We start from the raw sequence: 55,895 nt of genomic DNA, 5'->3' as shown, positions 1-55,895 counted from the left end.
TTTTTTTGTCAATACTTTGTGGTTGTTTCGCCGCGGGGGGCGCCCCGGGGCCCCCCCCGCCCCCCCCCGCGCCGCATGGTCATCGCACGTGCCCCGCGATCGGCAGCGGGAGCGCCTTCGTGCCCTCGGCGACCAGGCGCGCCATCTGGTTCGCGCCGTTGTCCTGGAAGTGGGTCGAGTCGGTGAGGCCGTTCGGGTAGTTCGGGTACTGCCCGGCCCGCAGGTGCATGAAGACCTCCCAGCGGGCCCGGTCGTAGCCGATCGAGTTGAGGTAGGTCCGCGAGCGGGCCCCGAGGTCGATCAGGGCCACGCCGGTCTCGCTGACCAGCTCGTGCACCTTGGCCGCGTAGGTCGCGAACGACTCGTTGAACCTGCCGGTGGAAGAGTTGTAGTCCAAGCGGTTGACGGGCGTGAGCAGCACCGGGATGGCGCCCTTGGCCCGGGCCCCCGCCATGTAGTGGTCTCGCAGGTACATCTTGTAGTCCGCGGGCGAGGTGTAGCGCTCCGGGTTGTCGACGGAGGCGTCGTTGTGCCCGAATTGGACGTAGAGGTAGTCGTCCGGCTTGATGACGTCGAGGATCGCCTGGAGGCGGCCCTGTTCGATGAACGAGCGCGAGGAGCGCCCGCCGATCGCGTGGTTCGCGATCGTGGTGTTCGCGTCGAAGTAGCCGCCGAGCTTCTGACCCCAGCCGGCCATCGGGTAGCGATCGGAGTTGTAGTTCTGGGCGGTGGAGTCCGAGGCGATGTAGATCGTCGGGTTCCCTTGGGCCGGGGTGCCCGCCGGGAGCGCCCTGAACTGCTGGTTCGTCCCGCCGTTCGAGTCGTACTGCGAGATGCGCGAGCCCGGCGCGGTCGAACGCTCCCAGACGTCGAGGGCCTTGCCGGAGTTGCGGTTCACGAACCGCAGGTACGTGCCGTCGTCGAGGATCTGCCAGTGCTGGTTGACGCCGCCGTTGTCGGCCCACTGGACGATGTCGGCGCCGTTGTCCTTGGACTTGGCGTAGACGTCGAGCACCAGGTTCGAATGCCGGGCCTGGATCTTGTAGTAGCCGCCGCCGACGTCGACGAAGCGGAACTGCTGGTGGTTCGTGTCGGTGCGGGCCTGCTGCACGAGCTTGGCCCCGTTGGCGGTCGACGCGGAGAGGTCCCAGACCAGCCCGGAGAGGCGGGACTGCAGGACGTACCAGGTGCCGGGCGTGAACGCGGCGTGCGCGGCGCCCGCGCCGAGGAATCCGCCCGCGGCGGCCCCGGCGCCGAGCCCGGCGAGGAGGCCGAGGTTGCGGCGGGAGAGCTTGGCGCTGAACGGGTTGCCGTGTGGGTTGGTCATGTGCGCTCCAGTGCTGGAAGGTCGAGGCCGCAGCGGCGAGGCGGCGCTGGGGCCCAGGTGAGGAGGAAGCGGTCGGGAGTGTGCAGGATTCTTTCCTGAAACGATTCAAAGCTGCGGCGGATCGGTCGAATGCGTTTCCTCGGGCGGTGCCGGACGCTCGAGGGAATCCATATACTCACAATCCTCGATTTGCTTGGCGGGAATTGTAACTCGCGGAAGGTTTTCGCCACAAGTAGCCCGAGGCAGGCGGTCGGGTGAGCGGTCGGACCGGCGCGATGAGCGGTCGGATCTGGCGGACGAGCGGTCAGTCGGGCAGGAGCGGCGCGAGTCTCGCCGCGGCCGCGTCGAGGTCCAGGCCCTGCGCCGCGACCCAGTCGTCGTCGAAGTAGGTGCTGCCGTAACGCAGCCCCGAGTCGCACAGCAGCGTCACGATGCTGCCGCCCCGCCTGGCCTCGCGCATCTCCGCGATGATCGAGAGCGCCGCGACGAGATTGGTGCCCGTCGAACCGCCCAGCCGCCGCCCCAGCCGCTCCGACGCCCAGCGCACGCAGGCGATCGACTCGGCGTCGTCCACCTTCACCATGCGGTCCACCAGGTCGGGGATGAACGACGGCTCGACTTTCGGCCGCCCGATCCCCTCGATGCGCGAGCCGCGCTCGGCGGCCGCGTCCGGGTCGCCTTCGAGCCATCCGTCGAAGAACGCCGAATGCTCGGGGTCGACCACGCACAGGTTCGTCGCGTGCTTGCGGAAGCGCACGTAGCGCCCGATGGTCGCCGAGGTCCCGCCCGTGCCCGCGCCGACCACGATCCAGCTCGGCACCGGGTGGCGCTCCAGCCGCATCTGCTCGAACACGCTCTCGGCGATGTTGTTGTTCCCGCGCCAGTCCGTGGCGCGCTCGGCGTACGTGAACTGGTCCATGAAGTGCCCGCCGGTCTCGGCGGCGAGCCGCTCGGCCTCGGCGCACACCTCGCCGGCCTCGGCCACCAGGTGCGCCTGGCCGCCGTAGGACTCGATGAGCGCGATCTTCGAGCCGCTCGTCGACTTCGGCATCACCGCCGTGAACGGCAGCCCGAGCATCCGCGCGAAGTAGGCCTCGCTCACCGCGGTCGAACCGCTCGAGGCCTCGATCACCGGCGTGCCCTCGTCGATCCAGCCGTTGCAGATCGCGTACAGGAAGAGCGAGCGCGCCAGCCGGTGCTTGAGCGATCCGGTCGGGTGCGTCGACTCGTCCTTGAGGTAGAGGTCCACGCCCCAGTCGCCCGGGAGCGGGAACGGGAGCAGGTGCGTATCGGCCGAGCGGTTGGCGTCGGCCTCCACTGTGGTGATCGCCCAGTTGGTCCAGAGGCGGTTCTTCGCCCGGTCGACGGAGCGCATTTCAGTCGGCCAGCTCGAACGGGACGGGCTGGGGCCGGTCCTCCCACTTGGTCGAGAGGGTGATGGTGGTGCGCGTCTGCGCCACACCGGGAATCGCGCCCACGCGATGGATGAGCCGTTCGAGATCGCCCATCTTGGGCACTCGCACCTTGAGTTGATAGCACTCGACGCCGGCGAGGAAATAACACGATTCGATCTGCGGAATGGCGCGGAGCCGTTCGCAGATGTCGTGATGGTCGGCGGCGTTGTCGGGGATGATGCCTATGAGCGCGGTGATGCCGAGCCCGATGGCCTCGGCATCGATCAGGGCCGTGTAGCCGGTGATGATGCCGCTCTTCTCCAGTTTGGTGACGCGGTCCTGCACGGAGGGTGCGGTGAGACCGACCCGCCGCGCCAGTTCGGCGTAGGAGGTACGCCCGTCGGTACGCAAGAGGTTCACTATCGTCTGGTCGATCTCGTCCACTTGTCGAGGATAACCAGAGTTGCCACTTGCGCCCTGTGCCTACCTCATACCCGCGTAGTCCTAGAGCGTCAGATTCAGCTCAGAGCGTCGTTGACGTACGCGTGGTACTTTCAGGCAAAACCTACCAGCCGAAAGTATGTCCAAGAACTCATGGCAGGTTTGACTGAATAGTGGTGTAATGGGTTTAACGCACGAAGTGAGTCTTCATCACGGGGAGGAAGAAATCATGGAGACCGAGGACCGCCTACTCACACCTGGCGAAGTGGCGACGCTGTTCCGAGTCGATCCCAAGACCGTGACGCGCTGGGCCGCCGCCGGCCGGATCGGGAGCATACGCACACCGGGTGGTCACCGTCGGTTCCGCGAGTCGGAAGTGCGGGCACTGCTCGAAGGCGATGCTGGAGCACAGACCACCTTTGAGACCGGGAACGCCCAGTAGCCAGCCCAGACGTACCGCGCGGGCGCCACAGCGGCCGCGAATCCGCGAACTGAACGACCGTCCGGCACAAGCCGGTCCCGCGCAGCGCCCCCGGTCCGCACACGGCCGAGGAAGGACGCGCCCGGTACCGGCTTTTCGCATGTTCGGGACCGAATGCCACGGATCGACGCAGCCCGCGCCGCCGCCTGATCGCACAGGCGGCGGCGCGGGCTTTTCGGTGTCCCGGAAACGTCAAATCTAAAGTGGAGTCTTTTTGCTCCATTAAGGGCATTTGTTCACTTTTTGAAATCGGATGAATACCCTGAGTTGCCATACTTGCCGCCAATGGGAAAATTCTGGATTCTCCGGGATCAAGGCTCTTGACATCACAGTTAGACATAGGCAAACTTCGATGTGAAAGTTTTGGGAGCGCTTCCGTGTCCACCCGGTACCCGCGGAGCCGTTCCCTGAAGAGCGGCTGCTTTGTGCGGCGAAGCCGTGCCTACCAGCTGCTGTCAAGCCCGACTATCAATCGAGGGAAGGCACATGACACTCAGTCGAAGGAAGCAGCGCCTGGGGGCGCTCGCCGCGGCGGCGCTGGCCGCCGCCACGGTCAGCACTGTCGCGCTGACCAGCGCCGGAGCCCAGGAGCAGACGGACTCGGACGCCGGCGTCAGCCAGGCGAAGGTCGACAACCCCTACGAAGGCGCGCAGGTCTACGTCAACCCGCAGTGGGCCGCGAACGCCGCGGCCGAGCCCGGCGGCGAGGCCATCGCCGACCAGGCCACCGGCGTGTGGCTCGACCGGATCAGCGCGATCGAGGGCAACGACTCCCCCACCACCGGAACCATGGGCCTCAAGGACCACCTGGACGAGGCCCTCGCCCAGGGTGCGGACGTCATCCAGTTCGTCATCTACAACCTGCCGGGCCGCGACTGCGCCGCGCTCGCCTCGAACGGGGAGCTCAAGGCCGACGAGATCGACCGCTACAAGAACGAGTACATCGACCCGATCGTCGCGATCCAGAGCGACCCGGCCTACGCCGACCTGCGGATCGTCAACGTCATCGAGATCGACTCGCTGCCGAACCTCGTCACGAACGTCTCGCCGCGCGCGACCGCGACGCCGAACTGCGACACGATGAAGGCCAACGGCAACTACCAGGACGGCGTCTCGTACGCGGCGGCCGAGCTCGGCGCGCTGCCGAACACGTACAACTACCTCGACGCCGGCCACCACGGCTGGATCGGGTGGACGAACGACGACCCGCAGTACGACAACTTCCACGCTTCCGCCGCGATGTTCGGCTCGCTCATCGGCATGAACGGCATGACCGCCGACCACGTGCACGGGTTCATCACGAACACCGCGAACTACTCCGCGCTGGAGGAGCCGCACTGGGAGGTCGACCAGAACGTGGGCGGCAAGCCGCTCAACCAGAACGGCGACGTCAAATGGGTCGACTGGAACGCCTACAACGGTGAGCTCGACTTCGCCACGGCCTTCCGCGACGAGCTGGTCGCGAACGGCTTCAACGAGAGCGTCGGCATGCTGATCGACACCAGCCGCAACGGCTGGGGCGGTGCGGACCGGCCGGCCGGTCCGTCGACCTCGACGGATCCGGTGACCTTCGTGGACGAGTCGCGCATCGATCAGCGGTTCAACAAGGGCAACTGGTGCAACCAGGCCGGTGCGGGTCTCGGCGAGCGGCCGCAGGCCGCCCCGGCGGCGGGCATCGACGCCTACGTGTGGATCAAGCCCCCGGGGGAGTCCGACGGCGCTTCCGAGCCGATCGACAACGACGAGGGCAAGGGCTTCGACGAGATGTGCGACCCGGCTTACGAGGGCAACATCCGCAATGGCAACAACATGAGCGGGGCGCGGGGCGAGATGCCGCTCTCCGGTCACTGGTCGAGCGAGCAGTTCGCCGAGCTGCTGGCGAACGCCTACCCGCCGGTCAGCTAATGGCCTTGGCAGCTCGGCGAACCAAGAAGCACGGCGCCGAGCTGCTGGCGAACGCCTACCCGCCGGTCAGCTAATGGCCTTGGCAGCTCGGCGAACCAAGAGGCCCAGCGCCGAGCTGCCGGCCGCCGCAGGCGGCCCGCCGGTCAGCTAGTGGCTTGGGCAGGCAGGCAAGGGCGAACCGGCACTTCGCCCGCAGGAAGACGGCGGGGCCGCGCATCGCGCGGCCCCGCCGGCGTACGCGGCCAGAAGGTTTTCGCTGAGCTTTCTTAAGCGAACCGTTCGGTTGTCCTGCGGGAGCGTTTTCACTGATTCAAGCGCTTGCCATCCGCTCGACACCCTTCGAAAGCGTTGGCCAAACGAGGCTCGGAAGCGAATTTTCCTGGTGGACCTCTTGACAGTCCATCAATATATCGGAGATTATCAATGCACATCTTGGGAGCGCTTCCCTCGATGGGCACCCGTTCCGGGCCGTTTCGCTCGGCCAATCAACCCCGAAGGACATCGACAAATGCAAGTATCTCGAAGGAGAAGGAGACTCGCGCTCACGGGCGTCGCCGTGGGCGCGCTCGCTGCGACCGGTCTGACCTTCGCTTCGGCGAACCAGGCACTCGCCGAAGAAGGCTGCGAAGTCGACTACAACGTCGTCAGCTCGTGGGGCGGCGGCTTCCAGGCCAACGTCGTCATCACCGCTGACGAGCCGATCAACGGCTGGGAGGTGAAGTGGAACTTCCCGGCCGGGACCACCGTCTCCAACGCGTGGAACGTCGACTGGAGCCAGAGCGGCACCGGCTTCACCGGCGGTGACGTCGGCTGGAACGCCAGCATCGCCTCCGGTCAGTCCAAAGAGGTCTTCGGCTTCATCGGGAGCGGGTCCTCTGCGGCTCCGGGCCAGTTCACGGTGAACGGCGACGTCTGCAACGGGCCGACCTCGCCCACCACGCCCCCGACCGAGACCCCCACCGACGGCCCGACGACGGGCAACCCGGGCGGCGGCGACAAGGTCGACAACCCGTACGCGGGCGCGCAGGCCTACGTCAACCCGATCTGGTCGGCGAACGCCGCAGCCGAACCGGGCGGCGACGCGATCGCCGATCAGCCGACCGGCGTCTGGATCGACCGCCGCTCCGCGATCTACGGCAACAATTCACCCACGACCGGCAGCATGGGCATCGAGGACCACTTGGATGAGGCGCTCGCGCAAGGCGCGGACGTCATCCAGTTCGTCATCTACAACCTGCCGGGCCGCGACTGCGCCGCGCTGGCCTCGAACGGCGAGCTCAAGGCCGACGAGATCGGCAAGTACAAGACCGAGTACATCGACCCGATCGTCGACATCATGGGCCAGGAGAAGTACGCGGACCTCAGGATCGTCAACGTCATCGAGGTCGACTCGCTGCCCAACCTCGTCACCAACGTCTCGCCGCGGGCCACCGCGACGCCGAACTGCGACACGATGAAGGCCAACGGCAACTACGAGGACGGCATCTCCTACGCCGTCTCGGAGCTCGGCGCGCTGTCCAACACGTACAACTACCTCGACGTCGGCCACCACGGCTGGATCGGGTGGACCAACGACGACCCGCAGTACGACAACTTCCACGCCTCGGCGGCCCAGTACGGCGACCTCATCGGCATGAACGGCATGACCGCCGACGACGTGCACGGCTTCATCACCAACACGGCGAACTTCTCGGTCCTGGAAGAGCCCTACTGGGAGGTCAACCAGAACGTGGGCGGCAAGCCGCTCAACCAGAACGGCGACGTCAAGTGGGTCGACTGGAACGCTTACAACGGCGAGATCGACTTCGCCACGGCCTTCCGCGACGAGCTGATCGACAACGGCTTCAACTCCGACATCGGCATGCTGATCGACACCAGCCGCAACGGCTGGGGCGGCGACTACCGTCCCACCGGCCCGTCGACCTCGACCAACCCGATCACCTTCGTGGACGAGTCCCGGATCGACCAGCGCTACAACAAGGGCAACTGGTGCAACCAGGCCGGCGCCGGCCTCGGCGAGCGCCCGACCGTCGCGCCCGAGCCGGGCATCGACGCCTACGTCTGGATCAAGCCCCCGGGCGAGTCCGACGGCTCCTCTTCGGCCATCCCGAACGACGAGGGCAAGGGCTTCGACGAGATGTGCGACCCGGACTACCAGGGCAACATCCGCAACGGCAACAACCCCTCCGGTGCCCGCGACAACATGCCGCTCTCGGGCCACTGGTCCTCTGAGCAGTTCGCGGAGCTGCTGGAGAACGCCTACCCGCCGGTCAACTAGTCGGCTTCGGAGCTCCGCGGGTCAAGAGGCACAGTGCGGAGCTCCTGCCGCCGATCAGCCAGCACCGACGAGTAACGGGCCCGGTTCGCCGGGAGGCGGTGAGCCGGGCCCCCTAGACCAGATCCTCGGTTCCTTCCGGTGACCGGGCCCCGCGGGACGGCGGGGCCCGGTCGCATCTGGTCGGGGGAACGGACGCGGCCTTCACGATCGGCGGATCGTGAAGGCCGCGAGGCGTTTCAGTGCTATTCGGCGGCTTCGAGCGGGCCACCGGTCCCGATGCCGAGCAGGAGGGCGTCGACGATGCGCTCGACGGCGTCGGGCGCCTGGAGCTCCGCGTACTGGCCGTACACGTAGATCGTCAGCATCGGACTGACGACCATCGCCACCGCCAGGCGAAGGTCCAGATCGGGCCGGACCTGGCCGCGTTCGGCCCAGTACGCGAACGTGTCGCGCACGAACTTGCGTCGCCGCTCGACGAGCCGGTCGTGGTGCCGCCTGTACTCGGGGTCCTTCATGGCGAGCATCATGCACCTGAGGACCTTCGTGTCCCGCTCCCCGTAGGTGCGGGTCATGCTGTGCCCCAGGTGGATCAGGTCGTCGCGCAGTGAGGTGCGCGGCATGTCGGCCGGGAGCGGGGCCTTGATGCACTCCATGGCCGCGGCGATGAGCTCCTCCTTCGACGTCCAGCGCCGGTAGATCGAGGCCTTGGAGACGCCGGAGCGCTCCGCGACGGCCTCGACGCTCACGTCGGCGGTGTTCTCGTGCTCGGCGATGAGATCCAGGGTGGCTTCCAGGATCGCCTGGCTGACGGCCTCGCTTCGGGGACGGCCCTTGGCGGGGGTCGGCACGGCTCCGCCGCCCGGACCGCTCCGCTCGGCGTCGCCAGGGGCGGCTCCGGCTGGGGCGGCTTGGTCCGGGACGGTCGGCGTCTCGCTGAGCTCGGCAGGCATGACCCGATTCTCCCCTAGGCCTCGACCAGGGCGGGCTCGGTGGCCCGCTCCGGGTTCTCGGTCTCGCGGCGCTGCTTGCCGGGGAAGAACAGGATGATGACGATGAGGCCTGCGAGGGCCACGCCGATCGCGCTGATCGCGGTGATGTGCAGTGCGTCGAGGAACGAGGCGTTGGCCGCGTCCAGGATCGGGCCCGCGCCTTCGGCGGGGACCGCTCCGGATTCGACCGCGCCGTACGTGGTGGCGATGGACTCGCGGGCCGCGTCGGGCAGCTGCGGGGCCGCGTCGCCGACCTCGGAGCGGTAGGCCTGGGCCATGACGGTGCCGAGGACCGCGACGCCGAGGGCGCCGCCGACCTGCCGGAGCGTGTTGGCGAGGGCCGAGCCGACGCCCGCTTTCTCCTTCGGGACGGAGGACATGAGCGTGTTCATGGCCGGGGGCATGAGGTTCGACATGCCGATGCCGGTGATCGCGAACTGCGTGATGAGCAGCCACACCGAGCTGTTGAGGTCCAGGACGAAGGCGGAGATCGCGAAGTTGCTGATGACCAGGAGCATCGCGACGGAGCCGACGATCTTGGCGCCGAAGCGCTGCACCAGCGCGTTCGACATGGGCGCGAAGATGAGCATCGCGGCGCCCATGGGCAGGAACAGCAGACCGGTCTCGAGCGGCGAGTAGCCGCGGACGATCTGGATGTAGAACGTCATGAAGAAGAACAGGCCCATCATGCCGAAGAACGTGAGCACGATGATGGCCGAGGAGGCTGAGAAGCGGGTGTTCTTGAACAGCTTCATGTCGAGCGAGGCGTGCGGGATGCTCCGCTCCCACAGGACGAAGCCGATCAGGACGAGCACGCCGAAGGCGAAGGTGCCCCAGACTTCGACGCTGGCCCAGGAGCCCCGCTCGCCGGCTTCGATGATGCCGTAGGTGAGGCTGACGAGGCCGACGACGGAGAGCGCCATGCCGACGAGGTCGGGCTTGGCTTGGAAGCCCTTCGACTCGGGGGCCATGATCAGCAGCGCGACGATGCCGAAGGCGACGATCGGCACGTTGATGAGGAAGACCGAGCCCCACCAGAAGCGCTCGAGGAGGGCGCCGCCGACGATCGGGCCGATGGCGCCGCCGATGCCGACCGCGCCGGTCCAGATGCCGAGGGCCTTCGGGAACTCTTTGGCCGGGAAGAGGTTCCGGAGCATGGAGAGCGTGGAGGGCATCATCATGGCGGCGCCGAAGCCCATGAGGGCGCGGTACCAGATGAGCTGGTCGGGCGTCTCGGCGTAGGCCGAGAGCAGGGAGGCGGCGCCGAACACGACGAGGCCGCCGATGAGCATCTTCTTGCGGCCGATGCGGTCGCCGATGACGCCGAACGCGAAGAGCATGCCGGCGAAGACCAGGGTGTAGGAGTTGATCATCCAGGCGAGGTCGCTCTGGCTGGCGCCGACGCCTTCGGGCGCGGGTTCGGCCAGGGTCTTCATGGCGACGTTCAGGACGGTGTTGTCGAGGACGACGACGATGAGGCTGATGACCAGGACGCCGAGGATGGCCCACCGGCGCGGGTGGCCTTGCTCCTCGACCTCCGCAGGGGTCGGTTCGGAACGGGTGTCGCTCACAGGGTTTCCGTTTCTGTGCAGTGCTTCGGGAGTGCATCTGAATTGATGTGGGCCGCGGCGCCGACCGCGGCTGCAGCGCACGGCGGGCGGTGTTCCGGCCCGGGCGCGGGAGTTCGATCCGCCGGGTTGTCGTACTCCGGTCGTATCGTGGTGTTGAGTCGAGCCTACGCCTATACGAAACGATACGGTACCGTATCGTAATCTAGTTCACAGACTCAGGTCCCGTGCCCGCAGTCCACGGTCGACGCCGCGCCGCTACGCGGCTAGGACGAAGTAGAGCCCGGAAATGTGACCGCGGCAGGGTGGTTGAATGAACGCCGTGGCACCCAAGTTCCCGTATCAAGACCTGCAGGCGTTCCTGGCCGCTCTCGAAGCCGACGGCGACCTCAAGCGCATCGAGGCCGAGGTCGACCCGCACCTCGAGATCTCCGAGATCACCCAGCGGGTGATCCGCGCGGGCGGCCCCGCCCTGCTCTTCGAGAACCCCGCGGGCAGCGACATCCCCGTCGCGATCAACCTCTTCGGCACCGAGGAGCGCATGGCCAAGGCCCTCGGCGTGGCGTCCCTCAACGAGATCGGCGACCGCATCGGCGCCCTCGCCAAGCCGGAGCTGCCCGTCGGCTGGGCCGGGATCCGCGACGGCCTCGGCAAGCTCATGCAGCTGAAGTCCGTGCCGCCCAAGAAGATCCGCAAAGCCCCCTGCCAAGAGGTGGTCTTCACCGGGGACGACGTCGACCTCAACATGCTCCCCGGGCTTCAGGTCTGGCCCGGCGACGGCGGCGTCTTCCACAACTTCGGGCTGACCCACACCAAGCACCCCGAGACCGGCAAGCGCAACGTCGGCCTCTACCGCCTCCAGCAGCACGACGAGCGCTCGATCGGCCTCCACTGGCAGATCCACAAGAACTCGACCTCCCACTACGCCGAGGCCGAGAGGCGCGGCGAGCGCCTGCCCGTGGCGATCGCCATCGGCCCGGACCCGGTGATGGCGTACGCCGCGACCGCCCCGCTGCCGCCGGACATCGACGAATACCTGTTCGCGGGGTTCCTGCGCGGCGAGCGCGTCGAGATGGTCGACTGCCTGACCGTGCCGCTTCAGGTCCCGGCGAACTCGCAGATCGTCCTCGAAGGCTGGGCCGAGCCCGGCGAGCGCCTCCCCGAGGGGCCGTTCGGCGACCACACCGGGTTCTACACGCCCGTCGAGCCGTTCCCGGTGATGCGCATCCACGCGATGACCATGCGCCAGAAGCCGATCTACCACACGATCGTCACCTCGGCCCCGCCCCAGGAGGACCACGGCCTCGGCAAGGCGACCGAGCGGATCTTCCTGCCGCTCATCAAGATCATGGTCCCGGAGATCATCGACTACGACATGCCCGCCGCCGGGGTCTTCCACAACTGCGTCATCGTCTCGATCGACAAGAAGTACCCGAAGCAGGCGCAGAAGGTCATGAGCGCGATCTGGGGGCTCCAGCAGATGAGCCACACCAAGCTCATCGTCGTGGTCGACGCCGACTGCGACGTGCACGACTACCGCGAAGTCGCCTGGCGCGCACTGGGCAATGTGGACTACTCGCGGGACCTGCTCCTCACCGAGGGCCCCGTCGACCACCTCGACCACGCCTCCTACCACCAGTTCTGGGGCGGCAAGGCCGGCCTCGACGCCACCGCGAAATGGCCCGAGGAGGGCTACACGCGCGGCTGGCCCGAGGCGATGCGCATGAGCTCGGCGGTCACCGCGGCCGTCGACCGCCGCTGGAGAGAGTACGGACTTGACTGACACCATCACCCCGAAGCCCAACCACGTCAAGGACTTCCTGAAGCTCGTCGCGTTCGAGCACTCGGTGTTCGCCCTGCCGTTCGCGTACCTCTCGACCCTCGCGGTCATGGAGCTGGAAGACGCCTTCTCCTGGCGGGTCCTCGTCCTCGTGACCGTGGCGATGGTCAGCGCGCGCACCCTCGCCATGGCCGCGAACCGGATCATCGACCGCAAGATCGACGCCCTGAACCCCCGCACCGCGAAGCGCGAGCTGGTGACCGGCAAGGTCTCCCTCAAGACCGCGTACATCGGCTGCGCCGTGAGCCTAGTCGCCCTGCTGCTCTCGGCGTGGCTGCTCAACCCGCTGTGCCTGGCGCTGAGCCCCCTGGCGGTGGCCCCGCTGATCGTCTACCCGTACGCGAAGCGGTTCACGGACTACCCGCACGCGATCCTTGGCTTGGCCCAGATGGTCGCCCCGGTGGGCGCGTGGCTCGCGGTGACGGGCAAATTCGAGGGCTCGGCTCCTTCGATCGTCCTCGGCGCGGCCGTGGGCCTCTGGATCGGCGGCTTCGACCTCATCTACGCCTGCCAGGACATCGAGATCGACAGGGAGATCGGCGTCCACTCGACCCCCGCGCGCTGGGGCGTGAAGGCGGCGCTGCACGCCTCCACGGCGACCCACGTGCTCGCCTGGGCGGCCTTCGCCTGGTTCGGCGCGCTCACCGGTTTCGGCTGGCTCTACTGGATCGGCCTCGCGGTCGTCGCCGTCGCGCTCGCCTACGAGCACACGGTGGTCAAGCCGAACGACCTCTCCAAGGTCAACCGCGCCTTCTTCACCGCGAACGGCTTCGTAGCGGTGGCCCTTTTCGCCTTCGCCCTGGCCGACCTCCTGCTCCGCTGAGCAATTACTGCGGTTCATGCAAGTACACATCGAGTTTCCCGAACTGGTCAAGGCGGACCCGTCGCTCCCCAGCCAAATACGGGCATTCTAGGACCGCGCCGAAGGGAAGACGCGGCTCAAGATCGTGCTCTGCGGTTCGGCGGTTCGCACCATGTTCGAACTCCAGACCACGGGCGCTTCGACCTGGCGCTTCAGGTGAAGCAGTTCGGTCCGGGCGAAGTGGCGGCCATGCTTCCGGGACTCTCGGGGGCCGAGTGCGCCACGGTCTACGGCCTCCTCGGCGGCATGCCGCTGTACCTCGACTGGTGGGACCAGGAGGCCGACCTGCTCGACGACCTCGTCGAGCTTGCTTCCCGTCCCGGAGACCGGCTGCAGCTGGAGGCCGAGCCGGTGCTCGCCACCGAGGCCGGCAGTGAGGGGCTCCCCGGTGCGGTGCTGCGCGCCATCGCCAAGGGTGCCACGCGGTTCAACGAGATCCAGTCGGCGGTCAGTGCCAATCCGACCCGCACATTGACGAATCTCGCGCGACTGCAGCTGATCGAACCCGTGATTCCGGCGGGGCAGGACGAACGCTCGAAGCAGAAGTATTACCGGTGGCAGGTCGCATCGGCGATCGGATCACCGCCATCGGGCCTTGGTGGACGAGGACCGGGCAGGACGAGGTCGATGCGCTGGTCCTTGCGACCCCGGATCGCGCGGAGATCCCGATAGCGATGGGAGAAGCCGAGTGGGCCAAAGCGGCCGATGCCCGCCGCATCACGGCCAAGCTGCTGCCCAAAGCCCAGCGAATGACGCAGAACGACGAGCCCGATCTCGACTTCTACATCGCGGCCAGGAACACGGTCACCGGCCACGCCCCGAGGGCCTTCGCCATCACGGCCGAGGACATCTTCACCACCGACCTGTCCGACCCGCGCTCGCTGGAGGAATGAACGGCCTGACTCCAGCGGCGATCACTCGGGCTCGGGCCGCAGGTGTGCCGGCTCGTACTCGTCGATGACGTAGTCGCCGCCCGCCCAGTCGCGGAGGCGGGCGAGGATCTCGTCCCGCCTGCCGCGCATGAACTCCGGCATCGCCCGGTCCCAGGTCTCGGCGGTCGGAACGCCGACGCTGAACGGGCGCTCGAAGTCGCCCCAGCCGCATAGGAACGTGTAGGTGCCGCCCGGGTCGCCGGTCTCCGTGTAGACTGTAGACCAGCAGTTCCTTCCACTGTTCTTTGAAGGAGTAGCTCGAAGGGCGGTCGGCGCTCGGGCCGGGCCGGAGTTCGCTGGCGCTCTCGCGGACGGTCGCGAAGCAGCGCCGCTCGGCGGCCGCGTCACCGGCTTCGGCGGCACTCGGCACGGCAACACGACCGAGCCTCTGAACGACCCCGCGAGCCAAGGCAGCGGCGGTCATGATCAGCAAGTCCATGCAACGACCTCCTCAGCCCAACGCTACCGAAACCGGCTAGGGGCGTGGGGGCCCAGAGCTCAGATCTCGGCGTGGTACTCGAGTTCGCAGGTGCCGCTGTCGAGGACCATCTTGAGGCTCAGATCGCTTTCTCGGCGTGGGCGAGGGCCGAGGGGGTTCGGCAGCCGACGATGGCGGGGGCCTCTTGGACCAGGCTGTCGTCGGTGACGGCTTCGACCATGAAGAGGGCGAAGTCGATGCGGCGGGTCATGTTGCTTTCGAGGAGGGGGTCGCCCACGTGGCGGGTCCAGACAGGCAGGCCTTCGCTCGGGCCCTCTTCGAGGTCGGAGCCGCGCACGAGGGTCCAGCGGGTGCCGCTGTTGAAGATCAGGTCGGCGGCGCGGTACTGGTCGTCGAGGTCGAGGAGGCGGGTGATCCGCATGAACCGGGCGAAGGCGACGGCGGCCTTGATCTTCCAGGAGTAGGTGTCCCTGCCGTCGCGGGTGATGTGCCAGCCGCACGAGAACACCAGGCGCGCATCGGGTTTCGCGTAGTCGATGACCGCTCGCGCGGTGCCCGAGGAGTAGTCGTGCACGCCCCAGGGCACGAGGACGCTGAGCACCGCGTCGCAGCCTTCGACGGCGCGGGCGATGACCGCGCGGTCGTTCGTGTCGCCGCCGATGACGGTGATCCGGTCGGCGTAGTCCGCGAGTTTCGGGACGCTCTTCTCGCGGCAGACGCCCACGACCTCGTAGCCGCGGTCGAGCGCGTGCCGCACCATGTAGCGGCCCAGCTTCCCTGACGCGCCGACGATGCACATCCGCTTGCCCGCGCCGGTCTGCGGGACGATCGGGTTCGACGGTTCCATGACTTGCTCCTCGTTCGAAGGGTGGCCCTGCTTCTCAGCCACTACCTTTACACTGTACAGGAAAACTGTACAGTGTAAAGTACCGGCGATGTCCGATCGACGAACAGGGGGCGACGCGTGACCACCGAACCGGCCGATCCGCCCTCGGCCCGCGGCACGCTCAGCAGGGAGAAGGTCGTGCGCACCGCGGTCGCGATGGCGGACGCCTCCGGCGGGAAGGTCCCGAGCACGCGCAAACTCGCCGAGCAGCTCGGCGTGCAGGCCATGGCCCTCTACCACCACTTCCGCAACAAGGACGCCCTGCTCGACGGCATGGTCGACCTCGTTTTCGCCGAGGTCGAGCTCCCCGCCGAGGGCGACGACTGGAAGACCGCGATGCGGCGGCGCGCCGCCTCGATGCGGGAAGCGCTGGTCCGCCACCCGTGGGCGATCGCGCTGATGGATTCACGGGCGAACGCAGGCATGGCGACACTGCGCCACCACAATGCGGTGATCGGCTGCCTGCGCGCCCAAGGGTTCGCGGTCGCGGGTGCGGCGCATGCGTTCTCACTGCTCGACGCGTACATCTACGGCTTCGTGCTCCAGGAGCTGGCGCTGCCGTTCGAGTCGCCCGGCGACCTCCAAGAGGTGGCGGCCCCGATCCTGGAGCAGGCGGCCGCGGAGGGGTTCCCGCACCTGGCCGAGCTGGCGGTCGAGCACGCCCTCAAACCGGGCTACGACTACGCCGACGAATTCTGGATCGGCCTCGACCTGATTCTCGACGGCCTCGAGCAGCGGCGCGGCACCTGGACCTGACCGGACGGCACGGGCGCTCCGAGGGCCCGCCCGCGGCGGTCTCCCCGCGGGGGGCCGAGTGGATCGACGAGTATCAACACGGTCTCGACGCTGGACTTCGGGGTGCCCGGTAGTCCAAGATGAGGCCATGTGGCCCCGATCGACCCATCTCATCCCTGCGGGGAGGGTGCCGTGCATCCGCTGATCGGGTTCCTGATCGCCGTGGGACTGTTCGCGATCGGTCTCTACGGCGTCCTGACGCGCCGCAACGCCGTGCTCCAACTCGCCGCCGCCGAACTCATGCTCGGCGGCGTGCACCTGGTCCTCGTCACCGCCGACCTCGTCCACAATGCCTATACCGGTCAGAGCTTCGCACTGTTCATCGTGGTCATAGCCGCCGCCGAAGTCGGCGTCGGCCTCGCGCTCATCCTCAACCTGTGGCGCGCCCGGGCCACCATCGACACCGACGACCTTCCCGAAGAACCGCCTTCGGACGTGCGGAGCGGCCGATGACCTACGGGCTCCTCCTCGTCGGCTTCCCCGCCGCGGCGGGCCTCGCCGGGCTGCTGCTCCGCCACCGCGGCCTCGCGGCGTCCTTCGCGGTCATCGCCCCCGCCTTCGCCCTGTGCATGGCGGCGATCTGCGCCGTCGCCAACCCGCGATTCGCGCTGACGCTCGCCGACTTCGGGCCGATCCGGGTCGAACTCGCGATGCACCTCACGGGTACCGCGGCGGCCGTCGCGATCGCGAGCGCGTTCGTCACCCTCCTCGTGCAGGTCTACTCCGCCGCGTACCTGCGCGACGACCCGAGGTACGCGCCGTTCGCGGCACAGGTCAACCTGTTCTGCGCCGCGATGCTTCTCGTCGTCGCCGCCGACGACCTCGTGTTCCTCCTCATCGGATGGGAGGTCATGGGCGCCTGCTCCTACCTCCTCATCGCCCACTACGCGAAACTGCCCGAGGCGCCGGGCGCGGCGGCCAAGGCGTTCCTCGTGACGCGCTTCGGCGACGTCGCATTCGTGCTCGGCGTGATGATCCTCGGCGCCGCCGCAGGGTCCTTCCGCATCGGCGAACTCTCGCACGTGTCCACGGGGACCGCCGCGGCCGCGATGCTGCTGATCCTGTTCGGCTGCATCGGCAAATCCGCGCAGTTCCCGCTCCAGATCTGGCTCCCCCCGGCCATGGCCGGTCCCACGCCGGTGAGCGCGCTCATCCACGCCGCCACGATGGTCGCCGCCGGGGCGTACGTGCTGACCCGGCTGATCCCCGTCTGGCCCCCGGATCTGTTGATCGTGGTGGCCCTGGTGTCCGCGGTGACCATGGTCGGCGCGGGCCTCTGCGCGCTCGCCGCATGCGATCTCAAGGGCGTGCTCGCCTGGTCGACGGTGAGCCAAGTCGGGTTCATGTTCGCGGCCGTGGCGGTCGCGGCCGGGGACGCGGCGCTGTTCCACCTGGTCTCGCACGCGGCGTTCAAGGCGCTCCTGTTCCTCACCGCGGGCGTGGTGATCGCGCTGGCGGGCACGAACGGCGCCCTGCGGACCACCAGGCTGCGGCCCGGCGACTCGCCGCTGGCGTTCTGGGCCATGACGATCGGGCTCGCCGCGATGGCGGGCCTGCCGCCGCTCGGCGGGTTCTACAGCAAAGAGGCGGTCCTCGGCGCGGCCTACGAGGCCGGGACCCCGGCAGGAGTCGTCGTGTTCTGGGCCGGGGTCGGCGCGAGCATCCTGACGGCGGCATACGCGGCGCGGCTGTGGCTGCTCCTGTTCTGGCGCGGCGCGCCCGAGCGGGAGCAGCGGGCCGTGGTGCCCGCCGCGGAGGCGTTGACCTTGTGGGCGTTGATGATCGTCACCGTCGGTTTCGGGACGGTGTACTTCGCGGGACCGTTCGACCTGCCGGATCTGCACATGGACCTGATGGCGCTGCTGCTGCTCGCGACCCTCGGCGGATTCGCCGTGATCGCCGACGCGTGGTGGCGCGGGCACCGGCGCGCCCTCCCCGCGCTCGACGATGAACGCGACCCGGCGGGCGTCCTCGGCCGCACCCGACCCGCGTTCGCGACGGGTCTCTATGCGGAACGCCTGACGGACAAGGCGACTCGCGCCATCGCCAGGACGGCGAGCGCGGCGGCGCGGACGCTCGACGAGCGGCTGGTCGACCGGACGGCCGTGGAGGGCTCGGCGCGGGCGACGCTCGCGGCGGCCGAGGACACCGCGGCCGGGCACCGGGGCGGGCTGGTGCGGTACCTGCGGCTGAGTGCGGCGGGCACGCTGCTGGTCGCGGTGGTGGCGATCGGGGTGAGCCTGTGGAGCTGATGCTGGTGCCCGCGGTGGCGGTGCCGTTCTTCGGGGCGGTGCTGGTGTGGGCTTGGCGGGACCGGGCGTTCGCGCACTGGATCGGCGTGGGCGCGGCGGCGCTGGCACTGGCGGTGGTCGCGGTGCTGCCGGTCGGGCGCGGGAACGGCGACTGGGTCAGCATCGGCGGGAGCCTGAGCGGCGGCTGGTGGCACGAGATCGAGTTCGCTTGGGCGCCTTCGCTCTACCTGGACTTCTCACTGGCGGTCGACGGAGTCTCGTGGCCCCTCGCGATACTCACGGCCCTGCTGGGCCTGCTGTGCTGCCTCCACAATGCACTCGGTGCCGAACGCCGCACTTCAGGTGCGCTTCAGGATCGTCTCGCTAGAGTCGAAACCGGGGGCCCTTCCCTGGCCGCGGACGATGCTTCCGGGGTGCCCGGCAGACCGGCCGCGACGCTGACCTCGCTCCTCCTCGCGGTCCAATTCGCCTCGACGCTGGTGTTCTTCGCAGACAACCTGATCCTGTTCTTCATCGCGTTCGAGTCCGTCCTGCTCCCGATGTGGGCGATCATCCGCCGCTACGGCGATCCGGTCGCGCGCCGCCGTGCCGCCGCGAAGTTCGCGCTGTTCACCGTGGGCGGGTCGCTGATCATGGCCACGGGCCTGTTCGTCGCGGTCGCCGACGCCGGGACCGCCGACCTCGGCGCGATCATCGTCGCCGGAGGCGTCGACCCGAGCATCTCGCTGCTCGTCTTCACCCTGCTGGCCATCGGATTCGCGGTCAAAGCACCGCTGTGGCCGCTGCACTCCTGGCTCCCCGACGCGCACACCGCCGCCCCCACCGTCGGCTCGGTCCTCCTCGCGGGCGTGCTCCTCAAACTCGGCACCTACGGCCTCATCCGCGTCGCCGGCGGCATCGCCCCGCAGGGCGCGGCCGACGCCGCCCCCGTCCTCGCGGTGCTCGCCGCGCTCGGCATCCTCGTCGCAGGGCTCGTCTGCCTCAGCCTCCCCGAGCTCAAACGGCTCATCGCCTACTCCTCGGTGGGCCACATGGGCTTCGTGGTCCTCGCCTTCGCCGCCGGCACCGAAGCGGGCGTCCGCGCCGCGCTCTTCGGGAACCTCGCGCACGGCCTGATCACGCCCCTCCTGTTCTTCCTCGCCGGAGCCCTCAAGGCCCGCACGCACACCGGCCTCCTCGGCTCGCTCGGCGGGCTCCGGCTCGCCGCGCCCGCGTTCGCCGGGCTGCTCGGCTTCGCCGCGTTCGCGTCGCTCGGACTGCCGGGCCTCGCGGGGTTCTGGGGCGAGGCGTTCACGGTCTACGCCGCGGCCGAACGCGGCGGCGCCTGGCTCGCACTCGCCGCGGCGGCGGCGTTCGGGGCGTTCCTGGCGGCGGCGTACCTGCTGCGGATGCTGCGGCGCGTCAGCCACGGCCCCCTGGTCCCCGCGACCTCGGGGATCGGCGACGCCTCCACTGCGGAGCTCGTGGTCTGGTCGCCGCTGGTGGCCGGGACGCTGCTGCTCGGCCTGATCCCGGGCCCGCTGCTGGACCTGTTCAGTGAAGGGCTGCTGTAGATGCGGGTGCAGGCGATCGACCACGTGGCGCTGCTGCCGCTGTACCTCGCGTCCGGCGCGGCCGTGCTCGCGCTCTTCGCGGGCCGGTTCGCGAAGCCCTGCATGATGATCGAGCTCGGGGCGTCCGCCCTCGCCGCGTGCTGGGCCGCGGGCGGGAAGGACCGGGCCACGTTCGCGGTCGGCGACTGGCACTCCTATGTGGCCGACGACGCGGCGATGGGCGCGGCCGCGCTGTTCGCCGGGCTGAGCGTCCTGGTTGCCGCGGTGAGCGGCAGGCAGTCGGGCGAGTACTGGTTCCTGCTGGCGGTCTCGGCGGCGGGCGGCATCACGCTCGCGGGCGCCCGCGACCTGATCACCCTGATCGTGGCGCTCGAGACGCTGACCGTGCCCCTCTACGTGCTCGTGACGAAACCCGGCCGCGACGGTGCCGAAGCGGGCGTGACGTTCCTGATCGCCTCGATCGCCTCCTCGGCGACCGCCCTCATGGGCGCGGCGTTCCTGTACGCGGCGGCGGGCACCGTCCACTTGGAAGGCCTCGCGACCGGTCTCGCCGACGCCGACCCCGCGCTCGTGGCGGCCGGGACGGCGCTGCTGCTCGGCGGGCTCGCGTTCAAACTCGCTGCCGCGCCGCTGCACGCCTGGGCGCCGCTCGTCCTCGAACGGGCCCCGCTGCCGATCGCGACCTACCTCGCCAGCGCCTCGAAGCTCGGCGGCGCGGTCGCCGTCGTCTGGGTGGTCTACTTCGGACTCGCTGCGAACGCGGGGGCGAGCACCGGGATCGTCATGGCGGCGTTGAGCGTCGCGTCGATCGTGGTCGGGAACCTCGGGGCGCTGGTGCAGCGCCGGACGGTACCGCTGCTGGCCTGGTCCGGCATCGCCCACGCCGGGTACGCGCTCGCCCCGCTCGCGGTCGTCGCGACGGCGGCGGGCCGGGGGGGCACCGCGGCGGCGGCCTCGGCCGCGCTGGCGTACGCGGTGTTCTTCGTGCTGCTGGAAGCGGGGGCGTTCGCGGCCCTCGCGGCCGTCCGCGAAACCGGAGAAGGCGGCTCGATCGCCGAGCTCTCAGGGCTCTGGCGGTCCGCTCCCCTGCCCGCGTCGCTCTTCCTCTTCGCCGTGATCGGCCTCGCCGGGCTGCCGCCCGCGCTCGCCGGGACCTTCGCGAAGGTGGCCGTGCTCGAGGTGCTCGCCCCCTCCGCGGTGTGGCTCGCCGTGATCGTCGCCGCGGGCACCATCCTCGGACTCGCCTACTACCTGCCGCTCGCCCGCACCGTCCTCCTCGGCCGCGGCCCGGCCACCGCCAAGGGCCGCTTCGCGATCGCCCTCGCCGCGATCGGCCTCGCCCTCCTCGCCGCGACGCTCGCGCCGCAGCTCGTGCTGGACTTCACCGCCATTTCTCGGTAGATTCCCAGCTCACAGAGAAATACTGGCCGTAAGGAAGGCGTTGTTCTTTCCCACAAGGAGGGAAACCAACCACCATGAAGCACCACAACGGCCTCAAGACGGCGGTGCTGCTCGGCGCGATGTCGGCGCTCGTGATCGCCATCGGCTACGCGCTCGGCGGCTCCACGGGCATTCTCATCGCCGCGGTCATCGCCGTCGGCATGAACGCCTACGCGTACTTCAACTCCGACAAGATCTCGCTGCGCGCCATGCGGGCGCAGCCCGTATCGGAGGCGCAGGCCCCGCAGCTGTACGCGACGGTGCGCGAGCTCGCGCACCGCGCGAACCAGCCGATGCCGCGCCTGTACGTCTCCCCCACGATGCAGCCGAACGCGTTCGCCACGGGGCGCAACCCCGAGAACGCCGCGGTCGCCGTCACCGAGGGCATCCTGCAGCTGCTCACTCCCGCCGAGCTGCGGGCGGTGATCGGCCACGAGCTGTCGCACGTCTACAACCGCGACATCCTCATCTCCTCGGTCGCCGGGGCGCTGGCCAGCATCATCACGATGCTCGCGAACCTGGCGATGTTCCTGCCGTTCTTCGCGTCCGACGACGAGGACCGGCCGAACCCGCTCGTGCTGCTGCTGACGATGATCCTCGGCCCGCTGGCCGCCGGTCTGATTCAGATGGCCGTCTCGCGTTCGCGCGAGTTCGAGGCCGACGCCGACGGCGCGCGCCTCACCGGCGACCCGCTCGCGCTCGCGAGCGCGCTGGAGAAGATCTCGGCCGGGGTGGACCGGATGCCGGCGCGGTCGGACAGCCGGATCGCGGAGCAGTCGCATCTGATGATCGAGTCGCCGCTGCGCGGCGGCGGGCTGACGAGCCTGTTCTCGACCCACCCGCCGACGGCGGAGCGGGTGAAGCGCTTGCGGGACATGGCCCGCGGCGTCGTGCGGTAGCGGTAGGACCTGAACGCCGAGAAGGCATGGCGAAAGCCGCGTCGACATTGTCGACGCGGCTTTCTCACGTGTTCGAGCGGAACCGCTCAGTACGACGAACCGCCGCCACGGAGGTCTTTGAATCCGGTGCGCACGTCCAGGAGGTACACCAGCGCCGCGGCGATCGCCACCAGGGTGAAGATGAGCCCCGACCCGGGCCGCTGAGCGAACAGCAGCGACAGAAGCAGGCTGACCGCCAGGATGCCGAGCCACGCGCCCTTGGAAAGGGTGCCGACGGCGTTGAACGCGTCGGGCTTCTGCACCGCGCAGTGGGTGAGAGCGATCACCGAAAGCAGGGCGGCCCCGAGCGTAATGATCAGAAAGACGTAATAGCGCACGTCGAAGGCGAACACTGCTGCGAACTCTGGCATGCGATCAGCCTACCCGCAGGTACTCGGGAGCCGGTCGACTCGGTTACTTGCCGAGCTTGCGACGCTGCACGCGGGTCTTGCGGAGCAGCTTGCGGTGCTTCTTCTTCGCCATGCGCTTGCGCCGCTTCTTGATGACCGAGCCCATAGAGCTTCCTCACAGATGTTCACTAGACAATTTTTCGAGCCCGACCAGCCTAACGCGCGTGCCCGGCGGCCCCCGCGCCGGGCGAGCGGAACCGCAGGCCCCGTCACAGCTGTGCGTGGCGGGACCTGCCGGGCCGAGGGGGATCAGTCGTCGGTCTGGAGCGCTTCGGAGAGGTAGGTCTTGACGGCGCTCTCGGGAACGCGGAAGGAGCGCCCGACCCGCACCGCCGCGATCTCGCCGTTGTGGACGAGCCGGTACACCGTCATCTTCGAGACGCGCATCAGCTCGGCCACCTCCGTCACCGTCAAGAACTTGACCTCGTCGAGGAGGTCCCCGGGTTCGCTCATGTGTCTCACCGTTCTGTCGAGGGCTGTTGCGAGCACTTATGCAAGGACGTGGGGTTGTGTGATGTGTTTGAGGTGCGGCGGACGCGAATGCCCATATGAACCGAAACAAGTCGGTCGTCACAGACTGTGACGTTGATGTCTTTCGATTGGGATGAGGCTCATGTTACGGCAGTCCCGGCCACCCGGCAACACCCGATCTCACACGGTCTGGGCAATGAAGGCCGTAATCTCCTGCATCAGGTCGGCATAGCTCTTCCCGTACACCTCTTGCGCCGCGTCCACCGCCGGCTCGCCCTCGCGGGCCGTCGCGCCGAAGAACTCGGTGAACTTCTCGACCCCGTACTCGTCGACCATGTAGTGCACGCCGAGGAACCCGCACCCGTACTTGCCGGACCCGGCGAGCGTGTCGTCGTCCCCGTCGGGCGGGAGGATGTCCGTCGCGCAACCGCCTTGCTCCACGTAGTCGCGCACGTCGAGCGTGCGGTCGTACTCGTCGAGGGCCCGGTCGCCGTGGTCGATGTACTCCGCGACGCCCTCGACCATCCACCACGTGTCGTCGGCGTACCGCTCGGACGGCGCGGCCCACAGGGTCACGGCATGGCCGAGCTCGTGCCGGATCACGGAGGTGAGGCCGTACCCCCAGCCGGTCCGGTCCACGCCCATCACGGTGGCGTACGTCGACGGCTGGCGCTCGCCGTTCACCGTCCCGGTGAGCGGCAGCGCGAACCCGAGCACGTCCTCGGAGTCCCAGAAGCCCCCGAACCAGGTCTCGAACTCGTCGTCGCTGGCGATGTAGATGACGTACCGGTCGGGCTTCTCCCAGTACGCCCACTGGTCGGCGTTCACCGCGGCGGCCTCGGAGATCTCCAGGGCCTCGTCGAGGCGGTCGGCCATCTCCAGCGGCACCGCCGTGACGGTGCGCTCGCCGACGGCGGCGACGAGGTCGGTGACCTCCCACGGGTGCGGGCCCTCCCCGTACTCCGAGTTCGAGACCTCGACCATCACCAGGCCGTCCTCGCCCGCGCGCCAGCGCGAGTCGAAGACGATGTCGGCGGCCTTGCACGTGTCGGCCGGCTCCACGAAGCAGTACGAGAGCGCGACCGAGATGTCATAGAGCGGCACCGCGCCCGAGGCGTCCTCGATCGGGCCCGAGGCGATCTGGTAGTCGAAGCGGGACACCTGCATCGAGGTGAGCGAGTCGAAGCGTCGCGTCATCTGGTCGTGCAGCGTCGGGTCGTAGGCGGCGAGCCAGCCCTCCAGGCTGCCGTTGACCAGCGACTCGCTCTGGGCGTCGAGGACGAGCTGCGCCTGCTCCTTGAGGTAGGCGAGGATCTCCGCCTCGGACGCGTTCGGGCCCGGGCTGGGGACGGTGCCCTCGCCGGGCTCGACCGCGAGCCCCTCGATCGTGCCGGTCTCGGCGCCGGGCATCGCCGGGCGCCATCCGTTGACCAGGGCCCCGCCGAAGACGGAGCCCGTGACCAGCAGCAGCACGACGAGGATCGTGCCGAAGCGCGACCGCCCGCGGTCGGGCCGCGGCGGGAAGTAGACCGGCCCGCCGGGCCACGGCGGCATCGCGGTGACCGGAATCGGCCCCGGCGGGATCTGGACGTGCCCGGCCGCGCCCTGGTGCGGCACCTGGTAAGGCGCCGTGGGGTACTGGCCCGGCGGCATCTGACCCGGCATGGGGCCCTGCGGCATTCCCCCGGGAGGGACCGCGCCCGGCGGCAGCATGTCGACCGGCAGGGCCGACGGCGGCGCCGTCGGCTCCGGGAGCGGCGGCATCGGCGCGGCCTGCGGGATCACCGCGTCGCCCGTGTCCGCTTGCGGCAGCACCGGTTCGGGCGAGGTGCCGCGCGGCGCTTCGGACCCGGAGCGCTGTCCGGGCACGAGCGGCGCCGAGGCGGCCTGCCCGGGGCGGGGTTCGCCGGGCTGGCCGCGCTCGGGGGAATCCGGGGTGAAGTCCTCGGGGGCTTGAGTCACGTTCGCAACTGTAGTCGCCGATCGCTACCCGTGCGAGCCCCGAACAGCGGGTGTGCGCTGGTCGTCCAGGCCCGTGAGCAGCACCGGGCCGGACCGGATCGCGTTACGGCCCGGCCCGGTTCCTCAGAACCTTCTAAGACTTGGTCCACAGTGACCGAGCGAACACGGCCAGGTTCGCCGGGCGCTCCGCCATGCGGCGCATCAGGTACCCGTACCACTGGTCCCCGTACGGCACGTACACGCGCATCCGGTAGCCCTCCGCGGCCAGCCGCAGCTGCTCGGTCGGGCGGATGCCGTACAGCATCTGGAACTCGAACGAGTCCTTCTCGCGGTCGTACCAGCGCGCCCGGTCGATGCCGATCTCGATCAGCCGCGGGTCGTGGGTCGCGAGCATCGGGTAGCCCTCGCCCGCCATGAGCGCGTTGATGCAGCGCACATAGGACCGGTCCACGTCGAGGCCGCGCTGGTAGGCGACCGACTCGGGCTCCTTGTAGGCGCCCTTGCAGAGCCGGATGCGCGAGGTGGGCACGGCCTGCGACTTGCAGTCGTCCTCGGTACGGCGCAGGTAGGCCTGGAGCACGGCCCCGGTGGAGGGGTACTCGTCGCGGAGGCGCTGCACGATCTCCAGAGTGGAGTCGGTGACGGTGTGGTCCTCCATGTCGACGGTGACCGTGGTCCCCGCGTCCGCGGCGGCGGCGCAGATCTCGCGGGCCCGGTCGTAGGCGAGCTCGGCGTCGATGCGCTGGCCGACGGCGGAGAGTTTGACGCTGACCTCGGCGGATTTCGCGAGGCCCTCGCCCTTGAGGGAGGCGAGGAGCCCGAGGTACTCGTCGCGGGTGGCGTCGGCCTGTTCGACGACGACCGTGTCCTCGCCGAGGTAGTCGAGTGTGGCGAGCAGTCCGTCGGCCGCGAGGGTCCTGGTGGTGGCGACGGCGTGGGCCGTGGTCTCGCCCGCGACGTAGCGGCGGACGAGCGATCGCGTCACCGGCGCGGTGCCGACGAGCCGCTCGATCTTCGATGACCGGGCGGCGGCGAGAATGACAGAACGCAGCATGTCTGCAGCGTAGCCGCCCGCCACCCGGGCACAGGTCACGGTGGCATAACACGTGCGCCGCAACATTGGAAACCAAGACGAATATGCCGAGGAATCTTATTCTTCCAAGGCATTGCGGGGCTTGAACCTCTGTTCCCGATAATACCGAGAGCTGATTTGCCTGGTTCACGCCATTTCGGTCGGTGCGGGCGGCGGGCACCCTGGACTCGGGCCCGCCCGGGAGCAGCCGGCGGTAGAGCTCGTCGTAGCGGGCGGCCTGGACCTCCCACGTGAACTCGTCGAGGAACCCGGGCTCGGCGTAGCGCTTGGTGTAGCTGGGGCGGTCGTCGAGTACGGCCCGCACGCCCCGCGCCAGGCCCTCGGCGTCCCCGTACCGGAACACCTCGCCGATGCCGAGGCGGCGGACCTCTTCGGACATCACCTTCACGTCGCTGATGACGATCGGCAGCCCCGCGTGCATGAACTCGAAGAACTTGGTGTTCAACCCGACCTCGTGGTTGACCAGCCCGGTCTCGAGCGGGTGGACCCCGACGTCGGCGGTGGCCAGGAACGTGGTCAGGACGTCGTAGGGCACGTACGGCATGAGGTGGACCCGGTCGGCCGCACCGAGTCGCTCGGCCTGCTCCAGCAGCGACTCCGCATAAGGGCCCGTGGTGAGGTTGACCACGAAGGCCGCGTGCAGGTCCGGCTCCAGTCCGAGCGCCTCGACCATGAGGTGCAGGCCGCGCTGCGGGGACGCCCCGCCGCAGTAGACCATCAGCGGCGTCGCGGCGTCCAGGCCGCACGCGGCCCGCACGTCCCGGAAGCCCTCCGGCGTCGCCCAGTCCTGGCGGGCCGGGTCGGGGCGCGGCGGCGAATTGAGCACGACCGCGGGAGACTCGGCGAGCCCGTGCGACTCCACCAGCAGTTCGGCGATCCGCGGCGAGACCGTCACGACCGCATCGGCATAGGGAATGTATTCACGCTCGTGCGCGATCTGCGCGACCTGCCACTTCCGGTTCCGCGGCTTCACGCCCGGCAGGAACTCGTGCGCGTCGTACACCACCGGGACCTTGCGGCCCTTGGCGCGGGCGCGGGCCGCGGCGCGGACCCCGACCCCGATCATCCGGTAGTCGTGCACGTGGATCAGGTCCGGCCGCAGCTTCTCGATGAGCGGCGTGAACGCCAGGTCGAACCGCAGCGACCACGGGTCGAGCTTGCGCCAGCTCCGGTTCCGGAGCACCAGCTTCCAGTAGGCCGCCTCGAACCGCTCCAGCCCGCCGTCCGGACGGGCCTTCTGCGCCTCGGCCATGCCCCGGGTCTGGTCGAGCCGGAAGCGCAGCCACCGCACGCGCGCCTTCGCCCGCGCACGGTGGAACAGGAGCGGCAGGCCGCCGCCGAGGCCCTTGCGGCCCTCGGCGCGCAGCTCCGCGCGCAGACGCCGCTGCGCGAGGTCGGTGCGGATGATCCGCCGGCGCTCCCATTCGGATTCGGCCTTGCCGATGCTCGCGTGCGTGAACGGGAAGCGGACGCGCGCGAGGCGCTGGCGCAGCGGTCTGAGGCCCGGCCAGTTCTTGACGACGCGGCGGTAGGCGGTGGCTCCGCCGAGCTCGAAGCGGGAGGCCTTGTTGCCGGGCGCGAGGCCGATGAGATGGACGTCCCAACCGTGGGCGGCCATCGACGCGGCGGCCTTCTGCACGCGCGAGTCGCCGTCGATGCCGTTGTCGACCAGCATCACGATCCGGCGTCCGGCGGTGGGCCGACCCTCGTCCGTCATCTTCTTCGCTCCCTCTGCCGGCCCGTCTGCGGCATGCGCCGGGCGCGCCCATGGTAACAACCGTCGGTCTGAAACGAGCATTCACGATCGCGCAGGCAGCGCCGCATCCGGTGCGCCGTCGAGGAACACCGCGAAGCGCGCCGCGCTGAGCGTACCGTCGTGGACCGCGCGGACGTAGCGGCGCGAGGCCGCGCCGATCGCGCGGGCCCGGTCCCGGTCGTCCAGCAGCGACTCCACCGTGGCGCGGAGGGTCTCGGCGGTCGTGTGCAGCACCGGCAGGTCGGGCCCGTAGGCCTTCGCGGCGGTCTCGCCGATGCAGCCGGTCACGGGCTTCCCGGCCGCCATCGCCTCGCAGGCGAGCACGCCGTAGATGCCGATGCCGATCTGGTCGACGACGAGGTCGGCGTCGAGCACGAGCTCCCGCATCCGGGAATGGGGCACGCCTTCCAGGAGCCGCAGCTCGATCGCCCCGCGGGACTCGAGGTCCTCCAGCACCGGCAGGATCAGGTCGGTGCCCTTCGTCCAGCGGTTCGAGGGGGCGTGCACGACGACCGGGGCCCGGCGTTCGAAGACGGGGCGGTCGCAGCTCCACGCGTCCACGTCGACCACCACCGGGACCCACACCGCGACGGGCAGGTCGTCGAGCAGGTCCGGAGTGGTGCAGAACAGCGGGAAGCCGCTCTCGTCGGCGATGCGGCGGTTGCGCTCGGTGGTGCCGACCAGTCGCTTGACGAGGTCGCGCGGGGCGGCGCGGTAGGCCGAGAACTCGTGGCGTTCGAGGTGGCGCAGCGGATGGCGGACCTCGCTGCCGTGCGCGAGCAGCGCGGTCGGCAGACCGATCCGCTGCAGGACCCGGATCTCGTCCCCGACATGCCCGCCGAACCGGCGGCCGAACACGGACCGGAACCCGTCGGCGACCAGGTGCGTGTACGCCTGCGTGACCCGCTCCCAGCGCCAGTCCTCGTACCCTCCGTCGCCCTGGTCCTTCGGCTCGACGTAGACGTCGGCGCCGTAGCGGAGGTGCTCGCTGTAGGGGATCATGACGCTCTCCGCGCCGAAGTCGGACCGGAAGCGCGCCAGGACCCGCGCGAACTCGGCGAGCTGCCCGGCTGAGTTCGCGGTGCCCAGGCCGAGGCGCACGCGTTTCCCGTCCACGCCCGGCCAGGGGACCGGTCCGGTCCGGTGCGGGAACGCGGCCGCGCCGTCCCGGAGCAGGCTCTCGGCGAGGCTCGCGGGCGCCGGGCGGGACGGGGCCGGGCAGAGCCGCTCGTAGAGCGCGAGCATCGCGTCCACTTCGGATTCGCTCGCGGCATCGGCGGCGAACTCGAGGTCCGCCGGCAGCACGTCGCCGACGACGGCCGGATGCTCGGGGAGCCGGTGCTCGGCGGCCAGGCGGTCGGCGAGCGGGCCGGTGGCGGCGGCGACCGCGTCGGCGCTGGCGGCGTGTTCGCGGAGGTACGCGGCGAGGCCGAGCTCCGAGCGCGCATCGCCAGGGACGGGTTCCCTTGCGTCCCAGAGGATGCGGACGGTGCGTCCGGCAGCGGCGGCGCGGAGCTTCGCGCGGGCGGCGACGCCGAGGAGCTCGGGGTCGCCGACATGGATGAGGTCGGGTGCGAGGGCATCGATCTCGGGGCCGTAGGCCAGCTCCCAGTCCCAGACGGACGGCAGGAACCGCCGCCACAGCAGCGGGTCGGGTGCGAGCGTCCACAGGCGGGTGACGGCGCGGTCGAGCGGTGAGGACAGGTCGCGGCGCTGCTCGATGAGCCGCGTGGTGCGCCCGGAGCGCTTGCGGTACCAGAAGCCCTGGCCCTTCAGGACGGCCGCGCGGGCCTTGAGGGCGGCGCGGCGCAGCGGGCGGGCCGCGTCCGCGCGCAAGCGGTCGTGTCGCAGGCGCAGCCGGGCGACCTCGAGCTGCCGCCGCCGGTACGCGCGGGCGGGGCCGTTCGGGTAGGCGAGCGGATCGCGCCGCCAGGCGGGCCGGACCTCGTGCTGCCGCAGGGCGAAGCCGTCCTTGACCGGGACGAGCACGACATGCCCCGGGCCGATCCGGCGCTCGCGCCGGGCGCGGGCGGGCGAGCGGCCGAGGACTCGGACGTCCCAGCGGGCCGCCGCGGCGGCGACCGCGACCCGGTGGACCCGGGTGTCGGGGTCGGCTTCGCCGACGGTCAGGAACAGGATCCGGTGACCGGTCACGTGTGGACTCCTTGGGCAGGCGCGGAGGGGGTCCACATCGTACCGCCAGGGGTGGACGTCCCAAGTGCACTGGTCGAGTGTGCACTGCTCGAGCGGGCGGGACCGCTTGCTGCGGCGGGAAGTCCGGTTGCGGGGCGGTCAGAGGGGCTGGTACGGGGGGCGGTCCTCCTTGCCATGGAGGTCGGTGTCCCAGGGTTCGATGGGGGCGGTGACGGGGTGGGATCTGTAGGGGCCGTAATGGAGTGCTCGGGTGACGACGGGGCGGGGGTGGCGTTTGGCGATCGACCAGGCGAGCGGGACGGCGGCCGGGTCGGGGCAGACGACGTGGTCGGCGTCGCCGATGTCGAGGCGTCCGAGGCGGCGCAGGGCGATCGCGCGGAGGGCCTGGTGCCGGAGGGGCCGGTAGACCTTCCAGAAGAGGTTGCGGCGGCAGAAGCCCGCGGCTTTGCGGTGGGCGCGGCGGGCGAACCCGGCGCCGGGGACCTTCCCGTCGAGGCGGCGCAGCACCGCGGCCGGGGCGCGTTCGACGAGGGTCTCGTAGAGCCACAGGAGCGGCTGGCGGTTCTCGGGTCCCGCGAGCGAGTAGACCTCGACACTGGGGTGCAGGGACGGCGCGCGGCGCCAGCCCTGGCCGTCGGCGACGACCGCCTGGACCCGCACGCCGCGGCGGGCCATCTGGTAGGCGTAGTCGTTGGTGCGCTTGACGGCCCCGTTGCCGAAGAGGAGGATCACGACGCGCTCGGGCAGGGGCGGCAGGTCGGTCGCGGTGGTCATCGCGGGCTCCCGTTCTCGGCGATCGCGCGGGCGCGCCGCTCGAACGCCTCGATGGCGCGGTACCTGGTGAAGCCCGCCGCGTAGGCGCGGGCGCGTCCGGCCAGGTCGGGGTCGGCCTTGCGGGCGGCGTCGCCCGCGTCGGCCATGGCGGCGGCGACCGCGTCGGGCTCGAGGCCGCCGGGGTTGAACCAGAGCGGGTAGTCGCGGAGCAGTTCCTCAGCGGCGGAGCCGCTCTCGTGCACGGAGACGATGGGGCGCCCGGTGGCCATGTACTCGAAGATCTTTCCGGAGGTGACGTATTTGGAGCCGCCGACGAGGAACACGAGCACGTCGCTGGCCGCGTACGCCCGGCCGATCTCGGCCTTGGAGACGGGGCCGTGGTGGCGGATGCGGTCGTAGTCCTCGTCGAGGCCGATGTCGGCGCGCATCCGCGACTCGTACTTCGCGAAGAACCCGAGGTGGCCGTACAGGTCGAGGGTGGCGCCGGGGTGGCGGCCGCGGTCGGCCATCGCCCGGAAGCCCGCGAAGAGGGCGTCGACGGGCTGGTTGGCGGTCAGGGTCCCGATGTAGGAGTAGGAGAGCGGGCGGTCCTCGTCGGCCGTCGAGTCGGGGACCTCGGGGAGCACGTCGGGGTCCCAGCCGTTGAGCATCACGTGCATACGCCCGGCCGCCCGCGGGTAGCGGTCCGCGTGCCACTCGCGCAGGGCCTCGTTCACGAACAGCGCCTCGGCCGCGTGCTCGAGGATCCGCTTCTCCCAGCGCCATGCCTTGTCGCCCTTGGGGAACGCGTCCGCGTTCTTGAACAGGTCGAGGGTCCAGGAGTCGCGGTAGTCGACGACGTACGGCAGGCCGGTGCGCTTGCCGAGCTCGTAGGCGGCGCCGAAGGCCGAGAACGGGTTGCCGGTGGCGATCACCAGGTCGAACGGCTTCTCGGCGTGCAGGCGCAGGCCCTCCTCGACCGCGGACTCGCCCCAGGACGCGTACCGGTCGGGGAACTTGAAGCGCTGCTTCCACTTGTGCCAGCGGGCGGCCAGGAACGGGAAGTTCCCGCGGAAGGACCCGAACGCGCGCACGTCGGTCTCCCACATGAAGTCGTCGAGCTCGGGGCTGACGGTGGCGATACGCGGGTCCACGGTGTCGAGCAGGCCGTCGTCGGTGGAGCCGACGACGTCGGTGAGGAACCACTGGGGGACGCGCGCGACGGTGACGTCCCAGCCCGACTCGGCGAAGTAGTTGGCGGTGGCGCGGGCCCGGTAGACGCCGCTGGCGCGCGAGGGCGGGAAGTAGAAGGCCAGGTAGAGCAGCCGCGGCCGTTCAGCGCTCAACGTCGCCTCCGGGGAGGGGCTCGTACGCGTAGGTGGCGCGGAGGCCGGGGCGGGCGGCGAGGAGGTCGGGCACGAACTCGGTGGCGAGCTCGATGGCCGCCGACTCGCACAGGACCAGCCAGTCCGGTTCGGCCGCAGCCAGTCGGGCGCGGACGCGGTCGAGCCGGTGCGCTTCGCGCATCGCGTCGGTCTCGCGTTTGCGGCGCTTGTCGCGGGGGCCGGTGACGTGCCGTTTCCAGCGGCCGGCGGCCTTGTCGGCCAGGCGGCGCAGCGGGCCGCGGCCGACGAGGCGCAGCAGTCCCAGCGGGAGTCTCAGGAGCGCGGTCGAGCGGGCCTCGGGGGCGTTGAGTTCGTTGGCGCTCAGCCATTCGACGTCGACGCGGGGGTCGAGGTCCCAGCCTTCGCGGTTCACGCCGGCCTCGGCGATGAGGACCACGGTGTGGCCGTCGTCGAGGGCGCGGCGGGTCTCGACGGCGACGGCCCTCTTGCGGCTGGCGAGCGGCGCGAGGAAGAGGAGGTTCACGATGGGTCTCCGAACCAGATCCAGTGGTAGTGAGCGCCTACCGCGTCGTAGGAGTACTTGGCGCGCAGCGCGTCTCGGGCGGCGTCCAGGTCGACCTTGTGCGGGTACCGGTCGCGCAGGGACCGGTACGCGTCGGCGAAGACCGACGGGTCGTCGACGACGTCGACCAGCTGCCCGGCGTCGTCCTCGATGCCTGACAGGACCTGGTCGGAACCGCCGGAGCGGGTCACCAGGACCGGGGTCCCGGCGGCCAGGGCCTCGACGACGACCACCCCGAAGGTCTCGTGCCGGCTGGTGTGGACGAGCAGGTCGTGGTCGGCCATGAGGCCGGGGATCTCGCCCGGGTCGACCGCACCGAGGAATGCGACCGCGTCGTCGACGCCGAGCTCGGCGCTCAGGGCTTCGAGTTCGCGGCGGAGCCCGCCTTCCCCGGCGAGGGTCAGCGTGAGGTCCGGGTCCTCGGCGCGGCAGTCGGCGAACGCCCGCAGGAGGTGGTCGATGCGCTTGCGTTCGATCAATCCGGCCACCGAGAGCCAGCGTCGCAGCGCGGCCGGCGGCTGCGCGCGGCGGGCCTGGAAGTCGATCGGGTTGGCGATGTAGGCGAGTTTGCCGGTGTGGTGCGGGAAGACCTCCGCGATGAGGCGGTGCAGCGGCTCGCCGACGACGAAGACCCCGGCGCAGCGGTCGAGGATCTCGTCGTAGAGCGCCCTGGCGTCAGGTTGAGCGAGCAGGTCTTCGAGGAACGAGGAGTGCTCGGTCATGTAGACGCGGGCCCCGGGCCTCGCGTTCTCCAAGGCCGCGTAGCCGCCGTTCATGGGCACGTGCGCGTGGATGATGTCGGCATCGATCGGATCGCCGCCCAAGGCGACGGTGAGCCATTCAGCGTGCCGGCGGGCGTGGAGCGCGAGGTCGCGGCTGCGTTCGATGACCACGGGCAGGCGGTACAGCGTCGCTCCGGCCACGGCCGGGGCCGGGGCGAGCGCGCGGGGCAGCAGCGTCGTCTGGAGTTCGCGGACGCGGCGCAGCCGCTCGGGGTTCTTCGTCACGGCCCACCCGTCCAGGTGGTAGACGTCCACGCCGTCCAGCCCGGGGGCGACGGCCTCGACCATCGCCTGCACGAACGAACCCCGGTAGGGCCGCTGCGCATCCGGGTACCAGGGGGTCACCACGGCGACGTGTCTCGCTGCGTTCACCGCGGCAGCTCCTTCGTGAGTTCCTCGTACAGGCCGACGTACTGGTGCACCTGGCGCTCCCATGTGTACTCGGCGAGCGTCGCCGGGTCGCGGTAGGCGGCCCGGTAGGACTCGGGGTCGGCGATGACCTTGTCGATCGCGGTGACGAGGCTGCCGACGTCCCCGGAGGTGAACACCTCGCCGTTGCCGATGCGCCGCACCTCCTGGGAGAGGGTCTTCACATCCGAGACCACGAGCGGCAGATGCGCGTGGCTGTACTCGAAGAACTTGTTGGGCAGCGCGATCTCGTGGTTGATCGGACCGGTCTGCATCGGGTGGATGCCCATCGTCGCCGTGGAGAGGAACCGCGGCAGATCCGCGTAGTCCACGTAGCCGCGGAAATGCAGCCGCTCGGCCATCCCGTACCGCTCCCCGAGCGCGATGAGCGACAGCACGTACGGGTGGTTCGGCCGGTTCACGAGGAACGCGACATGCAGCTCCGGCACCTGCCGGGCCGCTTCGATGATCATCTCGATCTTGCGTTCCGGTGCCGCCCAACCGGAGTACACGGCCAGCGGCGTGTCCGGGCCGAGCCCGCACGCGCTGCGCACATCACCCGGGTCGGGGCGGTCCGGGTCCGGGGTGAGCGGCGCGTTGAGCACCACCGCGGGCGTGCGGTCGAGGCCGTGGTGCTCCCGCAGCAGGTCCGCGAGCGGCGCGGAGACCGTGACGATCGCGTCCGCGTACGGCAGGTACCGCCGCTCGTACCGCACCAGGGACTCGAACCGGTCGGCCGGCAGCGTGTCGCAGCCGGGCACGAACTCGTGCGCGTCGTACAGCAGCTTCACCCGCTTGCCCCGGCGGCGCAGCGTCTCGGCGGCGCGCGCGCAGAACCCGATCGGGTACATGTCGTGCGCGTGCAGCAGGTCCGGCTCGAGCCTGAGGATCTCAGGCCGCAGCGCCAGCTCGATGCGCACGGCGTCGTTGTCGAGCCGCCGCCACACGCGGTCGCCAAGCAGCAGCTTCCACCACCGGCGCGTCACGCGGTCGAGGAAGCCGTTCTCACGCGCGAGGTGCCGGTCGCGCGCCTTCGTCTGGTCGATGCGGCGCCCGATCCACACCCGCTGGACCTTGCGGCCCGCGCGCCGCACGAACCGCGGCATCCGCAGCAGCCCGTCGCGGCCGCGCTCGGCGTCCATCGCCTCGATCTCGATGCGCTCCGCCTTGATCCGCTGCATGCCGTGCCCGGCGCGGACCGACTCGCGGTACGCCAGCGGGTACTGCAGGGCCGCGGCGCGCTGGCGGAAGGTGCGGGGCGGGTCCATCTTCGGGACCGGGATCTTGTGGTATTCGACGTCGCCGTGGCGGTAGTGCTCGGGTTTGCGGGCCACGGAGAGGCCGACGAGGTGGACCTCCCAGCCCTCCTCGGCCATGGACTGCGCGGACTTCTGCACCCGCGAGTCGCCGTCGATCCGGTTGGCCACCACCATGACCACGCGGCCGGGCCGGGTAGGTCCGCGCTCGGCCGCGCTCATGCCGCCCGCCCGAGTCCGGGGGTGCCGATGAGCTTCTCGTAGACGCCGGTGAGGTGCTCGGCCTGGCGGCGCCAGGTCCACTCCTCGAGCGGCACCCGGTCGAGGTAGGCCTCGCGGTAGCGCTCGGGGTCGGCGAGGACGAGTTTCACGGCGCGCGCGAAGTCCTCGGTGTCGCCGGCGCGGAAGACCTCGCCCTGGCCGGTGCGGCGCACTTCCTCGGCGATGGTCTTCACGTCGGAGACGACCATGGGCAGCCGCGCGTGCGAGTAGTCGAAGAACTTGGTGTTCAAGGAGATCTCGTGATTCTGGTGGTGGTGGTTCGGGCTGACGCCGATGTCGGCCGCGGCGATGAACCGCACCACCTGGTGGTGCGGGACGTGCGGGAGGATGTGGACGCGGTCGGCGACGCCGAGCTCCTCGGCGCGGGCGGCCATGCGCCGCACGTAGGCCCAGTGGGGTTTCGACACGACGAGCGCGGTGTGCACCTCGGGGAGCGAGGGCAGCGCCTCGACCATGATGTGGATGCCGCGCTGCTCCAGCGGCACGCCGCTGTAGATCATGAGCGGCGTGTCCTTGTCGATGCCGCAGAGGTCCCGCAGGCCGGGGATCTCCTCGTCGTCGCCGTGGCGCTGCTCGGGGGTGTTCATGACGACGGCGGGGCGGTCGGTGAGCCCGTGCTCGGCGACGAGGAGGTCGGCGAGGGGCTCGGAGACGGTGACGACGGCGTCGGCGAACGGGGCGTGCTCGCGTTCGAAGCCGAGCTGCGCGGCGGGCCACCACGGGTGGGGCTTCCAGGGCTTCATGCCGGGCAGGAACTCGTGCGCGTCCCAGACGAGCTTCACGTCGCGCCCGGCGGCCTGGGCGCGGAGCTTCGCGCGGGCGCCGACGCCGAGCATCTGGAAGTCGTTGGCGTGGATGAGGTCCGGCTTGAGCTCGTCGATGACCGGGCCGAACGCGAGTTCGAGGTCCCACAGGGCCGGGTCGAGCCGCCGCCAGGCGCGGTCGCCGAGCAGGCCGCTCCAGAAGCGGGCCGCGGCGCGGTCGCACGGGGCGGCGGCTGCGGCGCGGCGCTCGCGCACGCGGCGGCTCAGGCGGGTGCGGGCGCGGATCCACGAGGCTGCGATATGCACGCCGGCGGTGCGGGCGCCGAGCGCGAGGCGCGGGCCGGGGCCGCCGCCGCAGACCGCGAGCCGGGCCTTCGTGTACGCGAGGTCGGCCTTCCAGGCCTGCACCTGCTTGCGCCGGTAGCTCTCGAGCGGCCCGGGCGGGTACGCGAGGGGGCTGCGCAGCCAGGGGCGGCGCACCTCGTGGCGCTTCCGGTCGAAGTCGCGGCCGGTGGGGACGAGCCGTACGAGGGCACCGCCGAGTTCCCATTCCTCGGCGCGTCTCTCACTGCGGCCCAAGAGGATCACCTCCCAGCCCGCCGCGGCGGCGGAGGCGGCCTCCTTCTGCACGCGGGAATCGCCGGTGACGCCGTTCTGCACCAGCATCACGATGCGCCTGCCCATGGTTCCTCCGAATGGTCGTGGCCGGACGAACTCCGACCCCCGTACAACGACAGATCGTACGAAACAGGTTCGTTCACCTTTCGTTGTCTCGCAGTTAGAAAAGGCGACTGACCTGCGCAATATGACGTTCGCTTGCTTCCGATGAGGTCGGATCGCAGCGCCTCTCCGTATACTCGTCCAGAAGCAGACCGATCTCGGCGAATGCCACGAATACATTGAAAGCAGCGAATGCCTTACAGGGTTCAGGAAAGCGCACAGGTGCACGAGACCGCCGCGGTCGGCGACGGCTCCTCGATCTGGGAGCTCGCCCAGATCCGCGAGCACGCCAGCCTCGGCACCGACTGCGTGATCGGCCGCGGCGCCTACATCGGCACCGGCGTGCGCATCGGCGACAACGTCAAGATCCAGAACTACGCGCTCGTGTACGAGCCCGCGACCCTCGCCGACGGCGTGTTCGTCGGCCCGGCCGCCGTGTTCACCAACGACCACAACCCGCGCGCGGTCGCCCCCGACGGGAAGGCCAAGCGCGCCCACGACTGGGAGGCCGTGGGCGTCGACGTCGCCGAGGGCGCCTCGATCGGCGCCCGCGCCGTCTGCGTCGCCCCGCTCCGCATCGGCCGCTGGGCGATGGTCGCCGCCGGAGCCGTCGTCACGAAGGACGTGCCGGACTACGCGCTCGTCATGGGCGTACCCGCCCGGTTCGCGGGCTGGGTCGGCCGCGCGGGCGAGCGCCTGGAGGCCGACGGCGACGGCGAGTGGCGCTGCCCCCAGACTGGGGAGCGGTTTGCGGAGCAGGACGGCGTCCTCTCCCCCATTGCAGAGAACAAGGAGCAGCAAGCGTGAAGGTCGTCAGCATCGTCGGGGCCCGACCCCAGCTCGTGAAGCTCGGCGCGATCGCCGCCGCGTTCAAGGACTCTGAGCACGAGCACGTGGTCATCCACACCGGACAGCACTACGACCCTGAGCTCTCGGACGTGTTCTTCACCGAGTTCGGCATCCCCGAACCCGACTTCCACCTCGGCATCGGCTCGGGCAGCCACGGCGCCCAGACCGGCGCGATGCTCGCCGCGATCGACCCGATCCTCGACGCCGAGCGGCCCGACTGGGTGCTCGTCTACGGCGACACCAACTCCACCATCGCCGGGGCCCTCTCCGCGGTGAAGCAGCACCTGCCCGTCGCGCACCTCGAAGCGGGCCTGCGCTCCTTCAACCGGCGCATGCCCGAAGAGCACAACCGCGTCCTCACCGACCACTGCGCCGACCTGCTGCTGGCCCCCAGCGACGAGGCCGTACGGCACCTCACCAGCGAGGGCCTGGGCAGTCGGGCGGTCAACGTCGGCGACGTCATGGTCGACGTCTGCTTCCACACCCGCGACGCCGTGCTCGCCGCGGGCGAGCGCCCCGAGCTGCCCGCCGGGATCGACCCTGGGCAGCCGTTCCTCGTCTCCACCCTGCACCGGGCCGAAAACACCGACGACCCCGAGCTGCTCGCCGCGCTCATCGAATCCCTCGCGAGCCTGCCGATCCCGGTCGCGCTCCTGGCCCATCCGCGGCTCCAGGCCAAGGCCGACCAGTACGGGCTCAAGCTCACCCAGGGCTCGCTGCACGCGGGCAAGCCGCTGCCGTACCGCCAGCTCGTGGCGGCCGTCCTCGCCTCCTCCGGCGTCGTCACCGACTCCGGCGGACTCCAGAAAGAGGCCTACCTGCTCGGACGCGCCTGCACCACCCTGCGCACCGAGACCGAATGGGTCGAGACCCTCGAAGGCGGCTGGAACGTCCTCGTGCCGCGGCCCGACCAGCTCACCCGCGAGCAGTGGCACGCGACCGCCACCCGCCCGGCCCCCGGAACCGCGCTCGACGCCCCGTACGGGGACGGCAGGGCCGGCTTCGAGGTGGTGCGGGTCCTCGCGGAGCGGCTCGCGTAGCAGGCGCCCGGCCGGGCGGCCGCCGCCGCCGGGCCGGGCACGTGAGGACCCTCCCCCGCCTGGATCCAGGCAGCTCAGGGGTATTCCCTTACGTGCTACCGTCCACTATTATGTCTGCGTTCTCAACAGGCGGGGCCCCTCGCACGGACAAGGCCCCCGAGCCCGATCCCGACGGGCAGCGCCCACACTTGATCTACCTCGCGATCGGGTTCCCCCCTGCCGCGAAGAGCAGCACGTACCGCATGCGCGAGACCGCCAACCAGTTCGCGGCCCAAGGCTGGGACGTCACCGTCGTCAACCTCGAGGACGATTCCTGGCACCTCGAGTCCGGCCTCGACCACACCCTCTCGGACAAGGTCGACCCGCGGATCGAGATCGTCAAGCTCCCGCTGCGCCGCGAAGACGTCGAGACCGACATCCGCCGCTACAGCGAGGAGCGGGCCGCCTCCCCGTCCACCTGGCTCAGGGCCCTGCGCGCACGCCCGCAAGAGCAGTTCCCCGAAGCGGCCTTCGGCGACTGGCGCCCCGCACTCGAAGAGGCCGTGCTCCGCATCCACAAGGACAAGCCCGCCGACCTGCTCCTGGCCACCTGCGTGCCGTACGTGAACCTCGCCGCGGCCTGGAGGCTCTGGGAAGAGGCGTCGGTCCCCTACGCCGTCGACTTCCGCGACGGCTGGTCGATCGATGTCGTCGACGGCCGCGTGGCCTTCGGCCCCGACACCGAGGAAGGCCGCTGGGAAGCGCGCATCCTCGGGTCCGCGGTCAGCCTGTGGGTCGTCAACGACCCCATCGCCGAGCACTACCGCTCCCGCTACCCCGACTTCGCCGACCGCGTCCACGTCGTCCGCAACGGCTACGACGCCGACAGCACGCCCGGCCGCGCCCACAAGCCCGACCCCGCGTCCGGCCTCGTCTTCGGCTACCTCGGCACCATCAGCTTCTCCGCCGACCACCTCGGCGCGGTCCTCGAAGGCTGGCGCAGGGCCCGGCGGCGCGAGCCGCTGCTCGCCAACGCGCGCTTCGAGGTCCGCGGCCACATCGGACACGGCGCCGCCCGCGGCGCCACCCCGCAGGCCCAGGCGCTCCAGAAGGCCGAAGCGGACGGCGTCAGCTACGGCGGCCCCGTCGCCAAGGCCGACGTCGCCGCCACCTATGCCGGATGGGACGCCATGGTGCTCATCCTCATCGGCGGCCGCTATGTGACCTCCGGCAAGGTCTACGAGTACATGGCCACCGGCCTGCCGATCGTGTCCGCCCACGCCGTCGAGCACGACGCGTCGAACGTCCTGCAGGGGCATCCCCTGTGGACCGGCGCGCACGGCATGGGCGTCGAGTCGCTCGCCGACGCCTTCGCGGCCGCCGCGCACCTCGCCGTCGAGTCCACCGACGCGCAGCACGCCGAGGCCATGGCGCACGCGGACCAGTTCACCCGCGAGGCCATCATGTCCAAGGCAGTGAAGCGCCTGATCGAACAGTTCGAGGCTGAGAAAGGCCGCACCCAGTGATCGAGGTCCTGCTCATCAGCGGCGGTGCCCCGCCGGCCGCCCTGGTCGCCGACACCGTCGCCAAACTCACGGCCGCGGGCGGGCGGGTCCGCTACGCCGGCTCGGTCCCCGACGGCTACCTGGAACGCGACCTCGCCGGGGCCGACCTCGCCGAGACGCACAAGCTGCCGCGCTCCAACCCGCGACGCGCCGCCAGGCTCCCGTTCGGCGAGCGCGTGTGGATCCGCAGCCGCAAGGACCAGTGGCTGCTCGAGCGCGCCGCCCGGGCACACGTGATCGCCGCGCTCGACGACGGCGGGGTCTACACCGTCTGGCAGCTCGCCCAGCGCAACCGCACCGCCAAGGCCGTCAACGGCTTCGCCCCCGCGATCGACGCCGTGCGCGAGCTCGCCGCCCACGGCGGCCCCCCCGAGCCCGGGCCGTTCCGCGCCCCGGCCTCGCTCGTCGCCCGCGACTTCGGCCGCGCCGCCAAAGACCTGCCCGCCGCCGCGGTGCGCCTCGCCTCCTCCCGGCGCGTCATGAACAACCGCCTGGGCGCGAAACTGTGGCGGCTCCCGCTGCGGATCCCGGGCGTGCCGGAGGGCCTGCGCATCGCGATCGGCAAGCGCGTGGCCGAGGCGATGGTGTGGGCGCGCCGGCACGCCGATGCCGAGTACGTGCTCGCGCAGACGGCGTCGAAGACCTCCGACCCGGAGACCAAGGCGCAACTGCTCGACGAGGCCGTCAAGCTGGCCGCCGACCGCGGGGTCAACCCGAAGTACGTCGACCCCGCCGTGGCCGCGCGGCTCGTCCTGGCCGACCGCGACCTGGCCGCCGGGAACCTCGTAGGGGCCGCGAGCCACCTCAAGCGGGCCTTCCTGTGGGGCTTCCACCGGGTCATCCACATCGACCAGCTCTCCACGAAGCTCTCCACCGACACCGCCGGATTCATCAAGCCGTTCCACGACTCCCAGGTGATGCGGCAGTTCGCGACGCCTCGCGGCCGCCGCCTTCCGGCGGCCCCGCCGCCGACCGGCCGACCGGTGCGGCTGCTGGTCATGACCAGCGCCAACGACAACTTCTTGGGCCACATCCTCGGCCGCTACCGGAACCACCCGGACGTCGAGGTTCGCTACCTGGACCTGGCGACCCATTCGTCGCTGAAGCGGATCGCCTGGAGCGACACGCAGATGATCCTGAACCGCCTCGGCCACGACGACGGGTACGCCGCGCTGGCCGAGGACCTCCTGCGCCCGTATCTGGACTGGGCCGACACGGTGTTCCTCGACTGGTGCGTCGGCCCCGCCGCCATGCTCACCACGGTCGACCCCGGCGACACCCGGATCGTCGTCCGTCTCCACTCCTACGAGGCGTTCACCCGCTGGCCTCTGCTGGTGGACTTCTCCCGCATCGACGACCTCGTGTTCGTCGCCGACCACGTGCGGGACCTGGCGAAGACGCTCGTGCCGCAGCTGCGCGGCCCGCTCGCTCCGCGGATGCCCATGGTGCACAACGCGATGGAACTCGCCGGTTTCGCCCGCGAGAAGACCGCGGACGCCCGGTTCAACCTCGGGCTCGTCGGCGTCAGCCAGGTGGCGAAGGACCCGCTCTGGGCGCTGGAGGTGCTGCGGCTGCTGCGTGCGGAGGACGAGCGCTACCGGCTGCTCGTCGTCGGCGGCGACATGAACCCGAACCTGAACAAGGCGACCCGGAAGTACTTCAGGGAGTACGAGAAGGAGCTCGAGCCCCTGGTCGGGTCCGGGGCCGTGCTGCGGCTCGGCCCGACCGACGACGTCGCGGGGAAGCTCACCGACGTCGGGTTCATCCTCAGCTCATCGGTGCGCGAGGGCTGCCACGTCGGCCTGATGGAGGGCGCCGCCAGCGGGGCGGTCCCGGTGGTCCGGGACTGGCCCTTCTACGCGGGCAAGGCCCACAGCGCCCGCACGCTGTACCCCGAAGGCTGGGTCGTGGCCACGCCCGAGGAGGCGGCACGGCGCGTCCTCGCCGTCAACACCACCGAGGAGAGCTGGCGGGACGCCGCGAAACTCGCCAACGAGTACGCCCTGTCCACATGGGACTGGTCGGTGGTCAGCGCCGACTTCGACGAGCTGCTCCTCGGCAAGCGCCCGTAAGACGACGGCAAAGGCCTCCCCGGTTCGACCGGGGAGGCCTTTCGCGTCGTCTAGCGCCGGGCTTCGGGGTGGCGCAGGCACCATCCCCGCCAGGCGGACTCGACCATCTCGCGCACGCCGTACCGCGCCGACCAGCCGAGTTCCTTCAGGGCCAGCTCGGCGGAGGCGACGACCCGGGCGGGGTCGCCCGCGCGGCGCGGCGCGACCTCGGGCTTGAGCCCGTCGCGGCCGGTGACCTCGAGGATGATCGCGGCCATCTCGGCGACCGAGGCGCCCTCGCCGCGGCCGACGTTGAGGACCAGGCGGGTCTCGGGGTCGGCGGTGAGGCGGCGGGCGGCCGCGAGGTGGGCGGAGGCGATGTCCTCGACGTGCACGTAGTCGCGTTCGCACGTGCCGTCGGGGGTCGGGTAGTCGTCGCCGAAGATGACGGGCGCCTCGCCCCTGGTGATCCGGTCGAAGACCATCGGGACGAGGTTGAACACGCCGACGTCGGCGAGTTCGGGGGCGGCGGCGCCCGCGACGTTGAAGTAGCGCAGGCAGACCGTGGCCATGCCGTGGGCGCGGCCCGCGGCCTGCACGAGCCACTCCCCGGCGAGCTTCGTCTCCCCGTACGGGCTCATGGGCGCGCACGGCGTGTCCTCGGTGACGAGGTCGACGTCGGTCATGCCGTACACGGCGGCGGAGGAGGAGAACAGGAACCTGCCCACTCCGGCTGCCGCGGCGGCCTCCAGGACGAGGCGGAGCCCTTCGACGTTCTCGCGGTAGTACAGGAGCGGCTGGTCCACCGACTCGCCGACCTGCTTGCGGGCGGCGATGTGGACGACGCCGTCGACCCCGTGCTCGCGCATGACCTGCTCGAGCCGGTCGCGGTCGAGCACGTCGCCCTGCGCGAGCGGCACGTCGGCCGCGAGCCGGTCGGGGATGCCGGAGCTGAGGTCGTCGAGGACGACGACGCGCTCGCCGGCGGCCGTCATCTCCCGGACCACGTGCGAGCCGATGTAGCCCGCGCCGCCGGTGACCAGCCAGGTCACTACTGTCCCCCGCCGAGGACGATGTGGCGGCGCCCGGCCCAGGCGGCCGGGTCGGTGACGCGGCGGCCGTCGAGCAGGACCCGCACCTCCGGCAGGTCCTCGGGGGACAGCGACCGGTACTCGGCGTGGTCGGCCTGGACCAGCGCGGCGGTGACGGCCTCGCCGCGGTGCGCGGGCAGGCCCTCGTGCTCGAGCTCGTCGACGGTGTACATCGGGTCGGCCACGAACGGGTTGGCGCCCTTGGCCTTCAGCGATTCCACGAGCGGGAACACGCCGGAGAACGCGGTCTCCTTGACGCCGCCGCGGTAGGCCGCGCCGAGGACGAGCACGTTCGCGCCCGCGAGGTCGCCGTAGGCGGCGGCGAGCACGTCGACCGCGTACGCGGGCATGGCGGCGTTGGCCGCGCGCGCCGAGCGGACCACGGTGGCCTCCGGGTCGTTCCACAGGTACATCTGCGGGTAGATCGGGATGCAGTGGCCGCCGACGGCGACGCCGGGCCGGTGGATGTGGCTGTAGGGCTGGGAGTTGCAGGCCTCGATGACCTTCATGACGTCCAGGCCCTGCTGGTCCGCGAAGCGCGCGAACTGGTTCGCGAGGCCGATGTTGACGTCGCGGTAGGTGGTCTCGGCGAGCTTGGCCATCTCGGAGGCCTCCGCGGAGCCGAGGTCCCAGACGCCGTTGGCCTGCGGGAGGTCGTCGCGCTCGTCGAAGTCGAGCACGGCCTCGTAGAAGCGCACGCCGGCCTCGGCGGAGGCCTCGTCGATGCCGCCGACGAGCTTCGGGTAGCGGCGCAGGTCGGCGAAGACCCGCCCGGTGAGGACCCGCTCGGGGCTGAACACGAGGTGGAAGTCCTCGCCGGCGGTGAGGCCCGAACCGGCTTCGAGCATCGGCGCCCAGCGCTCCCGGGTGGTGCCGACGGGCAGCGTCGTCTCGTAGGAGACGAGCGTGCCGGGCTTGAGGCCCTTGGCGACGGCCTGGGTGGCGGCGTCCATCCAGCCGAAGTCGGGGACGCCCTCGGCGTCCACGAACAGCGGCACGACGATGACGACGGCCTCGGATTCGGCGACGGCGGCGGCCGTGTCGGTGGTGGCCCGCAGCGTGCCCGCGGCGACGGTCTCCTTGAGCTTCTCGCCGAGCAGGTGCTCGCCGGGGAAGGGCTCGACGCCGTCGTTGACGGCCTGCACGACCTTCGGGTTGACGTCCGCCCCGATGACGGTGTGGCCCTTGGTGGCGAACTGGACCGCCAGCGGCAGCCCGATCTTGCCCAGTGCGACGACAGAGACTCTCATGTTCACTTCCTGCTCGGGGAAAGGCCGACGAGGTTCGCCACGCGGCGCTTGATGGTGGGCCGCCCGACCGAGTGGACGACCAGGTTCGATTTGCCGCCCCAGGATACCGACATCCCGAGGGGTCGGCCCTGGCGCTCGACGGGCCCGCTGACCTTCCGCAGCGGCACGTCGTACACGAACGGCCCCATGGTGATGTGGGCCCGCAGGGACCAGCGGCCGCGGTGGGCGGTGAGGGAGGCGAGCGGCAGGCGGGCGGCGACGACGGTGGTGTCGCCGTCGGGGCGGAGCTCGACGTCGGCCTCGAGGGCCGGAGGGCTGTACTCGTCGGCGGGCACGGACTGCCGCGCGGCGGGGTGCTCGCCCTTGCCGAGCGGTTCGGCGGCGACGCGGACCGAGCCCGCTTCGAGGCCGGCGACGGGCGCCCGGAACCAGTACTCGAGGAAGTAGCCGCTCTTGCGGTCCCCGGCCCAGGTCAGGTCGATGGGGGCGATGCTCTTGGCGAGGCGGCCGACGACGCGCTCGCTCGTCGCCTCGTACCACTCGTCGGGTCGGCCCTGGCGGAACCCGGTGTAGCGCACGAGGACGCGGCCGTCCTCGAGGAGGAACTTCGGCGAGTCCTCGGTGAGGGCCCGCTCCAGGCCGGTCCAGTCGCGCTGCTGCGCGAGCGAGACCCGGACGCGCTTCTCGGTGGGGAGCCGGTCGCGGATCGCCTCGGTGAGGTTGGCGTCGCAGAACCCGGCGACGGCCTCCCAGTACTTCTCGCGCTCGGCGGCCTCGACGGCGAGGAACTCCGGCTGCAGGCATTTCATGATCTCGCGGGAGAACACCCGGTAGGTCAGGTCGTCGCGGCCCTCCCCGGGCGGGAACAGCTCGCGGGTGAGGTCGACCAGCCGCTCGGCGGCGTCGATCCAGCCGGGGGGCCGGGTGGCGTAGGTGATGTTCTCGCCCTTGTCGCGTTTGACCGCGTAGTAGTGGTCGTAGTCGGCGTCGATCGAGACCTTGCTCGCCTTCGCCATGGCGCGCAGGGTGAACGGCCCGTCCGAGAGCACTTCCATGCCCTCGGGGAATCGCAGGCCCTCGCGTTCGATCAGCTCGCGCCGGAACAGCTTCGTGTTCGAGAGCGCCCAGGCCAGGTCGTTGTTCGGGTAGTCGACGTCGGGGACGGTGCGCTCGAACACGGGCGGGGCCTTGCGGCCGCCGACGCCGACCATCTTGCACAGCAGCACGTCCGAGCCCCACTCGTCGGCGGCGGCGGTCATCCGCTCCAGCGACTCGGGGCCGAGGTAGTCGTCCGCGCCGAGGAAGAGGACGTAGCGCCCGCGGGCGTGCTCGAGGGCGGTGTTGCAGGGCGCCGCCGGGCCGCCCGAGTTCTCCTGGTGCACCACGGTGCACAGGCCCGGGTGCGCCTCGGCGAAGCGGTCGAGCTCGGTGCCGCTGCCGTCGGTCGAGCCGTCGTCGACGGCGACGATCTCGAACCGGTCCTCGCCGATCGTCTGCGCCGCGAGCGAGTCGAGGCACGTCGTCAGGTACGGCATGGTGTTGTAGACCGGGATGACGACCGTGACGTCCGGGGCTCCGCTCACGAGGGTCTCCCGTCGAGGACGACGGTCTCGCCCGTCGCGGCCGAGCGCAGCATCGACTCGGAGACCTCCACGGTGGTCGCGCCCTGGCGCAGGTCCACGATCGTGTTGGGCTCGCCCAGGACCGCGTCCCGGAAGTGCTCGTGCTCGACCAGGAGCGGCTCGCGCTTGCGGATCGCGTAGCGGACCATGTCGCCTTCGGAGACGCCGCGGAAGGCCTGGAGGGCCTCCCATTCGGTGACTTCGACGCCGTTGGCGTAGAAGGTGAGGTCGGCGGTGAGCGTGTCGGCGATGAAGCAGCCGCGGTCGCCGGTGACGACGGCGGTGCGCTCCTTGAAGGGGCTCAGCCAGTTCACGGAGTGGTTCGCTATCGCCCCGCCGGAGAGCTGCCCGACGGAGGCGAGCAGGTCCTCGTGTTCGCGGCCGGACCGCGAGACGGTGTGGGCGGTGACCGACCGGTACGACTGGCCGGTGACGAAGCCGGTCAGGTCGATGTCGTGGGTGGCGAGGTCCTTGACGACGCCGACGTCGGCGATGCGCCCGGGGAAGGGGCCCTGGCGGCGGGTCACGACCTGGAGGATCTCGCCCAGCTCGCCCGCTTCGAGGCGCTCGCGGAGGCTGATGATCGCGGGGTTGAACCGCTCGATGTGCCCGACCCCGGCGACCAGGCCGCGGGCCTCGAAGGCCTCGGCGAGGACCTTCGCGGCCTTCGTGGTGTGCGCGAGGGGCTTCTCGATGAGGGCGTGGACGCCGGCGTCGGCCAGCGCCAGGCCGACCTGCTCGTGGTAGGCGGTCGGGCAGGCGACGACGGCGTAGTCGATGCCGAGGGCGATGAGCTGCTCGACGTCCGCGACGACGGGCGCGCCGCCGGGCACGGCGGCCGGGTCGGCGAGCGGGTCCGCGACGCCGGCCAGTGCGACTCCGGGCAGCGAGTTGAGGACGCGGGCGTGGTTGCGTCCCATGGCGCCGAAGCCGATGAGGCCGGCGCGCAGCGTGGTCGTGGTCACTGGGGCAGCTCCAGGGCGCGGACCGCCGCGATGATGCGGTCCAGGTCGCCGTCGCTGAGCGACGGGTGGACGGGCAGGGACAGGACCTCGGCCGCGGCGCGGTCGGTCTCGGGGAGGTCCACGCCCATGTGGGCGTAGGGGATGAGCTTGTGGATGGGGATCGGGTAGTAGACGGCGCTGCCGATCCCGGCCGCGTTGAGCTGCTCGAGGGCGGCGTCGCGGCCGCTGGGGATCCGCACCGTGTACTGGTGGTAGATGTGGCGGGCGCCGGCGGGGACCGGCGGGGCGACGACCCCGTCGACCTGGGCGATGCCGGCGTCGAGCCGGGCGGCGTTGTCGCGGCGCTGCTCGGTCCATCCGGCGAGCTGACGCAGCTGGACCCGGCCGATGGCGGCGGCGACGTCGGTCATGCGCATGTTGGCGCCGACGATCTCGTTCGCGTAGCGCTGCTCCATGCCCTGGTTGCGGAGCAGGCGCAGGGTGCGGGCGAGCTTGGGGTCGTCCGTGGAGACCATGCCGCCTTCGAGGGCGTGCATGTTCTTGGTCGGGTAGAAGCTGAAGGTCCCGGCGACGCCGAAGGAGCCGACGGGCTTGCCGTCGACCTGGGCGCCGTGGGCCTGGCAGGCGTCCTCGAGGATCGCGAGCGAGTGCCGCTGCGCGAGGGCGGTGAGGCGGGCCATGTCGGCGGGGTGGCCGTAGAGGTGGACGGGCATGATCGCGACGGTGCGCGGCCCGATGAGGGCGGTCACGGCGTCGGGGTCGATGCAGTAGGAGTCGGGCTCGATGTCGGCGAAGACCGGTTCGGCTCCGACGAGGCGGACGGCGTTGGCGCTCGCGGCGAACGAGAACGAGGGGACGATGACCTCGTCGCCGGGGCCGACGCCCATGGCCATCAGGGCGAGCTGCAGGGCCGAGGTCCCCGAGTTGACCGCGACGCACTCGGCGGTCCCGGACACTTCGGTGAACTCCTCTTCGAAGGCCGCCACCTCCGGGCCCTGGACGACCCTGCCGCTTCGCAGGACCGCCACGGCCGCTTCGATCTCGGCTTCGCCGATGTGGGGCTTCGCCGGAGGGATCATCTCCCGCTCTTGGTCTGGCACGTGATTTCTCCGCGTTCTCCGGAAGACTGGATAGTGCACTGAGACGGTGCGCCGTCGATCATACAGAGGCAATGTGCAGTTAATTAACGGAGAACTCCGCCTGGCGAGGGAGTGTCACGTGGGCGTCCGGGAAGCTCACGTCGGCTTGTCGGCCGCGAGCGCGTCCCTCGCGAACTTCACCGATTCGTACAAGTCCTCGGCCCGTCGAGTCCTGTTGCCGCTCTTGCGGGTGCTCACTTCGACGGTGATCGAGCCGTTCCAGTCGGAGGCCCCGAGCGCGCCGAGCAGCTCCGCGCACGGCTGCGTCCCGCGGCCCGGCACCAGGTGCTGGTCCGCGCCCGGCTCGGTGCCGTCGCACAGGTGGATGTGCCGCAGGCCCTTCCCCATCCGCTCCGCCATCGCGAGCGCGTCCGCGCCCGACGCGGCGCAGTGCGAGAGGTCGAGCGTGTAGGAGTCGTAGCCGTGCCGCGTCGGGTCCCAGTGGGGCCGGTAGGGCACGAGCTTGCGTTTGCCGAGCTTGAGCGGGAACATGTTCTCGACCGCGATCTCAACGTGCGGGTAGCGGGCGCGCAGCCCGTCGAGGACCGTCGAGAACTTCGCCGCGTACTCCTTCTGCCACGAGAACGGCGGGTGGATCACCACCACCGGCGACTCGAGGTACTCGGCGGCCTGCACCGACCGGCGCAGCCGCGTCCACGGGTCGGCGCTCCACACCCGTTGCGTCACGAGCAGGCACGGCGCGTGGACCGCGCCGATCTTCACGCCGTAGTGCCTGGCGAGGCTGGCGGCCGCCGAGGGGTCCTGGGAGACCCGGTCGGTGAAGACCATCAGCTCGACCCCGTCGTACCCGAGCTCGGCGGCGAGCTCGAAGCCCACCGCGGTGGGCTCCGGGTAGACGGAGGTGGTCGACAGCAGAACCGGGACGGACTGGGTCACGACACCAGGGTACGCCGTACCGATTCACGGCTCGCAAGCTTCGCCGAGCGGCGGATTCACCGCTCGCGGGCTTCGCGGGGCGAGCGCCGCCCGCGGTCCCGTCCCCGCGGGCGCGCGTCCCGTTCGGATCGCGTCCGGCCGGGTACCTTGGTGGGATGACCGACGAGGTGGCGCAGGACTTCGACCGCGAATGGGTCGAGTTCCTCGATCCCGACGACTCCACGACCATGGTCAGGGCCGATCTCACCTGGCTGCTGTCCCGCTGGGGCTGCGTGTTCGGCAAGCACCCGGACGAGGGCGGCTGCCCGGGCATCGAGGCCGACCAGCCCGCCGACGGCTGCTGCCTGCACGGCGCGTTCTACACCGACGAAGCCGACATCAAGCGCACCAAGCAGATCGTCAAGAAGCTGACCCCCCAGACCTGGCAGCTGCACCGGCGGTGGAAGGACACCATCGTCGACGACACCCTCGAGAACGAGGACGGCGAGGAGGAGCCCGCGAAGAAGACCGCCGTCGTCGACGGCGCGTGCGTCTTCCACAACCGCGAGGGCTTCCCCACCGGCGCCGGATGCGCCCTGCACCAGCAGGCGATGCGCGACGGCGTCCACCCGATGGAGTACAAGCCCGAGGTGTGCTGGCAGCTGCCCGTGAAGCGCGACTTCAAGACCGAGCACCGAGCCGACGGCACCGAGGTCTCGGTCACCCTCATCACCGAGTTCGACCGGGCCTCCTGGGGACCGGGCGGGCACGACTTCGACTGGTGGTGCACCGCCTCGCCGACCGCGCACACCGCGGCCGAGCCCGTGTACCTCTCGTACGCGGTCGAGCTGACCGAGCTGCTCGGCGCGCGCGCCTACGAGAAGCTCGCCGACCTGTGCGACGCCCGCGACAAGCTCGGGCTCGTCGCCCCGCACCCCGCCACCGTGGCCGCCTCCCGCGGCGCCACCCCGCTGGCGTTCCCCCCCCGGCCGCCCCGCCCCCCCGCGGCGCGGCCGCACGCCCCCGCGCGGTACCGGGGCCGGCGGCGCGGTCGCGCCGCCGGCCCCGGTACCGCGTTCAGGCCGCCGCTTCGATCCGCGCCCGCGCCACGGTCTTGTCGACCGGCACCGCGTAGGTCTCGCGGACCGCGTCCGCGAACACCGCGAACAGGTCCTCCGGGGCGCTGCCGCCCAGGTAGTACTCGCGGACCTCGGCGCGACGGGACGCGTTCGAGTCCGTGTCGAGCAGCTCGCCGACGACCGCCTCGATGTTCCGCGCGCCCGGCTCCAGCAGGTACGCGCCCGCCGCCAGCGGGAACTCCTCCAGGTAGTCCTCGCGCAGGCCCCGCGGGTCGGTCATCGCGAACGGCCTGCCGCAGAACAGCCAGTCCGAGGCCACCCCGCTGATGTCGCACACCGCCGCGTCGGCCGCGTTCACGCAGTCCGCGAGCGACCGCTCGGATTCGGCGGCCGCGCCCCACAGGTGCGGGCGGCCGCTGCGGGCGGCGTCCGCCGCGAGCAGCGACCGGATCTCATCCGCGCAGGCCTGGTAGGCGGCGTTCGAACGCGTATAGGGGTGCGTCCGGAAGATCACTGACGCGCCGCGCGCGACCAGCGCCTCCACGATCCGCCTGCCCTCCTTCAGCGACGAGTAGTTGACGTCCTCCGTGAAACCGGTCCAGGTCGGCGCGTAGAGCACCACGGGAGCCTCGCCCGCGGCGCGGGCCCGCTCCCCGACCTCGATGCCGTGCAGCTGCGGGCGGCCGATCACCCGGAACTTCGACTCCGGGATGTCCACGCCGTGCCGGTGGTAGCGGTCGACGCCCGCGCGCCCGGCGACGAACACCCGGTCGTACATGAGCGACAGCGCCGAGCGGCTGATCGCCTTGTCCGAGTCGCCGTGCATGAGCTGGACGTGCAGCAGCTCGCCGTGCCGGATCAGCGCCGTGTTCTTCTGCGCGTGGTTGGAGTAGAAGCACGCCCGCACACTCGCGGGCAGCAGCTTGTCGAGCACCGTCTGCGCAGGGGCCAGCACGATCGGAGCGCTCGTGCACGCCGCCGTCCCGCGCATCAAGTGCGCGTCGCGCACCAGGATCAGGTACGGGTCGCCGATCCGGTCGAAGTACGGCAGCCACATCTGGATCTGGTACTCCGAGAGCCGCGCCCCGCCGAAATGCACGATGTACTTGGGCTGCAGCGCCTCCACGGCCGCGACCACGGCGTGGTCGATCGGATGCGACTCGCGCCGGAGCCGGCGCAGGTTCGCCACCACCGCCGCGGCCGCCCACACCAGCGCCGCCAGCACCGCCGCGAGCACTGCGACGTCCGCCGCGAGCCGGACCGCGGACGGCGCCGCCGCGGCGAACGGCAGCAGCGCCGCCGCCGCGCCGACGACCGAGAGCACCAGCCGCGGCTCGGCCGCCCGCTGCGCGAACGTGCGCCGCACCGGCAGGTTGACCGTCTCCAGGTACGCGAGCCCGAGCGCGGTCCGGACCAGGCCCGCCACGCACAGGAAGCCCGCGGCGAGCAGGCAGGCGACGATCAAGGCACGGCGCGCGGGGTCGGCGGGCCAGACCGCGACGAGGACGGCGCAGACGGCCAGCAGCTTCGCCGTGCGCGTCCCCGGATCCTCGCGAGGCGACCAGGCCGTCGCGGCGAGCACCGCCGCGGCGAGGGCGTAAGCGGCGAGGGGCACCTGGGCGGCGGCGGCGAGGACCGCGGCGATCGCGAGGACCTCATGCCGCTGCCTCCACAATCGGGACATATTCACTCCATGGGCAGATCTTGTGAACGGGGCGTTAACACAAGTTGAAGAAAACACGTCTACCCCTGCCACATGGTGGCGCCCGCCACCAATGAATTCACCCCCCGACCGCCGACCGGCGACGACGAAGGGCCCCGCCGCAACGGCAGGGCCCTCGAAAAAACACCGCGACTACGCCGCGAGCGCCGACTCCCCGGTCGCCACCTTCCGCACCGGCTCCCCGTACGTCGCCTTGACCTCCTCGACGAACAGCGGCACCAGCTCCTCCGGCGCCACATCGCCCAGGTAGTACTCCCGCACCTCCGCGCGCAGCGCCGCCTTCGAATCCGTCACCAGCAGCTCGTCGAGCACCTTCTCGATGTTCCCCGCATCCGGATCCAGCAGGTACGCGGCCTTCGCGAGCGGGAACTGCTCGAGATAGCCCTCCCTGAACCCCTTCGGATCCGTCATCGCGAACGGCCGCCCGCTGTAGATCCAGTCCGACGCCGTCCCGCTGATGTCCGAGATCGCCACATCGGCCGCGTTCACGCAATCCGTCAGACTCACCTCCGACTCGGCCTGCGCACCCCACAAGTGCGCCCGGCCGGTCTTCGCGGCATCGGCCGCGATCACCGCCTTGATCTCATCCGCCAGCGCCTGATACGCCGCATTGGTCCGCGTATACGGATGCGTCCGGAAGATCAGCGTCACCTCGCGCGCCAGCACCGCCTCGACGATCCGCTTGCCCTGCTTCAACGACGAGTAGTTCACATCGGCCGTCAGACCGGTCCACGTCGGCGTGTACAGCACCACCGGCAGGGACCCCTCGACCTTGTCGCGCCCGCCCACCTGCAGATCGTGCAGCTGCGGCCGCGCGATCTTCCGGAACTTGTAGTTCGGGATGTCCACACCGTGCCGGTGGTACCGGTCGATCCCGGCCTGCCCCGCCACGAACACCCGGTCGTACATGAGCGAGACCGGGCTCCGGCTGATCGCCTTGTCCGAATCCCCGTGCATCAACTGCACATGCAGATAGTTGTCGAGCTTGATCAGCTGCGCGTTCTTCACCGCGTGGTTCACGTAGAAGCAGGAGCGCACGCTCTCGGGAAGGATCGTGTCCAGCACCGACTGCGCCGGCGCCAGCACGATCGGCGCGCTCGTACGCCCCACGATCCCGTCGTAGAGGTACCGGTCGCGGATCAGGATCATGTACGGATCCCCCACCCGCTCGAAGTACGGCAGCCACATCGTCAGCTGGTACTCCGACTCGCGCGCGCCCGCGAAATGGATCACGAACCGCGGCTGCAGACGGCGGATCGCGCTGATGACCTGGATGTCCACCGGGTGCGCGACGCGGCGGCGGTGCAGGTAGTTCTCCAGGATCGCCGCCCCGGTCCACCCCAGGACCCCCAGCGACACGACCAGGAAGACGGCGTCGGTGACGAGTGCGGCGCCCCCCTCGGGAACGGCCGCGGCCAGCACGTACACGATCGCCAGCCAGTTGGTGAGCGTCGCGATGACCGGCGGGGAGGTCATGCGCTGGCGGCGGGTGCGGACGACGCCGAGGTTGGCCGTCTCGAGGAAGCCGACGTTGAGCGCCCGGGCGGCCACGTCGGAGTAGGCGGTGAAGACGGTGACCATGACGCCGGCGGCGAGCAGCGGCCATCGGTCGAGGCCGCCGGCGAACCAGGTCCCGATGAGCACCGCGAGGGCGGTGAGGGTGCGGGGGATCCTCTGGGCGGCGATCGAGGATCCGGACTGCCAGGCGGAGGCGCCGAAGACGACGAGGGCGAGCGCCAGCGGCAGCCACGGCAGGTGCGGCAGCGCGACCGCGCTGAGCACCGCCGCGACGGCGAGGAGGTTCAGACGGATGGACCAGGACTTGAGCAGGTTCTTCAACTCGGCGTGCCTCTGCAAGGTAGTGCTTGGACTATCGGTGCGGGGGTCGTCGGCGCCGCTGCCGAGAGGGGGTCGCGGGTGTCGGGGTGCGCAGGGCCCTTACTTGAAGGCCTGGTTGACGCTGTTGAGGTCTTCGGCGAAGTCGACTTCGATGACGTTGTGCTGCGAGATGTCGACGGCTTCGAACTTGAGGCCGTCCTTCTCGATGGCGAGCTCGATGCCGCCTTCGAAGTAGTCCTGGTCGTCGACCTCGGCGAGGCGCTTGGCGACCATGGCGCGGTCGTCGGCGGAGACGTAGTTGATGCCGACGGCCTCGCCGAGCGCGCCTTCGCTGACCCGCTTGGAGAGCTTGTTGATGTACCCGTCGGCGCCGAGAGTGTACTTGACCTCCTCGTCGGAGACCTTCGCGGTGTTGACGGAGATGAAGGAGCGGTCCATGGCGATGTGCGGCAGGATCACGTCGAGCACCTGCGGGTCGAACACGACGTCGCCGTTGAGCCACAGGACGCCGCCGGGGCCGAGGATGTTGAAGGCCTTGAGGAGGCTCTTGGAGGTGTTGGTGTCGCCGTAGGCCTGGTTGTAGATGAAGCCGACGTCGGGCACCTCCTCCATGATCATCTCCTTCTTGAAGCCGACGACGAGGTGGATCGAGTGGCGGCTGAACCGGGAGGTGAGCAGGCGCAGGGAGCGGCCGAGGATGGTCTCGCCGGTGTTCAGGGGCGTCAGCGGCTTCGGGTGCGGCTTGCCGAGCCGGGAGCCGACGCCGGCCGCGAGGATCACGATGTTCGTGGACATGTCGAGTGCCACCTCGTTCGGTTTGGATGATGGATTGGTGCAGTTTACCTAGCTGAATGACCGGTGACGCATGGCCCAACGGAAGGTTCGCGCGGGCGTCACATATGAATCCGCTGATGATGCGGGCTGTCGCGCGGCAGGGACCGGGGGTGACGGTCAGCCATGGAGCAGGGCTTCGGCGAGGGCCAGGTCTGCGGGTTCGGTCACTTTCAGGTTGCGCGCCGAGCCCGCGACGGTGCGGACGGGGACGCCGGGGCGGCAGCGCAGGACCACCGAGCAGTCGTCGGTCGGGGTGAAGCCCGGGTCGGCGGCGGCGTCGGCGTGGGCGGCGGCGATGAGGCCGAGCCGGAAGCCCTGCGGAGTCTGGACGCGCGCGAGCGAGGCGCGGTCGGGGACGTTCGCGATGCGCCCTTCCCGCACTTCGACGACGGTGTCGGAGGAGGGGATCGCGGCGGTGACCGCCTCGCATTCGTCGAGGGCGGCCACGACATCGGTGATGATGCGGCCGGTGACGAGCATGCGGGCGGCGTCGTGGAGGAGCAGCTTCGCGTCCTCGCCGACGCCGGGCTGGGCCTGCGCCCAGCGGATGGCGGCGACCGACGAGTCGGCGCGCGTCGCGCCCCCGTCGATCACCGCCGAGAGCTTTGTCACATTAGCGGCTTTCGCGATCGCCCAGGCGGTGTCGTGGAAGCCCTCGGCCATGACGAGCACGATCCGGTCCACTGCGGCGGCGGCCTCGAAGGCCTCGAGCGTGTGCTGGAGGATCGGCTTGCCCGCGACCTCCAGCAGCTGCTTGGGGACCGCGGCGCCCATGCGGGAGCCGCGGCCGCCGGCGAGGACCGCCGCGATGGTCGGTGGTTGGGGCACGACTGGACTCTCCTGCTGGTCGGCGGTCGGCTGCCGGACCAATCTACGTGCCCGGCCGCGGGGGGGGGGGGCCGGGGGGGCCCCCGGGGGGGGGCGGGGGGGGGGGGGGGCGGGGGGGGGGGGGGG

At 70.6% G+C, this 55,895-nt stretch carries 45 protein-coding genes and 2 pseudogenes; 18 read left to right on the top strand and 29 right to left on the bottom strand.

Annotation, left to right across the window (positions count from 1 at the left end):
- Positions 1-79 precede the first annotated feature (79 nt).
- From O1R50_RS02850 to O1R50_RS02840, 3 genes are all read right to left on the bottom strand, one after another.
- Positions 80-1,327 (bottom strand): RICIN domain-containing protein, encoded by a 1,248-nt coding sequence (locus tag O1R50_RS02850; protein ID WP_270108349.1) that lies wholly within the window; start codon positions 1,325-1,327, stop codon positions 80-82.
- A gap of 304 nt (positions 1,328-1,631) precedes the next feature.
- Positions 1,632-2,702 carry an L-cysteine desulfhydrase Cds1 gene (gene cds1 / locus O1R50_RS02845; RefSeq protein ID WP_270108348.1) on the bottom strand — a complete coding sequence of 357 codons (1,071 nt, stop codon included), beginning with the start codon at positions 2,700-2,702 and terminating at the stop codon, positions 1,632-1,634.
- A gap of 1 nt (position 2,703) precedes the next feature.
- The gene (locus O1R50_RS02840; protein ID WP_270108347.1) at positions 2,704-3,165 is read right to left on the bottom strand and encodes an Lrp/AsnC family transcriptional regulator; all 462 of its coding nucleotides are present in this window, start codon (positions 3,163-3,165) and stop codon (positions 2,704-2,706) included.
- A 226-nt stretch (positions 3,166-3,391) separates the two neighbouring features.
- Here O1R50_RS02840 and O1R50_RS02835 point away from each other — a divergent pair, with 226 nt between their 5' ends.
- The 3 genes from O1R50_RS02835 to O1R50_RS02825 all read left to right on the top strand — a co-directional run bounded on the left by O1R50_RS02835 (position 3,392) and on the right by O1R50_RS02825 (position 7,826).
- Positions 3,392-3,604, top strand: a complete 213-nt coding sequence (locus O1R50_RS02835; protein ID WP_205326807.1) for a BldC family transcriptional regulator — start codon at positions 3,392-3,394, stop codon at positions 3,602-3,604.
- Between the two features lie 525 nt (positions 3,605-4,129).
- Complete coding sequence (locus O1R50_RS02830) at positions 4,130-5,548, top strand: glycoside hydrolase family 6 protein (RefSeq protein WP_270108346.1); 1,419 nt, start codon at positions 4,130-4,132, stop codon at positions 5,546-5,548.
- A gap of 508 nt (positions 5,549-6,056) precedes the next feature.
- Complete coding sequence (locus O1R50_RS02825) at positions 6,057-7,826, top strand: glycoside hydrolase family 6 protein (RefSeq protein WP_270108345.1); 1,770 nt, start codon at positions 6,057-6,059, stop codon at positions 7,824-7,826.
- A 242-nt stretch (positions 7,827-8,068) separates the two neighbouring features.
- Here O1R50_RS02825 and O1R50_RS02820 read toward each other — a convergent pair whose 3' ends face one another.
- Both O1R50_RS02820 and O1R50_RS02815 read right to left on the bottom strand, forming a co-directional pair.
- Positions 8,069-8,776: a TetR/AcrR family transcriptional regulator gene (locus O1R50_RS02820; protein WP_270108344.1), complete on the bottom strand. Its 708-nt coding sequence runs from the start codon at positions 8,774-8,776 to the stop codon at positions 8,069-8,071.
- Between the two features lie 14 nt (positions 8,777-8,790).
- Complete coding sequence (locus tag O1R50_RS02815) at positions 8,791-10,386, bottom strand: MFS transporter (protein ID WP_270108343.1); 1,596 nt, start codon at positions 10,384-10,386, stop codon at positions 8,791-8,793.
- Positions 10,387-10,696: 310 nt separating this feature from the next.
- Between O1R50_RS02815 and O1R50_RS02810 the strand changes: the two genes are divergently transcribed.
- The 4 genes from O1R50_RS02810 (at position 10,697) to O1R50_RS02795 (ending at position 13,978) form a co-directional block, all read left to right on the top strand.
- Positions 10,697-12,166, top strand: a complete 1,470-nt coding sequence (locus tag O1R50_RS02810) for a menaquinone biosynthesis decarboxylase (RefSeq protein ID WP_270108342.1) — start codon at positions 10,697-10,699, stop codon at positions 12,164-12,166.
- Complete coding sequence (gene mqnP / locus O1R50_RS02805) at positions 12,159-13,046, top strand: menaquinone biosynthesis prenyltransferase MqnP (protein WP_270108341.1); 888 nt, start codon at positions 12,159-12,161, stop codon at positions 13,044-13,046. Before O1R50_RS02810 ends, mqnP begins: the two co-directional genes overlap by 8 nt.
- Before the next feature lie 195 nt (positions 13,047-13,241).
- Positions 13,242-13,757: an ATP-binding protein gene (locus O1R50_RS02800; protein WP_270108340.1), complete on the top strand. Its 516-nt coding sequence runs from the start codon at positions 13,242-13,244 to the stop codon at positions 13,755-13,757.
- Between the two features lie 2 nt (positions 13,758-13,759).
- On the top strand, positions 13,760-13,978 hold the full coding sequence (locus O1R50_RS02795) for a hypothetical protein (protein WP_270108339.1): 219 nt from the start codon (positions 13,760-13,762) through the stop codon (positions 13,976-13,978).
- A gap of 596 nt (positions 13,979-14,574) precedes the next feature.
- On the opposite strand, the gene O1R50_RS02790 is transcribed toward O1R50_RS02795, so the two are convergent.
- On the bottom strand, positions 14,575-15,303 hold the full coding sequence (locus O1R50_RS02790) for an NAD(P)-dependent oxidoreductase (protein WP_270108337.1): 729 nt from the start codon (positions 15,301-15,303) through the stop codon (positions 14,575-14,577).
- 117 nt (positions 15,304-15,420) lie between these two features.
- Here O1R50_RS02790 and O1R50_RS02785 point away from each other — a divergent pair, with 117 nt between their 5' ends.
- The 6 genes from O1R50_RS02785 (at position 15,421) to htpX (ending at position 22,281) form a co-directional block, all read left to right on the top strand.
- Entirely contained in the window at positions 15,421-16,098 is a 678-nt protein-coding gene (locus O1R50_RS02785) for a TetR/AcrR family transcriptional regulator (protein WP_270108336.1), read from the top strand.
- A gap of 171 nt (positions 16,099-16,269) precedes the next feature.
- Positions 16,270-16,590: an NADH-quinone oxidoreductase subunit NuoK gene (gene nuoK, locus O1R50_RS02780; RefSeq protein WP_270108334.1), complete on the top strand. Its 321-nt coding sequence runs from the start codon at positions 16,270-16,272 to the stop codon at positions 16,588-16,590.
- The gene (locus O1R50_RS02775) at positions 16,587-18,389 is read left to right on the top strand and encodes an NADH-quinone oxidoreductase subunit 5 family protein (protein ID WP_270108332.1); all 1,803 of its coding nucleotides are present in this window, start codon (positions 16,587-16,589) and stop codon (positions 18,387-18,389) included. The genes nuoK and O1R50_RS02775 overlap by 4 nt, the downstream gene beginning before the upstream one ends.
- A complete protein-coding gene (locus O1R50_RS02770) occupies positions 18,389-19,942 on the top strand; it encodes a complex I subunit 4 family protein (RefSeq protein WP_270108566.1) in 1,554 nt (517 codons plus the stop codon). Before O1R50_RS02775 ends, O1R50_RS02770 begins: the two co-directional genes overlap by 1 nt.
- The gene (locus O1R50_RS02765; RefSeq protein ID WP_270108331.1) at positions 19,943-21,343 is read left to right on the top strand and encodes an NADH-quinone oxidoreductase subunit N; all 1,401 of its coding nucleotides are present in this window, start codon (positions 19,943-19,945) and stop codon (positions 21,341-21,343) included. It begins immediately after the preceding gene.
- A 74-nt stretch (positions 21,344-21,417) separates the two neighbouring features.
- Positions 21,418-22,281: a zinc metalloprotease HtpX gene (gene htpX / locus O1R50_RS02760; RefSeq protein ID WP_270108330.1), complete on the top strand. Its 864-nt coding sequence runs from the start codon at positions 21,418-21,420 to the stop codon at positions 22,279-22,281.
- Positions 22,282-22,367: 86 nt separating this feature from the next.
- On the opposite strand, the gene O1R50_RS02755 is transcribed toward htpX, so the two are convergent.
- The 13 genes and pseudogenes from O1R50_RS02755 to O1R50_RS02695 form a co-directional block, all read right to left on the bottom strand.
- A complete protein-coding gene (locus O1R50_RS02755; protein ID WP_270108329.1) occupies positions 22,368-22,691 on the bottom strand; it encodes a DUF2516 family protein in 324 nt (107 codons plus the stop codon).
- 43 nt (positions 22,692-22,734) lie between these two features.
- Positions 22,735-22,836: a 30S ribosomal protein bS22 gene (locus O1R50_RS02750; protein ID WP_081687713.1), complete on the bottom strand. Its 102-nt coding sequence runs from the start codon at positions 22,834-22,836 to the stop codon at positions 22,735-22,737.
- A 143-nt stretch (positions 22,837-22,979) separates the two neighbouring features.
- Positions 22,980-23,183: a helix-turn-helix domain-containing protein gene (locus O1R50_RS02745; protein ID WP_030155806.1), complete on the bottom strand. Its 204-nt coding sequence runs from the start codon at positions 23,181-23,183 to the stop codon at positions 22,980-22,982.
- Positions 23,184-23,381: 198 nt separating this feature from the next.
- Entirely contained in the window at positions 23,382-25,163 is a 1,782-nt protein-coding gene (locus O1R50_RS02740) for a hypothetical protein (RefSeq protein WP_270108327.1), read from the bottom strand.
- Between the two features lie 133 nt (positions 25,164-25,296).
- Entirely contained in the window at positions 25,297-26,217 is a 921-nt protein-coding gene (locus tag O1R50_RS02735) for a proline dehydrogenase family protein (RefSeq protein ID WP_270108326.1), read from the bottom strand.
- A gap of 367 nt (positions 26,218-26,584) precedes the next feature.
- A pseudogene (locus tag O1R50_RS26215) lies at positions 26,585-27,508 on the bottom strand (glycosyltransferase family 4 protein); the annotation flags it as partial.
- A gap of 546 nt (positions 27,509-28,054) precedes the next feature.
- Positions 28,055-30,166 (bottom strand): hypothetical protein, encoded by a 2,112-nt coding sequence (locus tag O1R50_RS02725; RefSeq protein ID WP_270108324.1) that lies wholly within the window; start codon positions 30,164-30,166, stop codon positions 28,055-28,057.
- A 138-nt stretch (positions 30,167-30,304) separates the two neighbouring features.
- Positions 30,305-30,940 (bottom strand): hypothetical protein, encoded by a 636-nt coding sequence (locus O1R50_RS02720; protein WP_270108323.1) that lies wholly within the window; start codon positions 30,938-30,940, stop codon positions 30,305-30,307.
- Positions 30,937-32,265 (bottom strand): glycosyltransferase, encoded by a 1,329-nt coding sequence (locus O1R50_RS02715; protein WP_270108322.1) that lies wholly within the window; start codon positions 32,263-32,265, stop codon positions 30,937-30,939. Before O1R50_RS02715 ends, O1R50_RS02720 begins: the two co-directional genes overlap by 4 nt.
- Positions 32,255-32,788: a hypothetical protein gene (locus O1R50_RS02710; protein WP_270108321.1), complete on the bottom strand. Its 534-nt coding sequence runs from the start codon at positions 32,786-32,788 to the stop codon at positions 32,255-32,257. Before O1R50_RS02710 ends, O1R50_RS02715 begins: the two co-directional genes overlap by 11 nt.
- A complete protein-coding gene (locus O1R50_RS02705) occupies positions 32,785-33,981 on the bottom strand; it encodes a glycosyltransferase (RefSeq protein ID WP_270108320.1) in 1,197 nt (398 codons plus the stop codon). Before O1R50_RS02705 ends, O1R50_RS02710 begins: the two co-directional genes overlap by 4 nt.
- On the bottom strand, positions 33,978-35,495 hold the full coding sequence (locus O1R50_RS02700; protein ID WP_270108319.1) for a glycosyltransferase family 4 protein: 1,518 nt from the start codon (positions 35,493-35,495) through the stop codon (positions 33,978-33,980). Before O1R50_RS02700 ends, O1R50_RS02705 begins: the two co-directional genes overlap by 4 nt.
- The gene (locus tag O1R50_RS02695) at positions 35,492-37,003 is read right to left on the bottom strand and encodes a glycosyltransferase family 4 protein (RefSeq protein WP_270108318.1); all 1,512 of its coding nucleotides are present in this window, start codon (positions 37,001-37,003) and stop codon (positions 35,492-35,494) included. Before O1R50_RS02695 ends, O1R50_RS02700 begins: the two co-directional genes overlap by 4 nt.
- Positions 37,004-37,231: 228 nt before the next feature.
- On the opposite strand from O1R50_RS02695, the gene O1R50_RS02690 reads away from it, so the two are divergent.
- The 4 genes from O1R50_RS02690 (at position 37,232) to O1R50_RS02675 (ending at position 42,544) form a co-directional block, all read left to right on the top strand.
- A complete protein-coding gene (locus O1R50_RS02690; RefSeq protein ID WP_408612582.1) occupies positions 37,232-37,846 on the top strand; it encodes an acyltransferase in 615 nt (204 codons plus the stop codon).
- On the top strand, positions 37,843-38,928 hold the full coding sequence (wecB, locus tag O1R50_RS02685; protein ID WP_270108315.1) for a non-hydrolyzing UDP-N-acetylglucosamine 2-epimerase: 1,086 nt from the start codon (positions 37,843-37,845) through the stop codon (positions 38,926-38,928). The genes O1R50_RS02690 and wecB overlap by 4 nt, the downstream gene beginning before the upstream one ends.
- A 110-nt stretch (positions 38,929-39,038) precedes the next feature.
- Complete coding sequence (locus O1R50_RS02680) at positions 39,039-40,433, top strand: glycosyltransferase (protein ID WP_270108314.1); 1,395 nt, start codon at positions 39,039-39,041, stop codon at positions 40,431-40,433.
- Positions 40,430-42,544, top strand: coding sequence for a glycosyltransferase family protein (locus O1R50_RS02675; RefSeq protein ID WP_270108312.1), 2,115 nt, complete (start codon positions 40,430-40,432; stop codon positions 42,542-42,544). The genes O1R50_RS02680 and O1R50_RS02675 overlap by 4 nt, the downstream gene beginning before the upstream one ends.
- Before the next feature lie 50 nt (positions 42,545-42,594).
- Here the strand turns inward: O1R50_RS02675 and galE are convergent, their stop codons facing one another.
- The 6 genes from galE to O1R50_RS02645 form a co-directional block, all read right to left on the bottom strand.
- On the bottom strand, positions 42,595-43,575 hold the full coding sequence (gene galE, locus O1R50_RS02670; protein ID WP_270108311.1) for a UDP-glucose 4-epimerase GalE: 981 nt from the start codon (positions 43,573-43,575) through the stop codon (positions 42,595-42,597).
- On the bottom strand, positions 43,575-44,864 hold the full coding sequence (locus O1R50_RS02665) for a nucleotide sugar dehydrogenase (RefSeq protein WP_270108309.1): 1,290 nt from the start codon (positions 44,862-44,864) through the stop codon (positions 43,575-43,577). Before O1R50_RS02665 ends, galE begins: the two co-directional genes overlap by 1 nt.
- A gap of 2 nt (positions 44,865-44,866) precedes the next feature.
- Positions 44,867-46,447, bottom strand: coding sequence for a glycosyltransferase family 2 protein (locus O1R50_RS02660; RefSeq protein WP_270108308.1), 1,581 nt, complete (start codon positions 46,445-46,447; stop codon positions 44,867-44,869).
- On the bottom strand, positions 46,444-47,406 hold the full coding sequence (locus O1R50_RS02655) for a Gfo/Idh/MocA family protein (RefSeq protein WP_408612589.1): 963 nt from the start codon (positions 47,404-47,406) through the stop codon (positions 46,444-46,446). Before O1R50_RS02655 ends, O1R50_RS02660 begins: the two co-directional genes overlap by 4 nt.
- Positions 47,407-47,447: 41 nt before the next feature.
- Entirely contained in the window at positions 47,448-48,530 is a 1,083-nt protein-coding gene (locus O1R50_RS02650) for a DegT/DnrJ/EryC1/StrS family aminotransferase (RefSeq protein ID WP_408612588.1), read from the bottom strand.
- Between the two features lie 156 nt (positions 48,531-48,686).
- On the bottom strand, positions 48,687-49,487 hold the full coding sequence (locus O1R50_RS02645) for a sugar phosphate isomerase/epimerase family protein (protein WP_270108305.1): 801 nt from the start codon (positions 49,485-49,487) through the stop codon (positions 48,687-48,689).
- A 155-nt stretch (positions 49,488-49,642) separates the two neighbouring features.
- Between O1R50_RS02645 and O1R50_RS26210 the strand changes: the two are divergent.
- Positions 49,643-50,407 (top strand): annotated as a pseudogene (locus tag O1R50_RS26210) (hypothetical protein); the annotation flags it as partial.
- Positions 50,408-50,543: 136 nt separating this feature from the next.
- On the opposite strand, the gene O1R50_RS02635 reads toward O1R50_RS26210, so the two are convergent.
- The 4 genes from O1R50_RS02635 to ispD all read right to left on the bottom strand — a co-directional run bounded on the left by O1R50_RS02635 (position 50,544) and on the right by ispD (position 55,769).
- Positions 50,544-52,229 carry a CDP-glycerol glycerophosphotransferase family protein gene (locus tag O1R50_RS02635; RefSeq protein ID WP_270108303.1) on the bottom strand — a complete coding sequence of 562 codons (1,686 nt, stop codon included), beginning with the start codon at positions 52,227-52,229 and terminating at the stop codon, positions 50,544-50,546.
- Positions 52,230-52,400: 171 nt separating this feature from the next.
- Positions 52,401-54,107, bottom strand: coding sequence for a CDP-glycerol glycerophosphotransferase family protein (locus O1R50_RS02630; RefSeq protein WP_270108302.1), 1,707 nt, complete (start codon positions 54,105-54,107; stop codon positions 52,401-52,403).
- A 99-nt stretch (positions 54,108-54,206) separates the two neighbouring features.
- A complete protein-coding gene (locus O1R50_RS02625) occupies positions 54,207-54,902 on the bottom strand; it encodes a phosphocholine cytidylyltransferase family protein (protein ID WP_270108301.1) in 696 nt (231 codons plus the stop codon).
- 156 nt (positions 54,903-55,058) lie between these two features.
- Positions 55,059-55,769, bottom strand: coding sequence for a 2-C-methyl-D-erythritol 4-phosphate cytidylyltransferase (ispD, locus tag O1R50_RS02620; protein ID WP_270108300.1), 711 nt, complete (start codon positions 55,767-55,769; stop codon positions 55,059-55,061).
- Positions 55,770-55,895 lie beyond the last annotated feature (126 nt).

Source organism: Glycomyces luteolus, from assembly GCF_027622875.1.
Lineage (GTDB): Bacteria > Actinomycetota > Actinomycetes > Mycobacteriales > Micromonosporaceae > Glycomyces > Glycomyces luteolus.
The sequence above is the reverse complement of the archived record's forward strand: the minus strand, read 5'-3'. Positions and strand labels throughout refer to the sequence as shown.

Excerpts from the sequence above, each read along its gene's own strand:
- O1R50_RS02850 (WP_270108349.1), bottom strand. The coding sequence starts at position 1,327 with ATGACCAACCCACACGGCAACCCGTTCAGCGCCAAGCTCTCCCGCCGC.
- cds1 (WP_270108348.1), bottom strand. The coding sequence starts at position 2,702 with ATGCGCTCCGTCGACCGGGCGAAGAACCGCCTCTGGACCAACTGGGCG.
- O1R50_RS02835 (WP_205326807.1), top strand. The coding sequence starts at position 3,392 with ATGGAGACCGAGGACCGCCTACTCACACCTGGCGAAGTGGCGACGCTG.
- O1R50_RS02830 (WP_270108346.1), top strand. The coding sequence starts at position 4,130 with ATGACACTCAGTCGAAGGAAGCAGCGCCTGGGGGCGCTCGCCGCGGCG.
- O1R50_RS02825 (WP_270108345.1), top strand. The coding sequence starts at position 6,057 with ATGCAAGTATCTCGAAGGAGAAGGAGACTCGCGCTCACGGGCGTCGCC.
- O1R50_RS02820 (WP_270108344.1), bottom strand. The coding sequence starts at position 8,776 with ATGCCTGCCGAGCTCAGCGAGACGCCGACCGTCCCGGACCAAGCCGCC.
- O1R50_RS02810 (WP_270108342.1), top strand. The coding sequence starts at position 10,697 with ATGAACGCCGTGGCACCCAAGTTCCCGTATCAAGACCTGCAGGCGTTC.
- O1R50_RS02795 (WP_270108339.1), top strand. The coding sequence starts at position 13,760 with ATGGGAGAAGCCGAGTGGGCCAAAGCGGCCGATGCCCGCCGCATCACG.
- O1R50_RS02790 (WP_270108337.1), bottom strand. The coding sequence starts at position 15,303 with ATGGAACCGTCGAACCCGATCGTCCCGCAGACCGGCGCGGGCAAGCGG.
- O1R50_RS02775 (WP_270108332.1), top strand. The coding sequence starts at position 16,587 with ATGACCTACGGGCTCCTCCTCGTCGGCTTCCCCGCCGCGGCGGGCCTC.
- O1R50_RS02770 (WP_270108566.1), top strand. The coding sequence starts at position 18,389 with ATGCTGGTGCCCGCGGTGGCGGTGCCGTTCTTCGGGGCGGTGCTGGTG.
- O1R50_RS02765 (WP_270108331.1), top strand. The coding sequence starts at position 19,943 with ATGCGGGTGCAGGCGATCGACCACGTGGCGCTGCTGCCGCTGTACCTC.
- htpX (WP_270108330.1), top strand. The coding sequence starts at position 21,418 with ATGAAGCACCACAACGGCCTCAAGACGGCGGTGCTGCTCGGCGCGATG.
- O1R50_RS02755 (WP_270108329.1), bottom strand. The coding sequence starts at position 22,691 with ATGCCAGAGTTCGCAGCAGTGTTCGCCTTCGACGTGCGCTATTACGTC.
- O1R50_RS02750 (WP_081687713.1), bottom strand. The coding sequence starts at position 22,836 with ATGGGCTCGGTCATCAAGAAGCGGCGCAAGCGCATGGCGAAGAAGAAG.
- O1R50_RS02745 (WP_030155806.1), bottom strand. The coding sequence starts at position 23,183 with ATGAGCGAACCCGGGGACCTCCTCGACGAGGTCAAGTTCTTGACGGTG.
- O1R50_RS02735 (WP_270108326.1), bottom strand. The coding sequence starts at position 26,217 with ATGCTGCGTTCTGTCATTCTCGCCGCCGCCCGGTCATCGAAGATCGAG.
- O1R50_RS02720 (WP_270108323.1), bottom strand. The coding sequence starts at position 30,940 with ATGACCACCGCGACCGACCTGCCGCCCCTGCCCGAGCGCGTCGTGATC.
- O1R50_RS02700 (WP_270108319.1), bottom strand. The coding sequence starts at position 35,495 with ATGAGCGCGGCCGAGCGCGGACCTACCCGGCCCGGCCGCGTGGTCATG.
- O1R50_RS02695 (WP_270108318.1), bottom strand. The coding sequence starts at position 37,003 with ATGGGCAGGCGCATCGTGATGCTGGTGCAGAACGGCGTCACCGGCGAT.
- O1R50_RS02690 (WP_408612582.1), top strand. The coding sequence starts at position 37,232 with ATGCCTTACAGGGTTCAGGAAAGCGCACAGGTGCACGAGACCGCCGCG.
- O1R50_RS02680 (WP_270108314.1), top strand. The coding sequence starts at position 39,039 with ATGTCTGCGTTCTCAACAGGCGGGGCCCCTCGCACGGACAAGGCCCCC.
- O1R50_RS02665 (WP_270108309.1), bottom strand. The coding sequence starts at position 44,864 with ATGAGAGTCTCTGTCGTCGCACTGGGCAAGATCGGGCTGCCGCTGGCG.
- O1R50_RS02655 (WP_408612589.1), bottom strand. The coding sequence starts at position 47,406 with ATGGGACGCAACCACGCCCGCGTCCTCAACTCGCTGCCCGGAGTCGCA.
- O1R50_RS02650 (WP_408612588.1), bottom strand. The coding sequence starts at position 48,530 with ATGATCCCTCCGGCGAAGCCCCACATCGGCGAAGCCGAGATCGAAGCG.
- O1R50_RS02635 (WP_270108303.1), bottom strand. The coding sequence starts at position 52,229 with ATGTCCCGATTGTGGAGGCAGCGGCATGAGGTCCTCGCGATCGCCGCG.
- O1R50_RS02625 (WP_270108301.1), bottom strand. The coding sequence starts at position 54,902 with ATGTCCACGAACATCGTGATCCTCGCGGCCGGCGTCGGCTCCCGGCTC.